The 54861-nt window shown below is 60.4% G+C and carries 56 protein-coding genes, 2 tRNA genes and 1 riboswitch (2 of these 59 only partly in view); of the genes, 20 read left to right on the top strand and 38 right to left on the bottom strand.

All coding sequences use genetic code 11. The features are described 5' to 3' along the window. The 5 genes in view from cobA to AN476_RS09370 are tightly spaced (each overlapping or abutting the next) and all read right to left on the bottom strand, a layout consistent with a single transcriptional unit that may run on beyond the window. Window positions 1-613, bottom strand: partial view of a uroporphyrinogen-III C-methyltransferase gene (gene cobA, locus AN476_RS09390; RefSeq protein ID WP_054461071.1) — the 5' portion only. It extends 137 nt beyond the left edge of the window; only the first 613 of its 750 coding nucleotides appear in the window; the start codon lies at window positions 611-613; the stop codon falls past the left edge of the window. Next, on the bottom strand, window positions 610-1926 hold the full coding sequence (locus tag AN476_RS09385; RefSeq protein WP_054461067.1) for a cobyrinate a,c-diamide synthase: 1317 nt from the start codon (window positions 1924-1926) through the stop codon (window positions 610-612). The genes cobA and AN476_RS09385 overlap by 4 nt, the downstream gene beginning before the upstream one ends. Then, a complete protein-coding gene (gene cobM / locus AN476_RS09380; protein ID WP_054461066.1) occupies window positions 1919-2713 on the bottom strand; it encodes a precorrin-4 C(11)-methyltransferase in 795 nt (264 codons plus the stop codon). The genes AN476_RS09385 and cobM overlap by 8 nt, the downstream gene beginning before the upstream one ends. Then, window positions 2710-3087 (bottom strand): cobalamin biosynthesis protein, encoded by a 378-nt coding sequence (locus tag AN476_RS09375; RefSeq protein WP_054461064.1) that lies wholly within the window; start codon window positions 3085-3087, stop codon window positions 2710-2712. Before AN476_RS09375 ends, cobM begins: the two co-directional genes overlap by 4 nt. Continuing rightward, window positions 3084-4292, bottom strand: coding sequence for a bifunctional cobalt-precorrin-7 (C(5))-methyltransferase/cobalt-precorrin-6B (C(15))-methyltransferase (locus tag AN476_RS09370; protein ID WP_054461062.1), 1209 nt, complete (start codon window positions 4290-4292; stop codon window positions 3084-3086). The genes AN476_RS09375 and AN476_RS09370 overlap by 4 nt, the downstream gene beginning before the upstream one ends. Between AN476_RS09370 and AN476_RS09365 the strand changes: the two genes are divergently transcribed. Next, window positions 4291-5031: a cobalt-precorrin-6A reductase gene (locus AN476_RS09365; protein WP_054461060.1), complete on the top strand. Its 741-nt coding sequence runs from the start codon at window positions 4291-4293 to the stop codon at window positions 5029-5031. The genes AN476_RS09370 and AN476_RS09365 overlap by 2 nt on opposite strands. Here AN476_RS09365 and cobJ read toward each other — a convergent pair. The 7 genes from cobJ to AN476_RS09330 form a co-directional block, all read right to left on the bottom strand. Next, entirely contained in the window at window positions 5028-5789 is a 762-nt protein-coding gene (cobJ, locus tag AN476_RS09360; RefSeq protein ID WP_054461058.1) for a precorrin-3B C(17)-methyltransferase, read from the bottom strand. The genes AN476_RS09365 and cobJ overlap by 4 nt on opposite strands. Further along, the gene (locus AN476_RS09355) at window positions 5786-6502 is read right to left on the bottom strand and encodes a precorrin-2 C(20)-methyltransferase (protein ID WP_054461056.1); all 717 of its coding nucleotides are present in this window, start codon (window positions 6500-6502) and stop codon (window positions 5786-5788) included. The genes cobJ and AN476_RS09355 overlap by 4 nt, the downstream gene beginning before the upstream one ends. Window positions 6503-6504: 2 nt before the next feature. Continuing rightward, window positions 6505-7134 (bottom strand): precorrin-8X methylmutase, encoded by a 630-nt coding sequence (locus tag AN476_RS09350; RefSeq protein ID WP_054461054.1) that lies wholly within the window; start codon window positions 7132-7134, stop codon window positions 6505-6507. A 1-nt stretch (window position 7135) separates the two neighbouring features. Beyond that, window positions 7136-8308: a precorrin-3B synthase gene (gene cobG / locus AN476_RS09345; protein WP_054461052.1), complete on the bottom strand. Its 1173-nt coding sequence runs from the start codon at window positions 8306-8308 to the stop codon at window positions 7136-7138. Further along, a complete protein-coding gene (cobN, locus tag AN476_RS09340) occupies window positions 8305-11550 on the bottom strand; it encodes a cobaltochelatase subunit CobN (RefSeq protein ID WP_054461050.1) in 3246 nt (1081 codons plus the stop codon). The genes cobG and cobN overlap by 4 nt, the downstream gene beginning before the upstream one ends. A 160-nt stretch (window positions 11551-11710) precedes the next feature. Continuing rightward, window positions 11711-12745 (bottom strand): cobalamin biosynthesis protein CobW, encoded by a 1035-nt coding sequence (cobW, locus tag AN476_RS09335; RefSeq protein WP_054461049.1) that lies wholly within the window; start codon window positions 12743-12745, stop codon window positions 11711-11713. Between the two features lie 3 nt (window positions 12746-12748). Further along, window positions 12749-13162 carry a DUF1636 domain-containing protein gene (locus AN476_RS09330; RefSeq protein WP_054461048.1) on the bottom strand — a complete coding sequence of 138 codons (414 nt, stop codon included), beginning with the start codon at window positions 13160-13162 and terminating at the stop codon, window positions 12749-12751. Between the two features lie 101 nt (window positions 13163-13263). Next, a riboswitch (cobalamin riboswitch) is annotated at window positions 13264-13500 on the bottom strand. Window positions 13501-13549: 49 nt separating this feature from the next. Between AN476_RS09330 and cobO the strand changes: the two genes are divergently transcribed. Then, entirely contained in the window at window positions 13550-14185 is a 636-nt protein-coding gene (gene cobO, locus AN476_RS09325) for a cob(I)yrinic acid a,c-diamide adenosyltransferase (protein ID WP_054461045.1), read from the top strand. A gap of 89 nt (window positions 14186-14274) precedes the next feature. Here the strand turns inward: cobO and glpD are convergent, their stop codons facing one another. The 13 genes from glpD to metG form a co-directional block, all read right to left on the bottom strand. Next, on the bottom strand, window positions 14275-15852 hold the full coding sequence (gene glpD, locus AN476_RS09320) for a glycerol-3-phosphate dehydrogenase (protein WP_054461043.1): 1578 nt from the start codon (window positions 15850-15852) through the stop codon (window positions 14275-14277). Next, a complete protein-coding gene (locus tag AN476_RS09315) occupies window positions 15845-16642 on the bottom strand; it encodes a DeoR/GlpR family DNA-binding transcription regulator (protein WP_054461041.1) in 798 nt (265 codons plus the stop codon). Before AN476_RS09315 ends, glpD begins: the two co-directional genes overlap by 8 nt. Before the next feature lie 139 nt (window positions 16643-16781). After that, window positions 16782-17867, bottom strand: a complete 1086-nt coding sequence (locus tag AN476_RS09310; protein ID WP_054461039.1) for a DUF1513 domain-containing protein — start codon at window positions 17865-17867, stop codon at window positions 16782-16784. A 27-nt stretch (window positions 17868-17894) separates the two neighbouring features. Further along, window positions 17895-18899 carry an imelysin family protein gene (locus AN476_RS09305; RefSeq protein ID WP_253279871.1) on the bottom strand — a complete coding sequence of 335 codons (1005 nt, stop codon included), beginning with the start codon at window positions 18897-18899 and terminating at the stop codon, window positions 17895-17897. Window position 18900: 1 nt separating this feature from the next. Then, entirely contained in the window at window positions 18901-20451 is a 1551-nt protein-coding gene (locus tag AN476_RS09300) for a di-heme oxidoredictase family protein (RefSeq protein WP_172684811.1), read from the bottom strand. Further along, window positions 20420-20908 (bottom strand): bacterioferritin, encoded by a 489-nt coding sequence (bfr, locus tag AN476_RS09295; protein ID WP_009811415.1) that lies wholly within the window; start codon window positions 20906-20908, stop codon window positions 20420-20422. The genes AN476_RS09300 and bfr overlap by 32 nt, the downstream gene beginning before the upstream one ends. Further along, on the bottom strand, window positions 20856-21149 hold the full coding sequence (locus AN476_RS22410; protein ID WP_083464299.1) for a bacterioferritin-associated ferredoxin: 294 nt from the start codon (window positions 21147-21149) through the stop codon (window positions 20856-20858). Before AN476_RS22410 ends, bfr begins: the two co-directional genes overlap by 53 nt. A gap of 252 nt (window positions 21150-21401) precedes the next feature. Next, a complete protein-coding gene (locus AN476_RS09290) occupies window positions 21402-22415 on the bottom strand; it encodes a porin (protein ID WP_054461035.1) in 1014 nt (337 codons plus the stop codon). Between the two features lie 83 nt (window positions 22416-22498). Further along, window positions 22499-23767: an imelysin family protein gene (locus AN476_RS09285; protein WP_054461033.1), complete on the bottom strand. Its 1269-nt coding sequence runs from the start codon at window positions 23765-23767 to the stop codon at window positions 22499-22501. A gap of 44 nt (window positions 23768-23811) precedes the next feature. Beyond that, window positions 23812-24291 carry a hypothetical protein gene (locus AN476_RS09280; protein WP_054461031.1) on the bottom strand — a complete coding sequence of 160 codons (480 nt, stop codon included), beginning with the start codon at window positions 24289-24291 and terminating at the stop codon, window positions 23812-23814. Then, window positions 24288-24458, bottom strand: coding sequence for a hemin uptake protein HemP (gene hemP, locus AN476_RS22405; protein WP_009811420.1), 171 nt, complete (start codon window positions 24456-24458; stop codon window positions 24288-24290). The genes AN476_RS09280 and hemP overlap by 4 nt, the downstream gene beginning before the upstream one ends. Continuing rightward, window positions 24455-24622, bottom strand: coding sequence for a hypothetical protein (locus AN476_RS22855; RefSeq protein WP_157063723.1), 168 nt, complete (start codon window positions 24620-24622; stop codon window positions 24455-24457). Before AN476_RS22855 ends, hemP begins: the two co-directional genes overlap by 4 nt. 308 nt (window positions 24623-24930) lie before the next feature. Next, the gene (metG, locus tag AN476_RS09270; RefSeq protein ID WP_054461029.1) at window positions 24931-26649 is read right to left on the bottom strand and encodes a methionine--tRNA ligase; all 1719 of its coding nucleotides are present in this window, start codon (window positions 26647-26649) and stop codon (window positions 24931-24933) included. Between the two features lie 240 nt (window positions 26650-26889). Between metG and AN476_RS09265 the strand changes: the two genes are divergently transcribed. Both AN476_RS09265 and AN476_RS09260 read left to right on the top strand, forming a co-directional pair. Further along, entirely contained in the window at window positions 26890-27648 is a 759-nt protein-coding gene (locus AN476_RS09265) for an OB-fold-containig protein (RefSeq protein ID WP_054461028.1), read from the top strand. A gap of 105 nt (window positions 27649-27753) precedes the next feature. Continuing rightward, window positions 27754-29460 carry a flotillin family protein gene (locus AN476_RS09260; protein WP_054461128.1) on the top strand — a complete coding sequence of 569 codons (1707 nt, stop codon included), beginning with the start codon at window positions 27754-27756 and terminating at the stop codon, window positions 29458-29460. A 49-nt stretch (window positions 29461-29509) separates the two neighbouring features. Here AN476_RS09260 and AN476_RS09255 read toward each other — a convergent pair whose 3' ends face one another. From AN476_RS09255 to AN476_RS09245, 3 genes are all read right to left on the bottom strand, one after another. Then, window positions 29510-30739 carry an MFS transporter gene (locus tag AN476_RS09255; protein ID WP_054461026.1) on the bottom strand — a complete coding sequence of 410 codons (1230 nt, stop codon included), beginning with the start codon at window positions 30737-30739 and terminating at the stop codon, window positions 29510-29512. Window positions 30740-30820: 81 nt separating this feature from the next. Next, window positions 30821-31426: a YceI family protein gene (locus AN476_RS09250; RefSeq protein WP_054461024.1), complete on the bottom strand. Its 606-nt coding sequence runs from the start codon at window positions 31424-31426 to the stop codon at window positions 30821-30823. 268 nt (window positions 31427-31694) lie between these two features. Further along, a complete protein-coding gene (locus tag AN476_RS09245; RefSeq protein WP_054461023.1) occupies window positions 31695-32096 on the bottom strand; it encodes a rhodanese-like domain-containing protein in 402 nt (133 codons plus the stop codon). A gap of 188 nt (window positions 32097-32284) precedes the next feature. On the opposite strand from AN476_RS09245, the gene AN476_RS09240 reads away from it, so the two are divergent. After that, the gene (locus AN476_RS09240) at window positions 32285-33328 is read left to right on the top strand and encodes an aldo/keto reductase (protein ID WP_054461021.1); all 1044 of its coding nucleotides are present in this window, start codon (window positions 32285-32287) and stop codon (window positions 33326-33328) included. 244 nt (window positions 33329-33572) lie between these two features. Here AN476_RS09240 and AN476_RS09235 read toward each other — a convergent pair whose 3' ends face one another. Continuing rightward, a complete protein-coding gene (locus AN476_RS09235) occupies window positions 33573-34613 on the bottom strand; it encodes a GlxA family transcriptional regulator (protein WP_054461019.1) in 1041 nt (346 codons plus the stop codon). Between the two features lie 133 nt (window positions 34614-34746). Between AN476_RS09235 and AN476_RS09230 the strand changes: the two genes are divergently transcribed. Further along, window positions 34747-35664, top strand: a complete 918-nt coding sequence (locus tag AN476_RS09230) for a 3-keto-5-aminohexanoate cleavage protein (RefSeq protein WP_054461017.1) — start codon at window positions 34747-34749, stop codon at window positions 35662-35664. A 73-nt stretch (window positions 35665-35737) separates the two neighbouring features. On the opposite strand, the gene AN476_RS09225 is transcribed toward AN476_RS09230, so the two are convergent. Then, window positions 35738-36211 carry a DUF1203 domain-containing protein gene (locus tag AN476_RS09225; protein WP_054461015.1) on the bottom strand — a complete coding sequence of 158 codons (474 nt, stop codon included), beginning with the start codon at window positions 36209-36211 and terminating at the stop codon, window positions 35738-35740. 74 nt (window positions 36212-36285) lie between these two features. Here AN476_RS09225 and AN476_RS09220 point away from each other — a divergent pair, with 74 nt between their 5' ends. Together AN476_RS09220 and AN476_RS09215 are read left to right on the top strand one after the other, a co-directional pair. Further along, on the top strand, window positions 36286-37761 hold the full coding sequence (locus tag AN476_RS09220) for a carnitine 3-dehydrogenase (protein ID WP_054461013.1): 1476 nt from the start codon (window positions 36286-36288) through the stop codon (window positions 37759-37761). Continuing rightward, window positions 37758-38528: an SDR family NAD(P)-dependent oxidoreductase gene (locus AN476_RS09215; protein ID WP_054461011.1), complete on the top strand. Its 771-nt coding sequence runs from the start codon at window positions 37758-37760 to the stop codon at window positions 38526-38528. Before AN476_RS09220 ends, AN476_RS09215 begins: the two co-directional genes overlap by 4 nt. Before the next feature lie 131 nt (window positions 38529-38659). Here AN476_RS09215 and AN476_RS09210 read toward each other — a convergent pair whose 3' ends face one another. Next, window positions 38660-39529 (bottom strand): helix-turn-helix domain-containing protein, encoded by an 870-nt coding sequence (locus tag AN476_RS09210; RefSeq protein ID WP_054461009.1) that lies wholly within the window; start codon window positions 39527-39529, stop codon window positions 38660-38662. 110 nt (window positions 39530-39639) lie between these two features. On the opposite strand from AN476_RS09210, the gene AN476_RS09205 reads away from it, so the two are divergent. From AN476_RS09205 to AN476_RS09195, 3 genes are read left to right on the top strand one after another with little or no spacing between them, the layout of a single operon-like run. After that, a complete protein-coding gene (locus AN476_RS09205) occupies window positions 39640-39897 on the top strand; it encodes a DUF2061 domain-containing protein (protein ID WP_054461008.1) in 258 nt (85 codons plus the stop codon). Further along, window positions 39890-40819 carry a fatty acid desaturase gene (locus AN476_RS09200; protein WP_054461006.1) on the top strand — a complete coding sequence of 310 codons (930 nt, stop codon included), beginning with the start codon at window positions 39890-39892 and terminating at the stop codon, window positions 40817-40819. Before AN476_RS09205 ends, AN476_RS09200 begins: the two co-directional genes overlap by 8 nt. An 18-nt stretch (window positions 40820-40837) precedes the next feature. Then, on the top strand, window positions 40838-41740 hold the full coding sequence (locus tag AN476_RS09195; RefSeq protein WP_054461003.1) for a DMT family transporter: 903 nt from the start codon (window positions 40838-40840) through the stop codon (window positions 41738-41740). 36 nt (window positions 41741-41776) lie between these two features. Here the strand turns inward: AN476_RS09195 and AN476_RS09190 are convergent, their stop codons facing one another. Both AN476_RS09190 and AN476_RS09185 read right to left on the bottom strand, forming a co-directional pair. After that, window positions 41777-42508 carry an NUDIX hydrolase gene (locus tag AN476_RS09190; protein WP_054461001.1) on the bottom strand — a complete coding sequence of 244 codons (732 nt, stop codon included), beginning with the start codon at window positions 42506-42508 and terminating at the stop codon, window positions 41777-41779. 36 nt (window positions 42509-42544) lie between these two features. Next, window positions 42545-42964 (bottom strand): DUF983 domain-containing protein, encoded by a 420-nt coding sequence (locus AN476_RS09185; protein ID WP_054460999.1) that lies wholly within the window; start codon window positions 42962-42964, stop codon window positions 42545-42547. A gap of 213 nt (window positions 42965-43177) precedes the next feature. On the opposite strand from AN476_RS09185, the gene AN476_RS09180 reads away from it, so the two are divergent. The 4 genes from AN476_RS09180 to AN476_RS09165 all read left to right on the top strand — a co-directional run bounded on the left by AN476_RS09180 (window position 43178) and on the right by AN476_RS09165 (window position 45350). Continuing rightward, window positions 43178-43687 carry an EF-hand domain-containing protein gene (locus AN476_RS09180; RefSeq protein WP_054460997.1) on the top strand — a complete coding sequence of 170 codons (510 nt, stop codon included), beginning with the start codon at window positions 43178-43180 and terminating at the stop codon, window positions 43685-43687. A gap of 151 nt (window positions 43688-43838) precedes the next feature. Beyond that, window positions 43839-44438 (top strand): RNA polymerase sigma factor, encoded by a 600-nt coding sequence (locus tag AN476_RS09175; RefSeq protein ID WP_054461125.1) that lies wholly within the window; start codon window positions 43839-43841, stop codon window positions 44436-44438. Beyond that, window positions 44431-44847 carry a hypothetical protein gene (locus AN476_RS09170; protein ID WP_054460994.1) on the top strand — a complete coding sequence of 139 codons (417 nt, stop codon included), beginning with the start codon at window positions 44431-44433 and terminating at the stop codon, window positions 44845-44847. The genes AN476_RS09175 and AN476_RS09170 overlap by 8 nt, the downstream gene beginning before the upstream one ends. Continuing rightward, window positions 44844-45350 (top strand): hypothetical protein, encoded by a 507-nt coding sequence (locus AN476_RS09165; protein ID WP_054460991.1) that lies wholly within the window; start codon window positions 44844-44846, stop codon window positions 45348-45350. Before AN476_RS09170 ends, AN476_RS09165 begins: the two co-directional genes overlap by 4 nt. Before the next feature lie 132 nt (window positions 45351-45482). Here the strand turns inward: AN476_RS09165 and AN476_RS09160 are convergent, their stop codons facing one another. Further along, on the bottom strand, window positions 45483-46925 hold the full coding sequence (locus AN476_RS09160) for a diguanylate cyclase (RefSeq protein WP_054460989.1): 1443 nt from the start codon (window positions 46923-46925) through the stop codon (window positions 45483-45485). Window positions 46926-47040: 115 nt separating this feature from the next. Here AN476_RS09160 and AN476_RS09155 point away from each other — a divergent pair, with 115 nt between their 5' ends. The 5 genes from AN476_RS09155 to AN476_RS09135 all read left to right on the top strand — a co-directional run bounded on the left by AN476_RS09155 (window position 47041) and on the right by AN476_RS09135 (window position 52149). Next, window positions 47041-47325: a DUF3572 domain-containing protein gene (locus AN476_RS09155; protein ID WP_054460987.1), complete on the top strand. Its 285-nt coding sequence runs from the start codon at window positions 47041-47043 to the stop codon at window positions 47323-47325. An 85-nt stretch (window positions 47326-47410) separates the two neighbouring features. Next, a complete protein-coding gene (locus AN476_RS09150) occupies window positions 47411-48100 on the top strand; it encodes an HAD family hydrolase (RefSeq protein ID WP_054460986.1) in 690 nt (229 codons plus the stop codon). Window positions 48101-48380: 280 nt separating this feature from the next. Then, window positions 48381-49934, top strand: a complete 1554-nt coding sequence (locus tag AN476_RS09145; RefSeq protein ID WP_172684810.1) for a trimethylamine methyltransferase family protein — start codon at window positions 48381-48383, stop codon at window positions 49932-49934. Window positions 49935-50542: 608 nt separating this feature from the next. Further along, a complete protein-coding gene (locus tag AN476_RS09140) occupies window positions 50543-51130 on the top strand; it encodes a heme NO-binding domain-containing protein (protein ID WP_054460984.1) in 588 nt (195 codons plus the stop codon). Continuing rightward, window positions 51127-52149: a GGDEF domain-containing protein gene (locus tag AN476_RS09135; RefSeq protein WP_054460982.1), complete on the top strand. Its 1023-nt coding sequence runs from the start codon at window positions 51127-51129 to the stop codon at window positions 52147-52149. Before AN476_RS09140 ends, AN476_RS09135 begins: the two co-directional genes overlap by 4 nt. Before the next feature lie 232 nt (window positions 52150-52381). Here AN476_RS09135 and AN476_RS09130 read toward each other — a convergent pair. The 4 genes from AN476_RS09130 to glpX all read right to left on the bottom strand — a co-directional run. Then, a tRNA-Glu gene (locus AN476_RS09130) sits at window positions 52382-52456 on the bottom strand. Window positions 52457-52642: 186 nt separating this feature from the next. Continuing rightward, window positions 52643-52717, bottom strand: a tRNA-Glu gene (locus AN476_RS09125). Window positions 52718-52835: 118 nt separating this feature from the next. Continuing rightward, a complete protein-coding gene (recJ, locus tag AN476_RS09120; RefSeq protein ID WP_054460980.1) occupies window positions 52836-54581 on the bottom strand; it encodes a single-stranded-DNA-specific exonuclease RecJ in 1746 nt (581 codons plus the stop codon). Window positions 54582-54700: 119 nt separating this feature from the next. Then, window positions 54701-54861 carry the 3' end of a class II fructose-bisphosphatase gene (glpX, locus tag AN476_RS09115; RefSeq protein ID WP_054460979.1) on the bottom strand. The gene runs 811 nt beyond the window's last position, so only the last 161 of its 972 coding nucleotides appear in the window; its start codon lies off the right edge, out of view; its stop codon occupies window positions 54701-54703.

Below are 54861 nucleotides of genomic sequence, written 5' to 3'. Positions count from 1 at the left end.
CCGGTGTCGACACCCCCAGGGCCACCAGAGCATGGGTTTGGGCTGGCAGTCCCGCCTCCACCAGCTTTTCGGCCAGGGCGGCAAAGGTGCGCTTGCCCATATAGACAACGGTGGTGGCGTCGGGATCAGCCAGCGCCGCCATGTTCAGTGTATCGGGCAGGCCGCCGGTGACATCGTGACCGGTGATGAACTGCATCCGCCGTGCGGTCAAACGCCGGGTCAGCGGGATATTGGCCGCAGCTGCGGCGGCAGAGGCGGCGGTAACACCGGGGACGATTTCAAAGGGGATGCCAGCCGCGCGCAGGGCGGTGATCTCTTCTTCCAGGCGGCCAAAGACGCCACTGTCGCCGGATTTCAGCCGCACGACTTTGAGCCCGCTTTGGGCGTAGTCCACCAGGAGTTGGCTGACGTGGTCCTGCTTGGGCGAGGGGCGTCCGGCGCGTTTGCCCACCCCCACCAGATCCGCGTCCGAACGGGCATGGGTCAGGATCGGGCCGGACGACAGATCGTCAAACAACACCGCATCGGCGGCCTCTAGTCGCTTGACCGCCTTGACCGTCAGCAGCTCCGGATCACCCGGGCCGGAGGACACAAAACTGACAAAGCCGCTCATGTCTGTTCCCCGGTGATCAGGTGGAAGAAGGTGCCGGTGACATGGCCTTTGACCGATCCGGTTTCGGGCACCGGATTGCCATCCGCATCCATGACATTGGCCAAGGGGGCGTCGGGTTCATCCAGAATGGTGGAATAGTGGAATTCATGCCCGCGCAGCGCTGCACCGTTGTCAAAGCCCGGCATACCTGCCTGCAAAATGGCGCGACGATAGCCCAGGTGGAACTTGCGTTTTTCATATGAGGTCACCAGCCCCAAGAGGCCGGCCATCTGGTGACGGTTGCCCTCTTTGTCGATCAAGGCTTCGCCCAGAGCCATATAGCCACCACATTCGCCATGCACCGGCTTGGTCTCGGCGTGTTTACGCAGGCCCGCGCGGAACTTCTCTGCGGCGGCCAATGTGCCGCCATGCAGCTCTGGATAGCCGCCGGGCAGCCAGACCAGATCGGCATCCGCTGCAGGGGCCTCATCCGCCAGCGGCGAAAACGGCAGGATCTCGGCGCCGGCGTTGCGCCATCCTGTCAACAGATGCGGATAGGTAAAGGAAAAGGCCGCGTCACGCGCCAGGGCAATGCGCTGGGCGGGAGGTTTTGGCAAGGCGCTGGCGGCGGGGGCCGATGCGCCCAGGGCCGCAGCCTTGATGGCTTCGAGGTCCACATGTTCGCGCAGGAAGCTGGCATAGCCTGTAATGGCCGCTTCCAGATCCGGGTGCTCAACCGCCTGAATGAGACCCAGGTGGCGTTCGGGCAGGGCCAGATCTCCGCGCCGGGGCAGGGAGCCCAGGACCTTGACGCCGGCGCGTTCCATCCCCAATCGGGTCAGACGCTCGTGGCGCGGGCTGGCAACCCGGTTGAGGATCACCCCGGCAAAGGGCACCTCGGGGTCATAGGATTTGAACCCCAGGGCGGTGGCGGCAGCGGACTGCGCCTGCCCGCCCACGTCGATCACCAGCACCACCGGCCAGCCCATGCGTTTGGCGGTTTCCGCCGATGAGCCAAAGCCGGATTGACCCCGGGTGGCAACGCCGTCGAATAGGCCCATGGAGCCTTCACCGATGCAGATCTCGGCCCCGGCGGCCTGTGTGGCGACCGCATCCAGCAGACCGCCATCCATGGCCCAGGTGTCGAGGTTGAAGCTGGGGCGCTTGGCGGCTGCCAGGTGAAAGGCCGGGTCGATATAGTCGGGGCCGCTCTTATAGGGCTGCACTGCCAGGCCATCCTCGGCCAGGGCGCGCAGCAGGCCCAGCATCACCGTGGTCTTGCCGGTGCCAGAGGCCGGGGCAGAGATCATCAAGCCTTTGGGAAAATCAGTCATCGCCTTCGCTCCAGTTGGCCCATTGGCTATCGGCGCTTTGTGGCCGGTAGCGGCGGTCGTAATCCTGCGCGTAAAGGCAGCTTTCGTCAAAATCCTCATTGCCAAGCGCGGGGCCAACCAAGATCAGTGCGGTGCGCCCGCGCATTCCGCCCGTCGCCTCTTCTAGGGTGGCAAGCGTTGCCTTGACCACCTTCTGATCCGGCCAGGTGGCGCGCCAGACCACGGCAACCGGGCACTCGGCGCCATAGCTGGGGGTCAGTCGGGCAATCACATCCTCCAGCACATGCACCGACAGGTGAATGGCCAGGGTTGCCCCGGTACGGGCAAAGTTCTCCAGCGTTTCGCCTTCGGGCATCGCCGAGGCCTTGCCGGAGGTCCGCGTCAGCACCAGCGATTGGGCCACACCTGGCAGGGTTAGCTCGGAGCCTAGTGCTGCGGCCGCAGCCGCAAAGGCGGGCACGCCGGGGGTGACGTCATAGGGGATACCCAGCGTCCGCAAGCGGCGCAGCTGCTCGCCCAGGGCCGACCAGACCGACAGATCGCCAGAATGCAGGCGTGCCACGTCATGACCCGCGTCATGGGCCGCTTTGATATGGGCGATGATTTCATCCAGCGACAGGGCCGCGGTATTGATCACCTTGGCGCCATCCGGGCAGTGCTGCAACAACGCCTCCGGCACCAGCGAGCCGGCATAGAGGCAGACCGGGCAGGCGGCAATCAGGTCGCGCCCGCGCAGTGTGATGAGATCGGCGGCACCAGGGCCGGCGCCAATGAAATGAACGGTCATGGATCTAGTCTTTCTGCAAGAGCCGCGGTGGCCAGGCCATTCGCGGTAACAATTCGGGGGGCGATGAGGCGCGCGCCTGCGCCGGGCCGGGCCTGTCGTGCGCCAACCAGCGCTGCGGCCTCGGCCAGGGAGCCGGTGGCAAAGCGTGCCTTGATCCGGGGCGAGCAGGTCAGAGTCTGCTCTCCGGCGATATCTTCTTCGGCGAGGGCGATCAGGGGCAGCCCTCTCTCTGTGGCGAGCGTTATTAAAGGCTCGGCTGCGGCTTTTGTTCGGAGTGAGGCCAGCGCATCCGGCTGCACCTGCAACAGGTCCAGAGCCTGACGCAGGTCTGCCAGCGTCGCGCTGGCGCGAAATCCGATCCCAGCCACCTTCATCGGGTGACACTCCACTGGATCACCGGGCGGGCACGGTGCCAGTCGCGCATGGATCCCAGAGGGCCTGCCTCGGCGATCTCGGCCTTCAACAGATGACCACCCAGGCGGGCATGGGCCTGCATCAGCAGGGTTTCCGTTTCCAGCGTGACCCCATTGGCCACAATCCGGGTGCCTTCGGGCAGGATCATCCAGAGGTGATCTAGCAGGGCTTCAGAGCCGCCACCGCCGATAAAGACGCAGTGGGGCAGTTCATGGCCGGTCAACACCTCCGGGGCTTTGCCAAGCACGGCGGCCATGCGATGAGACAAGCCAAAACGCGCGGCATTGGTGCGAATATTCTCCAGACGTTCGGCGCGGGGTTCAAAGGTCAGGGCGCGGGCACTGCGCGCGGCCAGGCACCACTCGACCGAGACAGAGCCAGAGCCGCCGCCGATATCCCAGAGCAGCTCACCCTGGCGTGGCGCCAGGGCCGATAGGGTCAGAGCGCGGATTGGGCGTTTGGTGATCTGGCCATCGCTGGCGAAATACCTATCCGCCAGCCCCGCAGCCTGCGGCAGCCCGGGCCGCATGGCCTCGATGGCCATAAGGACCGGGGCCTCCCCTTGCGGCAGTTTCCAGTCCTGAGCCAGGGCATGGCGCAAATGTTCCTTGGGCCCGCCAAGCCGTTCCATGACATGAAGTTTTGCATCTGGTTGCCCGTTTTCAACAAGCCAGCTGGCCAGCTCTGCGGGAGCCTTTCCGTCACGCAGGGTGCAGATCACCCGTGTGCCTCGGCCCAAAAGCGGCAGGAGCTTGGCATAGGGGGCGGCGTGGAGCCCAAGACAAAGCACCTCTTCCAACTTCCAACCCAGACGGTTCGCCGCCAGGGCAAAGCAGGAAGGGGCTGGGTGAGAGACCCATTCACCGGGCTCCAGCTGCCCCACCAGTGAGCCGCCGGCTCCATGCCAAAAGGGGTCGCCCGAGGCCAGAACCACAACACTGCGCCCTCGCATCTCCAGAACCGGTGCGGTGGAAAACGGCACCGGCCAGGCCTGCCCACGGGCACCGGCCTCGACCAGGTCCAGATGACGCGGCCCGCCAAAGATCACCTCGGCCTCCTGAAGGGCATTGCGGCTTGCATTCGAGAGGCCCGCCAGTCCATCCTCTCCCAGACCAATCACCGTGAGCCAGGGGGCTTTTTCGGTTGCGCGAGTAGGATCAGACATGACACGTACCCTTGTTTTGGGCGGCACTACCGAAGCCTCGAAACTGGCCAGGGCCCTGGCTGAGGTGGGCGAGGAAGCCGTGTTTTCCTATGCTGGACGCACCGCTAGCCCGGTAGCACAGCCGTTGCCCATGCGGGTAGGGGGCTTTGGTGGTGTCGATGGTCTGGTGGACTATCTGCTTGAGGAGGGCATCAGCCATGTGGTGGATGCCACCCATCCCTTTGCGGCGCAGATGAGCTGCAACGTGGTTGCGGCCTGCACCCGGACGGGGGTGCCTCTGTGTGCTTTTGAACGGCCGGCTTGGCGGCCAGGTCCGGGGGATGACTGGACGGGTGTCGCCGATATTGATGCGGCGGTTCAGGCCTTGCCGGAGGAAGCCGCCCGGATCTTTTTGGCGATTGGCAAACAGCATATTGCGGAGTTTGCCGCCAAGCCGCAGCATCACTATCTGTTGCGTCTGGTGGATGAACCCGAAGCTGCGCTGCCCTTGCCCGACTGCAGTGTGGAGATTGCGCGCGGCCCCTTTGACGAGGCCGGGGATCTTGCGTTGCTGCAGCGCCATGGCATCACCCATCTGGTGTCCAAAAATGCTGGAGGACGCGGTGCCTCGGCCAAGCTCGCTGCCGCGCGCGCCCTCAACCTGCCGATCATCATGATCGACAGACCCAAGGTGCCGCCCCGCAAGATCTACGGAGATGTGGCTGAGGTGATGGCCTGGCTGTTTCATACCCCGGGTTAACCCTCGTCCCGCGCATAGCGCGGTGTATAGACATGCGGGCCGACGCGGCGAGTGTCCTGGTTGCCGACGATGACCACGGTGCGCATATCTGCCATCTCGGGCGTTGCCTCGTTGAGGGTGACGGTGGTGATGGTTTCACCCGGTTTGGAGACATCGCGGGCAAAAGAAATCAGCGTCTCGCCGCCACAGGCTTCACGCAGGATCTCCAAAGCGCGGGCAAATTGATGGGGGCGCGATTTTGAGCGCGGGTTGTAAAATCCCATGGCAAATCCTGCCTCACCAGCTAGGCGCAGGCGTTTTTCAATCAGGCTCCAGGGTTTGAGATTGTCACTCAGGTTGATGGCGGCAAAATCATGTCCCATCGGCGCGCCGATCCGGGCTGAGGCGGCCAGCATCGCGGTGATGCCCGGCAACACCTGAATGTCGAGCTCCAGCCAATCCAGTCTGTCCGCAACCTCCAGCGCTTCAAACACGGCCGAGGCCATGGCAAAGACGCCAGGATCGCCCGAAGAGACCACCAGTACACGCTTGCCCGCAGCGGCCATCTCCAGCGCATGGGTGGCGCGTTCCACCTCCACCCGGTTGTCTGTGGCATGCAGTGTCAGTCCGGGACGTTCGGGGATGCGTTTCACATAGGGAATATAGCCGACCACATCTGTGGCCTCGGCAATGATATCCTGCACCTGAGTCGTGACCATCGCCTCATTGCCGGGGCCAAGGCCTGCGATCTTAACCCAACCGGTTTTGGAGATGCTCATGGTCTGCGCCCCTGTCCATGGATCAGCACGATTGAGAAATAGGGCACCTCGCCGGTGATCTCGCTTAGCTTTTGCACGGTTTGACTGGGCATGGTGCCGCGCTCTACCAGCCAGGCGTCATCCGCCTTGCCTGCGGCCTCCAGCGCGCGGCGCAGCTTGGGCAGGTTGCGGCCGATCTTCATCACGACCAGCGCATCCGTATCCTTGATCCGGCGTGTCAGCTCATCTTCGGGCAGGGTTGCCATGGCCACGGTCAGCACATCATCGCCCCAGGTGATCGGCTGGCCCGAGGCGGTCCAGCAGCCAGACATACCGGTGATGCCCGGGATGATCTCTTGCTCGGCGCGGCCCTGAAGCCGGGTGTAGAGATGCATGTAGGAGCCATAAAGGAAGGGATCGCCTTCGCACAGGACGACAACATCCTCCCTCTGCGCGATTTCGGCTAGGGTCTCGGCCCAGCCGTCATAAAACTCTGCCATCACCCGATTGTACGCGGGATCCGAAAAATGGATCTCGGTGGTGACGGGATACTCCATGGCATGTTCCGTGACACCCTCAGGCAGGACAGAATCCGCCAGAGTCCGCGCCTGGCCCTTGCGGCCTTCTTTGCGGAAATAGGCCACATGGCGGGCCGCCTGAATGGCGCGCCAGCTCTTGACGCTCATCAGCTCCGGATCGCCCGGCCCCAAGCCTGCACAGATGACTTTTCCCATGCTCACTCTTTCCAGCTCGCCAGGGCGTTCACGGCGGCAACGGTGATGGCAGAGCCGCCCAGGCGACCTTTGACGATCATCGAGGGTACCGGCAGATCCTGCATCAATGCATCTTTGGATTCCATGGCGCCGACAAAACCCACGGGGCAGCCGATGATGGCCGCGGGGCGAGGACAGCTGGGGTCTTTCAGCATGTTCAGCAGGTGAAACAGGGCGGTAGGCGCATTGCCAATGGCCACAATCGAGCCTTCCAGTTTCGGGCGCCAGAGCTCCAGTGCCGCAGCCGAACGGGTGTTGGACATTTCCTTGGCCATATCGGGGACGCGTGTGTCGCGCAGGGTGCAGATCACCTCGTTATTGGCGGGCAGTCGCGGACGGGTGATGCCTTCGGAGACCATATGGGCGTCACAGAGGATTGCTCCACCCTTGGCAAGGGCGGCGCGGGCGCTCTCCGCCATGCCGGGCGAAAAGCGAATGTGCTCTTCGAGGCCAACCATGCCTGCGGCATGGATCATGCGCACGGCTACGCTTTCCTCATCTTTGTTGAACCGGTCCAGATTGGCTTCGGCGCGGATGGTGGCAAAGCTCTCTGCATAGATCGCAGCGCCATTGGTCTCATAGGTGTGGAGCATGTCAGCTGCCCTCTGTCAGGGTTTCGGGGGCGGCGCGCAGGGCGCCGGCACTTAGGGTTTGTCTTAACGGCAGATCACTGGCCTTGCCATGGTGGATCAGATCAAAAGTGTCACAGGCTGTGGCGGTCAGAACCAGCGGTGCGGGGCCGGGATGGGCGCAGCCCTTGGCGCATCCCGAAACGTGCAAGACTTGCCCCTCTGGGACATGCGGGGCCAGATCTCGCGCCAATTCGCGGGTGGAAGAAAGCGCCTGCAGGCAACCGGGGGCTCCGGTGCAAACGCGCACCTGCAGGCGCGGATCTGTCGCGTCTAGGATCACCCCGGGCAGAGGGGCGATGTCACGCGCCCCCTCGACCAGAAGCATGCGCCAGGGGGTCAGGCGGAGGGGGGCGATTTCTGCCAGGGTGGCAAAGGTTTCAGCGGTGATCTGGCCGAACTCTAGGCCGACAAGCTGGCCGAGGGCTGTCTGACCTAACGGGGGCTGAGGTGCGCTGGTGCCCCGCGACGAGGAATGCGCGGCCGGGGCTGCGCGGCGCGCAAGGAGAGCCTGCATTCTGCCGCGCCCGTTGATCGCGCCGCCCTGTTGCAGAAACCAGCGCGCCAGCTCTATGGCTTTGTCAGCTGCAGTCTCAACCGTTACCGGCTGTCCGACCTGGGCTCCATCGGCGACCAGAAGAATGTCGCTTCCGCTGCGCTCAATTCGGATATCTGCGGGGCAGCCTTGCAAGAGCGGGCTTGCGCCCGCATCAACCACAAAGCCAAATTTTCCAGGCAGTGCCAGATCCTCTGCAGCCCGCAGGGCGCTTTCCAATCTGCTTGCGATCACATGGCTGGCATCGCCTGCGCGCCAGAAAGGGGCGAGCAAGATGTTGCGGCGGCTTTCCGCTGCGGCATCCTGATCCAAAAGCCCAAGCTCCTTCAGGCCCGCGATCACGGCGCCATGGCCATCGGGGGAGATGCCGCGCAGCTGCAGGTTTGCCCGTGCCGAGAGGTCAATCAACCCGTTGCCATATATGCGCGACATGTCTGCAATGGCGCTGGCCTGGGTCTGGCTCAGCCGACCCAGAGGCGAGCGAATACGGACTACCAGGCCATCCCCCGACATCATCGGACGCAGGGCGCCAGGACACCAGCCATAGACTTTGGGTGAGGTGGGCGACGATTGGGGGCTCATAGGGCGCCCTCCAGAGCGGCGATAATCGAATTACGGCGGCTGGCCCAAAGGCCGGCCTCGGCCAGGGCGTTAAAACGATCCCGCATGGCCTGCAGGGCCGCCGGGTTTTCAGCCTCGAGGAATGCAACCAGGTCCTCGCGTCCCAATGTGGCCTCGAAATAGAGATCAAACAGATGCGCGGGCACCACCTGGGCCAGATGGGCAAAGGCGGCCATGTGGTCAAGGGTCGCGGCGATCTCCGCCCCGCCCCGAAAGCCATGGTTCATCATCGCGCTGGCCCAGTCCGGGTTGATGGCGCGGGCACGGGTGACGCGGGCGATTTCTTCGCCCAGGGAACGCGCCTGCGGGCGATCCGGACGGGTGGCATCCAGATGGTAAAGCGCAGGAGCTGCAAGACCAATGCGCGCCATGGCGGCGGCAAAACCGGCCTCATGCGCGGCATAATCCGAGGCGACCAGCACATCAGTTTCCGGCAAATCCTGCAGATGCACAAAGCTGTCGGCGGTCTTCAGGCGGTCTTCCAGCGCCTCCCGGGCTTCGGAGATATCGCCCTTGGCGTCGATCGCATGTGAGGAGGCGGTGAGCCAGGCTTCCCCGGCAGCCGCGCGGGCGGCCTCGCTGTAGTCTTCGATATGAGCCCCCATCGACAGCCCATATTGGCCTGGCTTGGGGCCAAAGACACGGGGGGATTGGGACAAATAGGGGTTGTCGGCCCGGGTCTCTTCGCGCGCGGACAGGGCGGCGGCGGCAGTTTCGAACATCTGCGCCAAGCCAGGAAAGACATCACGAAACAGGCCCGAGACCCGCAGGGTCACGTCAATGCGCGGGCGGCCAAGCAGCGTGAGGGGCAAGACTTCAAAGCCCGAGACCCGCTCGGATCCCTCGTCCCACTTTGGCGCGAGGCCGGCCAGATGTAGAGCCATGGCAAATTCTTCGCCAGCGGTGCGCATGGTGGCAGAGCCCCAGAGATCAATCACCAGCCCTTGCGGCCAGTCGCCATGGTCCTGCAGGTGGCGGCGCAGCAGCTCTTCCGCCAGTTTGACACCCTGCGCCTGCGCCGCCCGCGAGGGCACCGCCCGCGGGTCGGTGGTAAAGAGGTTGCGCCCGGTGGGCAAAACATCCGCGCGCCCGCGAAACGGAGAGCCCGAAGGGCCAGGCGCGACCATTTTGCCATTCAGTGCCGCCATCAACCCGGCGCGCTCATTCTCGCCACTTTCGCCGGTGCCAAAAATATGCAGCCCCTCGCCATATTGGCTTTCCTTGATGTCGCAGACAAAGGCGTCAATACGGGTGATCGCCTCGGCGGCAGAACTGTCGGGGGTTAGGCCAAGATCGGCTTCCACTCCGGTGCCCTGAGCCTCGGTGCGGATATCATCGATCAAACGGTCGCGACGGTTGGGATCAAGCCCATCAGCGGTGGAATATTCATCCAAGAGGCTCTCAAGCCGCGCCATGCCCTCGGGCAGGTTGGTCTGGGCCAGGGGCGGCGGCAGATGGCCAAGAGTGACAGCGCCAATGCGCCGCTTGGCCTGGGCGGCCTCACCGGGGTCATTGACAATAAACGGATAGGCCACGGGCAGTGGACCGGTCAGCGCCTCGGGCCAACAGTCCTGCGATAGGGCCACGGCCTTGCCGGGGAGCCACTCCAGGGTGCCATGAGCCCCGATATGAACCAAGGCGTCTATTTCTTGCTGAAGCCAGAGATAAAAGGCGACATAGGCATGGCGCGGCGTGCGTTCGAGATCGTGGTAGTCATCAATCCGGGTCTTTACCTCGCCCCGTTCCGGTTGCAGCGCGATCAGAACCTTGCCTGCGCGCAGGGCTTTGAAATGAAAGGCGCCGTCCTGACAGTCGGGGTCCTCTGTCGGCTCCCCCCAGGCCTCAAACAGGGGCTGGCGCAGGGTCTCGGGCAGGGCGTTCACAGCTTGGCGATAGGCCGCCAGGGGCACAGTCAGCTGCTCGTCCAGCAGCCGTGGGCCCAGATCCCCGGCAGATGGCGCATCATAGCCCTGATCCGCCAGGGACTTGAGGATTTCTGCACAGGAGGCCAGGGCATCCAAGCCCACCGCATGGGCGAGATTGTAACCTTTACCGGGATAGGTGGAGAGCACAAGCACCAAGCGCTTGTTGGCGTTCTCCAAAGTGCTGAGCCGCAGCCAGCCTTCGACACGGTCGACAACGGCGCTGATGCGATCGGGCTGGGCGCGATGGGCAAAGCGGGAGTATTGCAGATCGGGGTCTTTTTTGCCCGGCGCTTTGAAGCTGATCACCCCGGTCAGGATGCGGCCATCGACCTCGGGCAGGACCACATGCATGGCAAGATCTGCGGGCGACAGGCCACGGGCTGCCTCGGCCCAGTCCTTTTTGCGCGCGGTGGACAGGGCCACCTGAAACACTGGACAACCAGTGGCCGAGAGCGGCGAGGCGCTGCCATCGGTGCCCTGCGCCGAAAAGGCAGTGGCGTTGATGATGGCGGAGGGGGCGAGGGCGGGAAGCGTGGCGCGCAGCCAGGTGGCGGCCTCTGGAGCCTTGAGGCTGGCGGCAAATACGCCATAGGCGGCATAGCCCCGCCCGCGGAGCTCTGTAATCAGCGCGTCCACCGGAGCGGTGTCGGCAGCGGTCAGGTAGGAGCGGTAAAAGCTGACCAAAACCAGCGGCCTGTCCTGTTTCGGAAGGTCAGCAAGCACGCCTTTGTCGGGATCATAAAACCCATGATTGGGCGTGCTCTTGAGCCCAATGACGGGACCGGCATAGAGTCCGGCTGCCAAAGCCAGCTGTGCGAGGGCCGCCTGGGCCGCCACGGCACCACCGGCGTCACAGAGCGCCTGGAGGCGGCGCAGGGTGGACACCGGCAGGGTGGAGAGCTCATCCAGACGCGGATCTTCGCGGCCATCGGCTGGCAGGATTGCCAGTGCAATGCCTTTGCGTCGGGCCAGATCCTGGAGGGTTGCAAGGCCATAGGACCAATAGCTTTCGCCGCCAATCAGACGCACCAAAATGCCCTTGACGCCCTCCAGCGTCTGTTCAGCATAGGTATCCACCGATAGCGGATGTTTCAGCGCCACCAGATTGGCCAGCCGCAGTGAGGGCAGCTTGCCTTCGGCGCGGTGCCAGCCGGCCGCAAAGGCGCCGAGATCACTGTCGGAAAAAGACAGCGCCACCAGATCCGCAGGGGTTTGGCCCAGATCCTGCGGGGTATCGGTTTGATCCAGCCCGTGGCTTTCGCGAAAGACGACATGCATCAGATACAACCTCGCGCAGCAGGTGTTTTTTCAGGCCCGGGGCGAATGCCCCGGATCGCGCCCGACCCGCCCCCAAGGCGGGCGTGATTGCGCCCACCCCGGGACGGGCGCGATCCTTTCCGCATTGAAACTGAGCGTGTCGGGAGAGAGATCATAGGTCTTAGGCTCCCAGGTCCGCGCGGATGGCGGCGGCGTCGATGTTGTGATGTTCGGCAATGACCACCAGCTGGGTGCGACGTGGTGTGTCTCCCCAGGGCTGATCGTATTGGGCCCGCAGACGTTCGCCTACGGCCTGTACCAACATGCGCATCGGCTTTCCCTCTACCGCGACATAGCCTTTGACGCGCAGGATGTTACGCTCGCGGGCAAGTTTCACGATGGCATTTTGCAGCGCCTCGGGGTCAGATACTTCGCCCATTTCGACAACAATGCTCTCGAAATCGTCATGCTCGTGGTCGTGATGACCATCGTGATGGCTGGGGCGCGCTTCCAGATCGTCTTCGGCGGCGGCATTCAGACCTAGGATGATACGTGGATCAATCACCCCTTCGCTCATGGGCAAGATTGGCAATTGGCGGGGGGCTTCGGCCTCGATCACAGCGCGAGCCTTTTCCAACCCGGCCTCACCAGCCAGATCGGCCTTGGACAGGAGCACGATGTCGGCGCAGGAGATCTGATCCTCAAACACCTCGGACAGGGGTGTCTCATGGTCCAGGCTGTCATCGGCTTCGCGCTGGGCGGCGACAGCCTCTAGGTCGGGGGCGAACTGACCTGCGGCGACGGCCTCGGCATCGGCCAGGGCAATGACGCCATCCACGGTGATGCGCGAACGGATCGCGGGCCAGTCAAAAGCTTTCAGCAGGGGTTTGGGCAGGGCCAGGCCGGAAGTCTCGATCAGGATATGCTCGGGCTGTTCCGGCAGCGCCATCAGCGCCTCAATCGTGGGGATGAAATCATCCGCGACGGTGCAGCAGATGCAACCGTTGGCCAGCTCCACGATGTTGTTCTCGGGGCAGTTCTCATCGGCGCAGGATTTCAGGATGTCGCCATCGACTCCGGCGGTGCCAAATTCGTTGACCAGCACCGCCAGGCGTTTGCCCTGGGGGTTTTGCATCAGGTGGCGGATCAGCGTGGTCTTACCCGCGCCCAGAAAGCCGGTGATGACGGTGACGGGGATTTTGTTAAGATCGCTCATGGATTAGTCGTCCTTTGAGGGCAGTTTGATCGGAGGGATGCGGGCGATGGATTGTTTGCGAAAGACCTGCGGGCGTTCCCGCCAGGGCACCAAACCATCCGCAGTGGCAGCATAGGCGGCAGCACCGGCCAGGATGTCATCGACATGTTGGTCGGGATCGAGATCGCCATAGATATAGCTCCAGCGATCGTCACCGCCGGTCAGCACCATGGCGCAGCCACGTTTACAGGCCGACAGGCATTCGACGCCGCGCACGGTGACACCAGCGGGCAGCGCGGCCTCGTCCAGCGCCGCCATCAGGATCGCGCCGGGGCGGGTGGCCTCGGGGTCAACGCCTTCGCGTTTGCAGGTGGTGCAGATGGTCAGAGTGACCTCTGCGCTATTCTGGGCAGGGAGATCTGCCATATCTTCAGCCATCGCGCGCGCTTCCTAAATCTATGGGCAGTGCGGGGGCTTGGCCAGCAGGGGAGGGCCGGAGGAGGCACAATCCCACAACCAGTCGCGAAACACCCCGTTCGCCCGTTGTCTCAACCGTTGGCAGGTCTCCCGGCTTGCGGATTTCAAGAGGATCTTCCCCTTGGCGGTGCTCCTACCTTCCCGGACTGTGGCAAGCACAGTTCCAGTGGCATCAGAGACCTTTCCGGTCACGGTCGCGGGGGCGGCTGTGCTCTTGGCCCGGATCCATCAAGATCCCAAAGCCTGTCACATTCCCTCTTCGCCTGCGAAATGCAGGAACCAACGAAAACCCCTTGCGCTATTGGTGCCTTCCTTGTCAAGACTTGGCCAAACAGCAGGAGAGCCGCCGTGAGTGAAAAGTCTGAAACCGACATCTCGGAAGAGGAAGCCGCCCGTCATGCGTCAAAGATGGCCAAGAAGAAGGCCGCCCGAGACCGTATGATGAAAACCAAAGACGGTGAAAAGGGACTGATCATCGTTCACACCGGCCCAGGGAAGGGCAAATCCAGCTCGGGATTCGGGATGATCATGCGTTGTATCGCCCATGGTATGCCTTCGGCGGTGGTGCAATTCATCAAAGGCGCCTGGCAGACCGGTGAGCGCACCCTGATCGAGGAGAATTTCAGCGATCTGTGCCAGTTCTACGCCATGGGCGAGGGCTTTACCTGGGAGACCCAGGACAAGGCCCGCGATATTGCGGCAGCGCAAAAGGGCTGGGAAAAGGCCAAGGAGATGATCCGCGATGAGCGCAACACCATGGTGCTGCTCGATGAGATCAATATCGCGCTGCGCTATGACTATCTGGATCTGAACGAAGTTCTGGAGTTTCTGGTGGAAGAAAAGCCCGCCATGACCCATGTGGTTCTGACCGGACGCAATGCCAAGGAAGAGCTGATCGAGATCGCTGATCTGGTCACCGAAATGGGGCAGATCAAGCATCCTTTCCGCGCTGGGGTGAAAGCGCAAAAGGGCGTCGAGTTTTGATCTCTCAGCCCGACCACATGGTCGGGCGCGCCTGACCTTACCCAGGGGAAGGCGCACTGTACTTTCCCCTGGTCAGGCTGAGCGTTGTTTTAGGCCGGGCGTGGGGCCAGCTGGTCCTGAATGTAGGCGTCCACGGCGGCACGCTGGTCTTGGTCCAGACGCAGGCCCAGCTTGGTGCGACGCCACAGGAAATCATCGCCCGCGCGCACCCATTCGCGGGCCATGGCCCAGTCCAGTTCGCGCGCCGTGATGGTGGCGCCAAAATCCTGCCCCAGATCCTCGGCGGATTTGGCGTCGCCCAGCACCTCCCAGGCCTCCAGCCCATAGGCGCGGATCAGGCGGCGGCAGGCATAGGGCGACAGAAAGGGATAGTCGCTGGCCAGTTTTGCCGTCAGCTTGGCGACATCCGCCACCGGGAAGTCGCCACCAGGCATGGCGACCCCGGCGGTCCAATCCCCTTTTACGCTGGGCAGGGCCTCGCCAATCTTGGCCAGCGCAGCCTCGGCAAGTTTGCGGTAGGTGGTGATCTTACCACCAAAAACATTGAGCAAAGGTGCCTGGGTCTGATCCAGCGTCAGCACATATTCCCGGGTTGCGGCCGTGGCCGAGCTGGCGCCGTCATCATAAAGTGGGCGCACCCCGGAATAGGTCCAGGTAATGTCGTCCCGGTTCAGCGGTGTTTCAAAATAATTGGACGCAAAATCAATCAGATAATCCTGCTCTTCGGTTGTGCATTCGGGGGCTGTCTGCGGGTCGGGGTGATCCGCGTCGGTGGTGCCGATCAGAGTAAATTCTTCCTCATAAGGAATGGCAAAAATGATGCGCCCATCCTCGCCTTGAAAGAAGTAGCAACGTCCGTGATCAAACAGCTTGGGCACCACGATATGGCTGCCGCGCACCAGACGCACGGTTTCGCGGCTGTTTTGTCCCAGTGTCTGACGCAGCAGATCCGCAACCCAGGGCCCGCCGGCATTGATCAGCATCCGCGCGCGATGTTCTTGCGTCTCGCCGCTGGCCTGATCCCGGACGGTGATGACCCAGTGATCGGCGCGACGCTCCGCGCCCAGAACTTCGGTGCGGGTCAGAATTGTCGCGCCGCGGGCAGCTGCATCACGGGCGTTCAGCACCACCAGCCGGGCGTCTTCGACCCAGCAATCGGAATATTCAAAGGCCTTTTTGAACTTTGATTTCAACGGGCGGCCCGCCACATCCGTGGTCAGATCTACCGTTTTGGTGCCAGGCAGAATTCCGCGTTTGCCTAAGGAATCATACAAAAACAGCCCCAAGCGGATCAGCCAAGCGGGGCGGCGGCCCTTCATCCAGGGCATAAAGGCAGTCAGCAGTTTTGAAGTCGGGGTGGTGTTGTCGAACCGCATATCCTTGTGGAAGGGCAGTACAAACCGCATGGGCCAGGAGATATGCGGCATCGCCTTCAGCAGGACTTCGCGTTCAATCAGGGCTTCGCGGACCAGGCGGAACTCAAAATACTCCAGATAGCGCAGCCCCCCATGGAACAGTTTGGTCGAGGCCGAAGAGGTTGCCGAGGCCAGATCATTCATTTCGGCCAGTGTGACCGAGAGGCCGCGCCCGGCAGCATCACGGGCAATTCCGCAGCCATTGATGCCGCCGCCGATGATAAAGAGATCGGTGATCTTTGGATCAGTCATTTTCGCTGCTTTCGGTTTTGCTTTCGCCGGTTTCGGTGCAGAGGATGCGGGTGCCCGCGGCGCGTGCCGCCTCGTAGAAGGGCGCAGGAGGCGATTGATCGGTGACAACAATATCCAGATCCGACAGGTCACAAATCCGCACCGGTGCGGATTGTGCAAACTTGCTGCCATCACAGAGCAGGATCTTGATGCGGGCATTTTTCAGAATGGCGCGGGCGACGGAAACTTCGCGGGCGTCATGGTCTAACACAGCGCCATCCTCGTCGAGTGCAGAGGCGCCGATCACTGCATAGTCAACCTTGTAGCGGGAGATGAATTCGACGGCATCTTCGCCGATGATTGCCCCATCACTCTGCCGAACTGTGCCGCCGACCAGGATCAGCTCCTTGGCTTCTCCACCCATCATTAGATTGATAATATTGATGTTATTTGACAATACGGTGATGCCGCGATGGCTTTCAAGTGCCCGCGCGGCTTGTTCGGTTGAGGTGCCAATATTGAGGGCCAGAGAACAATTGTCGGGGATGAGTTCCGCCAGAAGGGCTGCCATAGCCTGCTTGGCGGCGGCATTTTGTTTGCGTCGGTCTGCATAGGCGCGTGTGGCGGCAGAGCTCACCCGCACGGCGCCGCCATGTACCCGCGACAGCGCCCCGCGCGCCGCAAGGTCCCGCAGATCCGTTCGAACGGTCTGCAGAGACACGCCATACCGCGTGGCTAGATCCTCGACCTCGACACGATCCTGAGTGTTCAGGAGTTCCAGAATGTGACTGTGGCGACTCGCGGCGTACATGGGGTTTCCTCTTTTGAGGGAATACCTAGCGAATTGCTGTCATTTTGTCATCCTTAGTTTTCGTATAATTTCGTAAGATAGGTTTTATAAGATATGCGAAAGCATATCGCAGGAATTCACCTGGGGCAAACAGCGGCTCTTACCTCAGCCGTACGAGGTGATTATCCCAGGCCAGGTCATGGTGGTGCAATGGTTTAGCTTCTGCATCCGCCAGCCCTGCGATCAGTCCGAGGCCGGTACTGGCGATCAATCCGCTCTTGGCTGTGGCAAGCCCGCAGACATCCGGCAGCGCATGTTCATGAAGGATGTGCCCGGTGCCGACCTCCATGACCTGCACCACGCCGCCACGCGGAGAGGTGACGGCAAGTGTCTGCCCCTCTGGGTCAAAGGCGACAGAGCCACCATAGCCGCGCAAATTGCGGGTTCTGGGATCATCTTCCCCCAGCAGCTGTGGGGCCGATCCGGGCTGATAGAGCCCCAGCAGTGGCACGTCGTCACCCAGATCGCCCTGCCACTGCATGGCAAAACCCAGCACGCCCTGCGCGGACAGGGCAAGGTGCCGGATGGAGTTCAGATGCAGGTCGCGGTCGAGTTCCATCACATCCAAAACCTGCCCCTCCAGGGAGAGCAGGCTGAGGTTGGGGCGCATTTCCGGCAGGTTCAGTTTGGCGCGGCCGCTGTCCGGATGGGTTTCGATCCCGCCATTGGCTACCGCAAGCTGGACGGAGCCCGGGGTTTGGCGCAGCAGCATGTCATGCGGGCCAATGCCGCCGGACTTAAAACTGCCAATACGGCGATAGCCCTGTGAAACCTGCCAAACGCCAATCATGCCGCCGCCGGATTCATAATCGTTTTCGGTTGTGAACAGGCGCGTTCCATCCGCCGAAAACAACCCATGACCATAGAAATGAACCCCCTGTGGGGGCTCCAGTCGGGCAAGGGGTGTCCCGTCCCGGCAATCGATGACATCGGCAAAGCGTCCGGGGCGGCGGGCAAAGGCGACCGCCTCGGGGCGTGTCGGGTGGGCGGCTGCGGCATGGCCGCGGCCGGGCAGCGGGCAGGTAAAACGGATCGCCCCGGTCTCGGACAGGCCTGCCAGCAGATAGCGGCCGGCGGGGCTGCGGGCGGCGGCCAGAAAAGCTGGCCCGCCAAGATCCGCCCAGCTTGGGGCAGGGGCCAGGCCGGCGGCCAACAGACCTGCGAGGAAGCCACGTCGAGAAGTCATCTGCTTTCCTTTGGTTTGGTGAGTTTGCTAGTCGCCATCTAGCGAGTTGAACCCCGCCAGCACCCCGAGAGACGGGCCCAGGTCGCTTTCGATCAGGGCTCGCAGGTCGTTGACCTCCTGCTGCAGGGCCTCGATGCGGAACCGCTTGGCGGGATCCGCGACCCCCTTAAGCCGGGGGTCCTCTAGCCGCTGGGCGCGCAGGATCGGTTTTTGGAAAGCGGCTTCCAGTTGCACTGTTAGGTCTTGATCCCCATCGGCCAGCGCGATGGCCAGAGGCTGCAGAGCTTGCAGGGCTAGAACAATGTGATGCTGGCTGCGGCCTGAACGCCAGGCCTCTGCACGTTTTGGACGTGGTTTGTCAAAGCTCCCCAGGGGGCGGCCCAAGCGCATATCTGCCAGCATTTGCAGGCCAGTGTTCAGCGATTTGTAGAGCTCTTGTTTTACTTCGGTTTTGTTTTGATAGCGTCCCGAAGCGGTGCGCATCTGATTGGCGTAGGAGTCTTGCCACTCTTGGTGGATCGCTGTGGCATTTGTGGCTATGTCGCGGGCCATGGCAGCGGTCAGCGCACAGCGGTATTCATGTGGTTTTGCGCTGGTGAAGTCCTGGTCAAAATACATAAATTCAAGCGCGTAGAACCCGCGTCCGGCAATGGAAGACTGGGCAAAACGCTGCGGAGTCAACAGGGCGGGATCTGCCTCGCGCAGGTGTGTTGCCAGTGTCTTGGGCGTCTTGCCTCGACTGTCGGGCCAAAAGGCCAGCGCAAAGGCGCGGTTGTCGGTCTCAGTAGGGCCAAAACGCAGGTGACTGACGCGGATCCAATCGTCAAAGGCCTGGGCATAGGCATCCCGCAGCGGGCTGGCGCCGGGGCGGCAGATGGTTTTGGCAACATCTGCCAGATCCTGGCCACTTTCGGCCAGGGCCTGCATGGCAGGCAGGATTTGATCATCGAGGATTTCATCAACCATATCGGCACGCGCGACATTGGCACAGAGACTGACAGCAGCGGCAAGAGCAAAGACTGTATGTTTCAAATCAGAGGCTTTCCAAAAAACGAAGGAGGGCGGCGCGATCAACTGGCGACAGGGCAATAACCCTGTCCCGGGCAGGCTTTGCCTCGCCGCCATGCCAGAGGATCGCTTCCAGCAGGGTCCGGGCACGGCCATCATGCAGATAGGTGGCAGCTGGGTTGACCTGTTTGGTGAGGCCAATACCCCAAAGCGGCGCAGTGCGCCATTCGCGCCCCGTGGCGCGGCCTTCGGGGCGGTTGTCGGCAAGACCCTCGCCCATGTCATGCAGCAACAGATCGCTATAGGGCCAGATCAGCTGAAAGCTGTTCTCGGGCCTGTCCACCAGGCGCTGGGTGACAAATTTTGGGGTATGGCAGCTGGTGCAGCCGCTGGCGTAAAACAGCTCTTTGCCGCGCAGCACCTCAGGGGTGTCACTGTCGCGCCGGGCGGGGACCGCGAGGTTGCGGGCGTAAAAGGTCACCAGATCCATATTGGCCTGATCAATCTCGGTGCCGCGAATGTCACCATCGCCATGAGGGGCGGATAGGCAATCACTCTGCGCCGGGGTGCAATCCCCTGCGGGGCCAGGAAACAGCGGCGTTGAAATGCCGATATCGCCGGAAAAGGCCGCAGCGGATTGCTGGTGCAGGGTGGGCATTCCAGCCTTATGACCAAAGCGCCCCAGCATAATCTGATCGAACTCGGGCGACCAGGCTAGATTGGCGCGGCCGGAAATGCCATCGCCGTTGTGGTCATTCTCATCTGCATTGGCGAGGATATCGGCAGCAGAGATTGCCTCGAGCAGGCCAAGGCCAATCATGGGCGGCGCCACCCTGGGCGAGAGCATCGCATCCGCCTGCAGCGGACCATAGCCCAGATCGGCAGCGGTGTAACGCGGCACCCGCAGCTCAGCGCTCTCGCCACCTGCCAGGGTGACGATTTGCTGGGTATACTCAACTCTCAGACGATATTCTGGGGCAAGGCCGGGGCGGGAGAAGTCCTGCAACTGGCCGCCATAATTGGGGTCGGGTGCGGTCCCGATATAGTCCGTAATCGCCTGCAGGTTCGGTGGGGTTTCACCGGGAACAGAGATCCGCAGAAACATCGAGGCGGAGCGATAGTCGGGATCTTCGGGCACCACACCGCGCCCATCTTTGACGTGGCAGCGCTGGCAGGACCGGGCGTTGTAAAGCGGGCCGAGCCCATCCGAGGCCTGGGTGGAGGCTGGGGAGAAGACCCAGATTTTTTTGAACAGCCCATTGCCGAGCTTGAACTCCAGCTCCTGCTCAAAGGAGAGATTGGCGCTGTGCTGCGAGAAGGCCTCATCATCATCGCGCGCCCGAATGGAGGCGGCACCGGCGGGGTTTTCCTCAAAGCTCTCAGGAGTGGTGAAATCCGTCGTCGGCGCGGTGACAGCGGTGACGCGGGCCCGTTCCTGGGCGCTGCGTGGCGTGATGTTCAGATGTGGGTCACTCAGTGACAGGGTGGAGATATCAAAGGCCAGGGCAGGAGAGGCTGCCGCAAGGGCGGCAGCCAGAAGGGTGTTACTCTTCAACCGCTTCCATTTTGGTGGCATTGAGTTGTGCATAGTTTTCGGCACCAATCCGGTCGTGCAGGTCAAGTTGGGTTTCGAGGAAGTCGATATGGCCTTCCTCGTCGGCCATCAGGGTTTCAAACAGCTTCATCGTGACGTAATCACCGGCCTCATTGCAGACCTCGCGGGCCTCTTTGTACAGGGCACGGGCGCTTTCTTCAGCGGCCAGGTCACATTCGAGCGTTTCCTTGGGGGTCTGGCCGATGCGCAGGGGATCCAGCTTTTGCAGGTTGGGGTGACCGCCCAGGAAAAGGATGCGTTCAATCAGATCATCCGCATGCTGCATCTCTTCGATGCTTTCTTCACGGCTCTTTTTGGCCATGCTGCCCAGACCCCAGTCGTCCTGAAGACGATAGTGTAGCCAGTATTGGCTGACGGCGGTCAGCTCATGACGCAGCGCTTTGTTGAGATAGTCGATGACTTTGGGGTCGCCCTTCATAGGTGCTCTCCTGAGTTGTTTTCCGGCGCAGGTTTTGGAGCCCCGACGGTACGGTCATCTTATCATTGCTGCGCATGGTGTCGAGGAAGAGTGGCATGCATCCGCCACAGTCCGCCGTCTTGCCAAGGGCATGGTAGATTTTCCCCGGAGTGATGATGGTTTCGGGATCAGAGCTGCGCATCCAGTCAATGGCGGCATGAATGTCGTGATCCGAAATCGCGGTGCAGTGGCAGATGATCATGCAGGGGGTCCCTGGGTGTGTGGCGCCGAGGTCTTTTGAGTCGAATAGGTTGAGGTAATATCTGACAAAAACAATAAGAATACAAGATTTCAATTCTTATTGTTTTGATCAAGAATGGGCGATTGGCAAAAAGGGACCGCAAATTGCGGCCCCTTATAGCTTGAGAGGCAAACCGGCCGGGCCCCGAGGGAAGGGGGCGGTCAATCGGCTTCAAGGTCATGGCTCTTGGTGCTGCCACAGTGGCAGGCCCTATCAGCCCAGTGGGATGATGAGGTTCAGACCTACAATGGTGTCCTTGACGCCACCATCATCCTGATGTGCCAGTGCCCCACCCAGGGTCATGCCGTTCTGGAACTCATACTCGGCCGCGATCGAATGCAGGTCGGTCTTGCCAGAGCTGTCCAAATCACGCTGCGACAGGGTGCCAGACAGGGTCAGGTTGCCGATCGCATAGGCAGCATTCAGGGTCACGAAGGTGGCATCGTCTGCGGTGCCGCCAAAGTTGGAGAAGGAGGCCACTTCTGCAAAGACGTCAAAGCCGCCTTCAAAGGAATGGCCGATGCCCGCGACAAAACCCTGCTCGTCATCCACATCACCAACACTGGCGCTTAGGTGGCGGGCGCCAATGTGGAAGTGGGTGTTGTCCACCTCATGGGCCCACTGGATCGCAAGGTTGTCCAGCTCGCCGGTGTTGCCGGCGCCGCCTGCCGAGGCGCGGTTGCGGCCACGGTCTTCACCCCAGGAACGGCTGAGTGAGGTGTCGTCGGCAAAGAAGACGCCAAAGGAAAGGGTGCCCGCGCCGTTGAGGTCAACATCGGCTAAAACGCCCAGCTGTTCTGTCAGCTCATAGTCTTCGGCCAGGGTGCCGCCAAAGAAGCCTGCGGTATCATCCCAGGCTGAGCCAAAAGAGGGGGCCAGTTTACCAACCGTGATCGTGGCACTCTCGCCAACACCAAAGCTAAAGCCGAGTTCTTCGACATAGAGACCCATGTCCTCAAAGGTGCGGTCGACGGTTGGGTCGGTGACGCTTTCGCCGGTCAGGGTTGCAAAGAGCTCGACACCATTGCCGAAAGAATAGGTGCCGGTGGCGGTGATGATGGCATAGGTGTTGCGGATTTCATTGGCGGCAACATCCGAGGAGACAACCTGCTCGTTGCCAATTTCGATTTCACCTTCCCAGGAGAATCCCTGCTCAGCAAAGGCAGCATTTGCGCACAGAAGGACGGGCGCGCTGAGGGCCAGCGCGGCATAGGTCTTAGTGGTCATGTCGGTTTCTTTCCGGTGTAAAGGCCTGGCTGTAGGGGGCAGCCAGGCTCAATATGTTTGTTATGTAATCACATAACTTTCACTTATTCGAAGACTGCTGAAGGATTGTCAAGACTGTCGGATCCCTCAAGTTCCAGACCGCCAAGATCCAGCAGTTTAACGACCCGTTCGATGGATTGGGTTTGGTCAACCAGGCCGTTCACGCCGCCCATAACCAAGGCTTCGCCTGCGGCATTGCCGGCTTCCAGCATTTGGTCATAAGAAGTGCCAGCTTCGGCGGTGAGTTTAATTCTTCCAAGGGCTTGCATGGTGTTTGCCAGCTTGGTGCGCATCTCACCATCCAGAGCCGGGTCACTGGCAGAAACCAGATCTGACAGGGAGGGACCAGAGACAAGAGCGCCGTTTACGCGGATGTATTCCCCCAAATAGACGTTTTGTACGCCCAGGCCGTCATAGTAATGGCTGTTGTGGGTATTGTCCGAGAAGCAATCGTGCTCTTCTTCGGGATCGTTCAGCATCAGGCCCAGACGCATACGCTCGCCGGCGGTTTCACCGTAAGACAGCGAGCCCATGCCAGTCAGCATGGCCGAGATGCCCGCAGTTTCATCGGCCAACAGACCGGTGCGGGCGTCGCCAGTTGTCGCCCATTGAGCAGTCATCCACTCCAAGTCGGAGACCAGCAGATCTGTTGCGGCCTTCAGGTAGGCGCCGCGACGGTCGCAGTTGTCATTGGTGCAGGTCTCACCTGCGGCATAATCGGTCCAGGAGCGGTTTCCGGCGCCGTGGTCGGTTCCGTTCAGGTCCTGACCCCAAAGCAGGAATTCAATGGCGTGATAGCCGGTGGCCACATTGGCTTCAACACCATCCGCTTCGTGGAGGCTCTCTTCCAGCAGGGCCGGGGTGATCTTGCCGGCATCAATGCTTTTTCCGGAGAGCTCAAAAGAGGGATTTGCAATCACGTTCAGCACTGCGAGGGTGTTTTCATCGCTAGGGCCGCCGTAGGAGGCATCCACATAGTCGATCAGGCCCTCGTCCAGCGGCCAGGCGTTTACCTTGCCTTCCCAATCGTCAACGATGGCATTGCCAAAACGGAAAACTTCGGACTGCTGATAAGGCACCCGGGCAGCGAGCCAGGCTTCTTTGGCTGCTTCAAGCGCCTCGGCGGAAGGGGCGGCAGTCAGCGCATTGACCGCGGCTTGTAAGGTCTTGGCGGTGATCAGGCTGTCTTGGTATTTTGCTTCGGCGATATTGGCATAATTGGTCAAAACCTCGGCTTTGTCAGCAGCCAGAATAGGCGTCGCGCTGAGGGCAAGACCTGCCAGGGCGGAGCCAGTCAGAAACAGATTTTTCATTGTATAGTCCTTGGGTCGTGTCGCTTGGGTGGGTCGAATTCAGATTAGTGGAGCAGTGCTGTGGCGGGGCGATAGCGCTGCCGCGACGGCAGTCCGCCAGTGAGATGTTGCAAGAACAGGCCAGATTGGGCGGCCAGGGTGCTGAGGGTCTGGGCTTGATGTGGCGCCACGATCAAAGAGGCCAGCAGATCGGCATCTGCCGCATCCCCCTGGGTGGCGGCGGCGACGAGATTGGCAAAACAGTTCTCATCTGCGCCCAGGCAGCTACAGGTCATGCCGTGACGGACCAGGGGGCGGCGGCCATGGGTGACGCAGAAGTCGCACAGCATGCCAAAGCTCTCATAGGCGCTTTCGGCGGCACCAGGTCCCAACGCCTGGCAAAAGGCGTCCTGCAGGTCGGCACGTGCCTCTGCCCCGCTGAACCAAAAGCGAAAAAACCGCACCGCCCCGGCTTCGAGCGGGGGCAGATCCGCGAGCAGGCCGACGGTGGCACCGCCGCGTCTAGAGGGGGGCTTGGGGGTCATTTTGTCAGGATCAGCTTTCCGGCGCGGGTGATGCGCAGGCTGTAGATCTGGCCGTTGAGAAGAATGCGGGCCTGGATTCCGCCACGGGTGAGATCTTCGGCGTGATAGGTTGGGAAGACCTCGGGGGAGGCGGTGGTTGCTACAGGATCGGATGTCATCTGGTTCATGAGGGGCGCCCATTGTTGAATTCCGCCTTGTCCAAAATCCATTCCAGGCAGAGCCCTGACAGGGCACCGCTGGGGGCAAACACTGGGGCCCAGAGCGCATCACGCTCGGCCGCCGGTTCTGGGCGGGTATGGGCCGTGGTGGTTTGTGAGGTTTTGATCGACATGGTGGCGATTTCTATTTGTGAGATGCAGGTCAGGGCTGGCCTGTCGAGTCAGGTTGGCTGAGCTCTTTATACCTGATTAAATTTATCAGAAAACCCTTTCTGAGTATTTTTGTCGGAAAATATTTGTCCAGGGTGCTTTGTTTATCGATTGCGGCCTGGAGGCGGTATTGGGATCGGGCCATTGCGCGGCAGCGGATCCTAGTCGCCGGCCTTGCCAAATGGAAAAACCCGCCTTTGGAAAAGGCGGGTTTTACAGGTTTTGGCGCGCTAGAGCGCGCCGGATTGGCGCTGTTTGGACAGGTTGCGATCTAGTCGCGGGTGCCTGCGAAACGTGCCTGCCACTCTTCGCGTTGCTCATCAGTGATCTTGGCAAAAAGGTTTTCCGGCACGGCAAATTCATGGCCCACAGGCAGGGCTGAGAGGGCGGCCTCGACATCCTTTGGCCAGCTGCGGTCGTCGCAGTTCAGGGCCTGCATCAGAATCTCTGAGGCGTTGGGGATAAAGGGGCTGCTGAGCACCGCATAGAGCCTGATCAGATTGAGCCCCAGACGCACCTGGGTGGCGGCCAGCTGCGGGTCGGTTTTGAAGGTGGCCCAGGGGGCTGTGCTTTGCAGGTATTCGTTGCCGGCAACCCAGATCGCGCGCAGTTCCTGGGCGGATTTGCGCACTTCCATGTTTTCCATATGTTGCTCATAGGCGCGAATACGGCTGGTGAGATCGGCGATAAGCGCCTGTTCCGGTGCGCCATAGGGGGCAGATTCTGGTACGGCCTCGCCGAATTTTGAGCGGCAGAACTTAGTGATGCGGCTGACAAAATTGCCCAGAACATCTGCCAGATCCTTGTTCACCGATTGCTGGAACTGCTCCCAGGTGAATTCGGAATCCGAGCTTTCGGGGGCATGGCTGAGCAGCCACCAGCGCCAGTAGTCGGCGGGCAGGATTTCCAGTGCCTGATCCATGAAGATGCCGCGTCCCTGACTGGTCGAGAACTGGCCACCGTCATAGTTCAGGTAGTTGAAGCTCTTGAGGTGGTCGACCAACTTCCAGGGCTCGCCTGAGCCAAGGATGGTGGCTGGGAAGGATAGTGTATGGAAGGGCACATTGTCCTTGCCCATAAACTGCACGTATTTCACATCATCTGCGCCCATGTCGGTGCGCCACCAACGCTGCCAATCGGCATCTGTCTTGCCATTGGCCTCGGCCCATTCGCCTGCGGCAGCGATATATTCGATCGGGGCGTCGAACCAGACGTAGAAAACCTTGCCCTCCATGCCAGGCCAGTCTTCGGTGCCCTTTTTCACCGGGATGCCCCAGTCGAGGTCGCGGGTAATGCCGCGATCCTGCAGCCCGTCGCCGTCATGCAGCCATTTCTTGGCAATGGAGGTGGTGAGAACGGGCCAGTCGCTCTTGCTGTTAATCCAGGCGTCCAGCTGATCCTTCATCTGGCTTTGGCACAGGAACAGATGTTTGGTGGCGCGCACCTCCAGATCGGTGGAGCCAGAAATGGCAGAGCGTGGGTTGATCAGATCGGTGGGGTCCAGCTGCTTGGTGCATTCCTCGCATTGATCGCCGCGGGCCTTTTCAAAGCCGCAGTTGGGGCAGGTGCCTTCCACATAGCGATCCGGCAGAAAGCGGCCATCGGCATGGGAGTAGATCTGGCTGTCGTCCACTTCGCGGATCAGGCCTGCCTCGGCCAGTTTGCCGGCAAAATGCTGGGTCAGCGCATGGTTTTGTGGGCTGGAAGAGCGGCCGAAGTGATCAAAGCTGAGGCCAAAGCCCTTGGCGATATCGGCCTGCACCTCGTGCATTTCGGCGCAGAAAGCTTCGACCGGCTTTCCCGCCTTGGCGGCAGCAAGTTCGGCTGGGGTGCCGTGCTCATCGGTGGCACAGAGAAACATAACTTCGTTGCCAGTGGCGCGCTGAAACCGGGCATAGAGATCAGCCGGGAGCTGACTGCCTACCAGATTTCCAAGGTGTTTGATCCCATTGATATAGGGAATTGCCGAAGTAATCAGAATGCGTGCCATGCCATCCACCCATGAATAAAGTCAGAGGCTCGTCTACCCCATGCAGGGCGGCACGAAAACCCCGGCTGAGCCTTTCCGCAGTTTTTTGGAGGCCAAGCCAGCTTTGCCTTGCGTTGCGGCCCGCTCTGGCGCACCTATAACGGGAATTGTTCTGCCAAAACCTTGAAATGTCACTGACGCGTTACCAGATGTATTGCATACCGTTGCATACCATTTTCAAGCCAAGGATATTGCCCATAGATGTTTGACTACCTGTTTGACCCAGATTTTCTGCCTTTTACCTTTGCGCTGGCGCTGTTGTTTGGCCTGGCGGGGCTGGAACTGGCGGCTCTGCTGATTGGGGCTAGCTTTTTGGGCAGCGGGGAGCCGGATGCGGATCTGGGCGGAGATGGTCCGGACGCGCCGGAACTGGGCGATGTCGGCGGCGACCTGTCGCTGGATGCCGATGCCTTTGGCGACCTTGGTGAATTGGGAGATCTGGATCTCGCAGATATCGATGGCATGGATCTGGCCGAGGGCACTGCAACGGTTGAGGCCCCGGGCGGGGTGAGCAACTGGCTGGGCCTGGGCAAAATGCCGATGCTGATCTGGTTGGCGACCTTACTGCTGGGTTTTGGCTTGAGCGGTATCGGACTGCAATTGGCGCTGACGTCGCTTATCGGGTCTGCCCTGTCCCCTTGGCTGATTGGGGCTCCGGCTGGTGCCTTTGGCATCTGGTTTGCCCGCAGCTTTGGCGCCGTTTTTGCGCGTCTGCTGCCACAGGTGGAAACCGAAGCCCTGTCTGAGCGTAGCCTGGGTCGCCGACGCGGCGTCGTCACCCAGGGCACCGCTGCCAAGGGACGTCCTGCCGAGGTGCGGGTGATGGATCGCTACGGCAATGCCCACTACCTACGCGCCGAACCCTTTGCCAAAGGTGAGGAAATCACCCAGGGCACCGAGGTCTTGGTGATCCGCGACAGGCGGCAAGATGCCTATGTGCTGATCCCACTTTCGGAATGAAGCTCCGTGCCGCCTTAGGGCCGTGGATACACAGGCAGGTTTGAAATGGCCAAGAAGACAGCCGAACAAACAGCCGAGATTTTATTGAACGATGGAGGAATTCAAATGGATTTTCTGATTATTACTGTGCCTGCTGTGCTGGCACTCTTGCTTGTTGTTGGCCTGGTGCTTGGGCGCTTGTATCGGCGCTCAACCCGCGAGGTTAGTCTGATTAGAACGGGTTCAGGCGGTAAGAAGGTCATTATGGATGGTGGCGTTCTTGTGGTGCCGCTCATGCATGAGGTCAGCCCTGTCAACATGAAAACCCTGCGGTTGGAAGTGAAGCGCGACGGCGAGGCAGCTCTAATCACCCAGGACCGGATGCGGGTTGACGTTGGCGTAGAATTCTATGTCTCGGTCATGGCGACAGCAGAAGGGATCGCCCGGGCAGCCCAGACGCTGGGCGACCGCACCTTTGACGTAGAACAGCTGCGCGAAATGATCGAGGGTAAGCTGATCGACGGTCTGCGTGCTGTGGCGGCGCAAATGACTATGGATGGGCTGCATGAAAATCGCGCCGACTTTGTGCAGGAAGTGCAAAACGCGGTTTCCGAAGACCTGACCAAAAACGGTCTCTCGCTGGAATCTGTATCCTTGACCGCCCTGGACCAGACGCCGTTCGAGGCTTTGGATGAGAACAACGCCTTTAACGCTGTTGGGATGCGCAAACTGGCCGAGGTGATTGCGACATCAAAGATGGAGCGGGCCCAAATTGACGCGGATGCAGATGTTTCGGTGCGCCGTGCGGCGATGGAAGCTCAGCGTCAGAAGCTGTTGATTGAACAGGACGAAGAACAGGCCCGTATTGAGCAAAAGGAGCGGGTTGAAACCCTGCGGGTGGCGCAGGAAGCTGAGATCGCAGCCCGGACCGAGGATTCGGTGCGAGAAACTGAACGCGCCCGGATTGCCCGGGAAGAGGCGATCCGCTCGGCCGAGATTGAACGCGAGCGCAAGATCCGCGACGCTGAGATCCAGAAGGAGCGTGAGCTGGAGGTGGCCGAACAGGAACGTCAGATCATCATCCAGCAAAAGTCCGAAGAGGAAAGCCGCGCCCGTGCCTCAGCTGATCTGGCCCGTGCCGAGGCCACCAAGGCGACTGAAGCGGTTGCAACCGCCCGTCAGGTGGCCGAAGCCGAGCGTGAAAAGCAGATCGTGCTGATCCAGGCCACCCGTGAGGCTGAGCGCCAGGCCACTGGTATTCGTCTGGCCGCGCAAGCCGAAAAGGATGCAGCCGCAGACCGCGCCGAAGCCCGCCGTGAAGAAGCTCAGGCCGAAGCCGACGCGCTCAACATTCGCGCTGAGGCGAAAAAGAACGACATGCTGGCTGAAGCCGAAGGCAAACGCGCCATTGTCGATGCAGAAAATGCCCTCTCGGCGGAGCTGATTGGCATGAAGATTGATCTGGCCCGTCTGGAAGCCATGCCTTCGATTGTCGCTGAAATGGTCAAACCGGCTGAGAAAATTGACTCGATCAAGATCCATCAGGTCAGCGGCATCGGCGCAGCTGGCGGCTCTGGTGGCGCAGGTCAGACCGCGCAGGCCGGGTCTGGTGAAAAGCCGGTTGTGAACCAGGCGCTGGATTCGATCATGGGCATGGCGGTTCAGATGCCCGCACTGAAAAAGCTGGGCGAAGAACTGGGCCTGTCTATGGAAGATGGCGTCAGTGGTATCGCCAGCGCTGCGCTGGGCGCGGAGGCGGCAACGCCTGCAAATCAGGTGCCGCCGATTGTGGATAGTGAGGCAACCGAGGTTGAGCCAGGCGCGTCGGCCTGATCTGCAACTCTCCCATGTCAAACCAAGGGGCCGGAGTTTCCGGCCTTTTTTATTTGCGCTCGCGTGAGCGTTTCAGCAGACGACCAATGGTGAAAGAGGTGCGGGGCGCATAGACATAGCGGGTGCGGTCTTCGACATCCGGTGCGGGGCGCGCCTGCATCCGGGTCAGGCCAAAGATGATCAGCAGGATATGCCCCAGGGCAACAAAGGCAAAGAGCGCCGGTGGCCCATAGCTGCTGATCAAGCTGGAGGCCACATAGGGGGCCGCGATGGCGCCCAGGGCAAAAAAGAACATTAAGGCCGCCGAGAGTTCGACCCGCTGTTCGGAGCTGGCAAAATCATTGGCATGGGCTGAGGACAGCGAGAAGATCGGAAAGGTGGTCAGGCCAAAGAAACCTGCCGCCAGCATCACCCCCAGAGTGCCAGTCTGACTGGCTGCCATGGTGATTCCACAGCTTGCAACCGCTGCTACCGATAGCCAGATCAACACCCAGCGCCGGTCGTATTTATCCGCCAGCCAGCCCATTGGATATTGCGCCAGCGCGCCTCCCAAGACAAAGGAGGCGAGGAAGAAAGCAATCTGGTCCACCGCCAACCCGACCTCCTGGCCATAGATCGGCCCGACCATGCGAAAAGAGGCGGAGCTGAGGGCTGCAACGGTGACGCCTACAACCGCCAGCGGTGAGCAATGCCAGGCCAGCTTGGGGCGCAGGCGCGGCGCTTTAGGGGTCTCGGGTTGGCTGGCGCGCGTCAGGGTGAGCGGCAGCAATGCGGCACAGCACAGCAGCGCCAACATGTTATAAGAAACATAATAGGCCGGTGGCAGCACCGCGATAAACAGCTGTGCGCCCAAAGATCCGCCCATGTCGACCAGCCGATAGGTGCCCATGGCGCGGCCGCGCGTCTCATTGGTGACCTTGGCATTGAGCCAGGCTTCGATCACCGTATAGGCTCCCGCCACGCAGACCCCCGAGGCAATCCGCATCGCGGCCCAGGCATAGGGATCCTCTGTCAACGTATGGCCCAGTAGCCCCATGGCCCCGAGAGCAGTGCAGACAGCAAAGGTGCGCGAATGGCCAATGGTGCCCAACAGGCGCGGTGCCCACCAGCAGCCAATAAAAAAACCCAGAAAATGCGCTGAGCCCAAGAGGCCGATCTGTTCCTTGTCAAACCCCAGGGCAAAGCCCGAGAGCGCATCCAACGGACCAACTCCTCCGGTTGCAAATTGCAACAACACAACAGAGAGGAACAGGGCGGCAAAGGAAATGATCATACGCATGATTGGCACTCAATGCGCTCAGCCCGGGGGGAGCAAGAGGTTTTTCGACGCAAATGTCGCATCCGGCCCGTTGTTGGGGATTTATATCACCTGTTGGAGGCTGGCGCGAATGTCCAGGCGCACAGTGTCACTGACCAGCTTGGGATAGCCCGACGCACCAAAAGCGGCACGGCTGAGACTGCCGCGCAGAGAAAAGTCCAGACGGCTGAGATCCTCAACGGCGCTGCCTGGACGGCGAAAGAGGTCAACGCTTAGCGAGAGGGGGCGGGTGACGCCACGCAGGGTGAGATCGCCGATCACCTCGGCGCCATTGGACAGGCGCCCTTCGGGGCTCAGGAGGATGCGCCGGGTTGCAAAACTGATGGTGGGAAACTTTTCAACATTGAGAACCTCTGGGCTGGTCATAGCCTGGGTGGCAAAGATCAACCCGGTTTTGGCGGCGCTGGCATCCAGAGAAACAGAAACGCGGGTGGCGGCGAGCCGTTTTGGGTTCAGTGCGATGTGCGAGCTGAGAATTGGCATCGTGCCGTTTTGCCAAAAACCATTGAGCTGAAACCCGAATCTCACCTCGGTGGATGCGAGATCCAATACGTAGCCCGGGCTTTCGCTCGCGCCCACTGCCGTGGCCAGTCCGGGGCTCCCGACAAGGCTGATCAAGCCCAAAAGAGTTTGGCGTCGTGAAAGCATGGTCGTGCCCCTGCTGTATCTGGCTGCGCAGATCGCACGGCCCTGCAGAAGCTTAGGCTGATACTGCCGTCCGCACTAGGAGGGTACTGATCACTATTCGGTTTTCGCGCCTCTTTCCATAGGGGAGCGAAGCCTATTGATCTGGGTTGGCCATGGCACAAGAACAGGTGAAGCGTCGGGGGATTTGAATACCGCGCTCGCTTTGGGGGCTCAATTTTCACATGTGATTTTCCGGCCAAAAAATTAAGAGCCGCCCCTGGTCAAATATTCAGCTGGTGCGTGGCACGATGGCGCCGCCTGCTTTTTCCCAGGCGGTAAAGCCGCCCTCGAGATGCATCACCGGTGTCAGCCCCATTTCCATGGCGATTTTTGCACTCAGGGCGGAACGCCAGGCGCTGGCGCAGTAGAAGACATAGGTCTTGTCCTGATTGAACACCGGCTTGTGATAGGGGCTGTCGGGGTCAATCCAGAATTCAAGCATGCCACGGGGACAGGAAAAGGCGCCGGGGATCAGCCCTGTGCGCTGCAGTTCGCGAATGTCACGCAGATCGACAAATACATAGTCAGGATCCTGGGCTTTCTCCTTGGCCTCGTCGATGGACAGGGTGGTGACCAGCTCATTGGCCTCTGCCAGCAGAGCCTTGACGCCCTTGGTGATGTTCTGTGCCATGCTGCTTGTCCTTTGTGCGCGCTTGCTGAAGCGGAATCGCGCTAGGCTCTCTGATTTTACTGGCAAGCACAAGGTCTCGGCGTGGCTCAGGAAGCAATGGCAGAGCCTGGCCTTGCACATGCGCCGGGCCGCGTTAAGGTCGCGTCAGACGAGCAGGCCAGAGGGCGGCTGCAGGAAAGGAATGCGCAATGAAAATGAACCCCTTGGGACGTACCGGCATGCAGGTGTCGGAGCTCTGCCTTGGCACGATGACCTATGGTACCCAGACCCCTGAGGCTGAGGCCCATGTTCAGATCGATACGGCTCTGGCGGCAGGGGTGAATTTCATCGACACCGCCGAGATGTATCCGGTCAATCCGATCGCCAAGGAAACCGTTGGGCGCAGCGAAGAGATTATCGGCACGTGGAATGCCCAAACCGGGCGGCGGGGCGATTACATTTTGGCCACCAAACACTCGGGCGAGGGGCTGGCCGTGGTTCGCGATGGAGCGCCGATTTCCTCAAAGACCATTGCCGCCACCATTGAGGGCTCGCTTAAGCGGTTGCAGACCGATTACATCGACCTCTACCAGTTCCACTGGCCCAATCGCGGCAGCTATATGTTCCGCAAGAATTGGGACTATGACCCCTCGACCCAGAACCGAGAAGAGACGCTGGACAATATGCGCGACTGTTTGCAGGCGCTGCAACAACAGGTCGACAAAGGCAATATCCGCGCCTTTGGGGTGAGCAATGAAAGCGCCTGGGGCACGGCGCAGTGGCTGCGCTTGGCCGAAGAGGGGCAGGGGCCGAGGGTGGCTTCGATCCAGAATGAATACTCGCTCTTGTGCCGGATGTATGACACCGACTTGGGTGAGCTGAGTGTGAACGAGGAAGTGGGGCTTTTGGCCTTTTCGCCGCTGGGCACGGGGCTGTTGACGGGGAAATACCAGGATGGCGTTGTGCCTGAGGGATCGCGTAAAGCGCTGGTTCCAGAGCTGGGCGGGCGCCACAGCCCCCGAGTCTATGGTGCGGTGGCGGCCTATCTGGAGATCGCTGCGCGCCACGGGCTGGATCCTGTGCATATGGCGCTGGCCTGGTGTCGGACACGGCCCTTTATGGCGTCTGCAATTTTTGGTGCAACCCGACAGGTGCAGTTGGAACATATCCTGAAATCGGTAGAGCTGGAGCTGAGCCCGGAGGTGATGGAGGAGATCAACCAGGCCCATCGCGCCCATCCCATGCCCTACTAAGGACAGGGGGAGCTCCCGCCAAAAGAACGCCGCATTAAAATGCGGTGCCTTTTGTTGGGCCCAGCGCCGCGCTGACGCGCGGCGGTTTTCTATTGCTGAGAAGCCCTGAGGGGCAGGTCTGCCCCGCAGTGGCCAGGTTGAGTGTAAAGCCGCAAGCCCCGCCTCAAGGGTGAACCCTGCTGCGCAGGGCCGCTGGGGCGGCCCTTGACCCGAGGCCTGCGGCTGAGCCGCCTAGTGCCTTGGGTCAATGTGTGGTGGGGCGTTGTGGTGACCGGCCTGCGCTGGAGCCAGTGCCCCCAAAGCCGGCGGTACTGAGGCTGGCGCGGCTTTGGCGCAGTTCGCGCGCCGAGGTGCCATGGGCAACCCGGAAGGCACGGGCAAAGCTGGAAGGCGAGGTGAAGCCGGTGGCCAGCGCCACCTCCATCAGTGACAGGTCGGTATCCGAGACCAGGCGGCGAGCCTCGGCGAGGCGCAGGTGCAGATAGTGGTCCTGTGGCGTTGTGCCCAGACGCAGGCGGAACTGCTGTTGCAGGCTGCGCGGGCTGGTGCCCAATCGATCTGCAATGGCGGTCAGGGTCAGGGGCTCGTCCAGCGAGGCCTCCATCAGGGCATTGGCCTTGGCCGTCAGCGCATTGTGTTTGTGCCCGCCAAGACGGCTTTGAGGCCGGGTCGGGGCTGCAGGGCCATCATAGAGGAACAAGCCTGCCACTCGGGCGGCAAAGCTGGCGCCATGGCGGCAGCTGATGATGTGCAGCATCATTTCAATCGCCGGTGTTGCCCCGCCCGAAGTCAGGCGTTGATCGGAGACGGTGAAGCGGTCATTGCGGCAGTCCACCTCGGGGAAGCGGCTGGAGAAGTTCTCCAGATCTTCCCAATGGGTGGTGGCCGGGTGCTGATCCAAGAGACCGGCTTCGGCCATCAACCAGGGGCCGCCATCGATTCCGGCAATGGTGGTGCCCTTGGCCGCGAGACGTCGCAGACCGGCCAGCAGGCTGGGGGTGGCCTGGCGCGCCAGCTGGAAACCGGCCACCACAATCAGCAGTTCGCACTCCTCGAGCCGGGCCAGCGGAAAGCCGGGCACGGTCAGGCCGCTGGTGAGCATCGGGGGCTCCTCCGTGGCACTGACATAGTCCCAGTCAAAGACGCAGCGCCCGGCCAGGCGGTTGGCGGCGCGCATCGGATCAACGGCGGCCGCAAAAGAGAGCGTGTTGCATTCATCAAGCACCAGCACCGCTGTTTTCAGCGGGCGATGTTCGGGTTGCAGGATGTTTTTTGCGGATTTCATCAACTTCGATTCGCCTAGTGTAAACTGTCTGGCCAAATGCTGGGGCAGAGTCGGGTATGAAGCAAATCGGAATCTGGGGAGGAGCCTGGGGATAACTCTAGGCAAAACCCTGTACATCGCGAGGAAAACCAAAATGCCTCTGAATATGAATAAAAACGTCTTTATCACCTGCGCCGTGACCGGGTCCGGGGGGACGCAGGATCGCAGCCCACATGTGCCGCGTTCGCCCGCGCAAATTGCCGAAAGCGCGATTGCCGCCGCAAAGGCAGGCGCCGCTGTGGTGCATTGCCATGTGCGGGATCCCGAAAGCGGCGCGCCGAGCCGTGACCTGGGCCTCTACCGTGAAGTCACCGACCGGATCCGCGACAGCGACACCGATGTTGTGCTGAACCTCACCGCAGGCATGGGCGGCGATATGGTCTTTGGCGATGTTGAGAACCCGTTGCCAGTCAACGAGGCCGGGACCGATATGATCGGGGCCACGGCCCGCATGGCGCATATCGCCGAATGCCTGCCAGAGATCTGCACCCTGGACTGCGGCACCATGAACTTTGCCGAAGCCGACTATGTAATGACCAACACGCCCGGCATGCTGCGCGCCATGGGGCAGATGATGGCGGATCTGGGCGTGAAACCCGAGATCGAAGCCTTTGATACCGGGCATCTTTGGTTTGCCAAAGAGCTGGAGAAAGAAGGCATCCTGCAAAGCCCCGCGCTGGTGCAGCTCTGTATGGGGGTGCCATGGGGCGCGCCCAATGATCTGAATACCTTCATGGCGATGGTCAACAATGTACCGACGAGTTGGAACTGGTCGGCCTTCTCGCTGGGGCGCGATCAGATGGCCTATGTGGCGGCTTCTGTGCTGGCGGGTGGCAATGTGCGGGTTGGGCTTGAGGACAACCTCTGGCTCGACAAAGGCGTGCTGGCTGAGAACTATCAGCTGGTGGAACGTGCGGGCACTATCATCGAGAACATGGGCGCCAAGCTGATGGGACCGCAAGAGGTGCGCGCGCAGCTGGGCCTGACAAAACGCGCGCCTGTGGCGGCGTGATCGAGCGATGCGCAGCCTCTTGAAGAAAGCCACGCAGCACAGAGCTGCGTGGCTTTCATCGACAATGTATGACTCACTCGGCGCGGTGAATGCGGCAGAGAAAGCAATTGTTGCTGGCGCTGCGCAAATCGACAAAGGCGACGTCCGGTCGGGCCAACAGGCTGGTTGCATAGTCGATCAGCTGGCTGCGCGGGGTGACTGCTCCAGTGCCGTAGATGATGCGTTCGTCAGCGGAGTAGCCGCGCAAGATATAGGCCTCGGCCTGCAACATCGCGGGGGGCTCTGGAGCAGGCTGGGCGCGCTCACACTTTTCGGCGCAGAGGAAAATCGGCCCTGTTTCGGAATAGGGGTTGCGGGTTTGAAACGGGCGATGGGCCAGTATCAGATATGGAGCGCCATCGGGAACGTGGCACAGACAATGGCGGCAGGGTACGCTGCCCGCTTCGGCGCTTGGGTGGCGTTCGACCGGATTGCCGTAGGAATCAAGACCCGTGCGATGGATGGTCTCGACGACCTCGCTGGGCAATGCGTGAAATTCAAGTCTCATAAAATGTCTCCTTTCCTGGCTGTAGTGACAGAGCAGTTGCAGGTGAGGCGACCCGAAACATGCGGGAACGAACTATGACTAAAACAGCAGCAATTATCGGTGGCGGTGTTATCGGTGGCGGTTGGGCCGCGCGGTTCTTGCTCAATGGCTGGGATGTGCGGGTGTTTGACCCCGATCCCGAAGCCGAGCGTAAAATTAGCGAAGTGCTGGACAACGCAAGGCGCGCCTTGCCGGGGCTGGGCAATGTGGCGCTCCCTGCTGAAGGCAGCCTGAGCTTTCACGCGGACTTAGCCGAAGCGGTGTCTGGCGCGGATTGGATTCAGGAAAGCGTACCTGAGCGGCTGGACCTGAAGCAGAAAGTCTATGCGGATCTGGAAAAACACTGTGACGCGGATGCCGTGATCGGCTCCTCTACCTCCGGCTTTAAACCCTCCGAGTTGCAAAAGGGTCGGGGGAATGCAGGCCAGATCGTGGTGGCGCATCCCTTTAACCCGGTCTACCTGCTGCCTCTGGCCGAGGTGGTCACAACCGAGGCCAACTCGAAGTTGGTGGTCGAGCGGAGCAAGGAGGTTATTTCCTCCATTGGGATGTATCCATTGCATTTGAAGAAAGAGATCGACGCCCATGTGGCTGATCGTTTTCTGGAGGCCGTCTGGCGCGAGGCGCTTTGGCTGGTCAAGGATGGCATTGCCAGCACCGAAGAAATCGACAACGCTATTCGCTATGGCTTTGGCATCCGCTGGGCGCAGATGGGGCTGTTTGACACCTATCGCGTTGCCGGTGGCGAAGCGGGCATGAAACATTTCATGGCGCAGTTTGGCCCTTGCCTGACCTCTCCCTGGACCAAGCTGATGGATGTGCCAGAGTTCACCGATGAATTGGTCGATCTGATTGCAGGCCAGTCAGACGCGCAGTCGGGCCATCTGTCGATCCGAGAGATGGAGCGTATTCGCGACGACAATCTGGTGGGTATGATGCGCGCACTTGGGGCCAATGACTGGGGCACGGGGGCGCTGCAAAACGCTCATGACAAGACCCTCGAAGGGGAGGCCGGCCTGGTCAATATGATCGGCGAGATCGCGGACCTGAGCCAGCCTGTTCTCACCCAAAGCCGCGTGGTGCCGCTGGACTGGACCGATTATAATGGCCATATGACTGAAAGCCGCTATCTGGATGCCTTTGCGCAGTCGACAGACCGTTTGATGGCGATCATTGGATGTGATGCGGAATATATCGCCAGTGGTGGCAGCTATTTCACCGCAGAAACCCATATCCGCCATATTGATGAGGTGCACGCGGGCCATCCGGTCCAGATCCGGACACGCGTGATCATGGGGGCGGGCAAGAAAATGCATCTCTGGCATGAGATGTATGAGGGCGATCGTCTGCTGGCCACGGGTGAACATATGCTCTTACATGTGGATCTGAAAACCCGGCGCTCCGCACCACCTGCCGCGCATATCGAGGCCAATCTGGTGAAACTGGCGCAGGCCCATGCCGGTCTGGAGGCTCCCGAAGGGCTGGGCCGGGCAATCGGTGCCCCAAGATGAGTGCGGGTCTAAAGCGGGTTCTGGTCACGGCGGGTGGCTCCGGGATTGGCCGGGCCATGGCGGAAGGCTTCGCTGAAGCGGGTTTTCAGGTCTGGATTACTGATCTCAACCCGGAGACCCTGGCCAATCTGCCCGAAGGCTGGCGTGGTACTCTTGCCAATGCTGCGGATGAAGCATCAATGCAGGCGCTGTTTACCGAGATCGCTGAACAGTGGGGCGGCCTAGAGGTACTCTGCGCCAATGCAGGCATTGCGGGGCCGACGGCCCTGGTTGAGGATGTGGCTTTGCAGGACTGGCGTAGCTGCGTCAGCGTCAATCTGGAGGGGGCGTTTTTGGCAGCCAAATACGCCACCCCGATAATGAAGGCAGCCAAGGCCGGATCCATCATTGTGACCTCTTCTACGGCGGGGCAATATGGCTATCCAAACCGGGCGCCCTATGCAGCGGCCAAATGGGCCATGGTGGGGTTGACCAAGACTTTGGCGATGGAGCTCGGGCCCTTTGGCATTCGCGCCAATGTGATCTGCCCCGGTGCTGTTGAGGGGCCGCGCATGGAGGGGGTCCTGGCGCGCGAAGCCGCGGCCAAGGGCATGACACGCGATCAGGTCTATGATGGCTATGCCGTCGGCACCTCGATGCGCAGTTTTGTCGAGGCCAAGGATATTGCCAATATGGCTGTGTTTCTGGGCTCGGATGCAGCGCGCCTGGTGTCAGGCCAGGTGATTGCGGTGGATGGCCATACTGAGAACCCCGATCCCAAGGTCTAGGCGCAATACTTCCAAAACAGGCTCAAGCCGTTGCCACGGCTTGAGCCTGAGCGGCGCGCTGGCGCGCGCCTGACGCTGGGGGCAACGGACGTCTTTGAATGCCACAGCCAGGGGAGAGGCGGGAGCGGTGCTCAGGCTGAGCTGCTGATGGCGGCCTTGAGGGCGCGCAGACGGCCCGAGACCTGACGGGCGGTGATATCGGCCTCGCGCACCAATTGGTCAAAATGACTGGTGAAGGTCTCGATCCGCTCACGGTCGCGGAAGGCGATGTAATGGCTGCCGGCATAGAAGACACAGAGCAGCGGACCAAAGACGGTCAGCGGCGAGGAGAACAACCGTTTGGCATCGAAGAGATAGATCCGCAGTCGGGGGTAGAGCTGAGTGGTGAGCCGCTCAAATTGTTCCAGCTGTTCCAGGCGGATCTCCAGCGGCAGGCCGGAGTAATAGCCGGTGGCATGGGCAAAGCTCTCAAGTTCGTAGATCGGCATGGCGATTTCATAGTCCGACTGTGACTGCCGCATCCAAGAGAGACGATCCTCGGAGGCGCCAATGGCCTGATCCGCTGTGCGGCCCAGATGCGGTGCATATTCCCATTCCAGCAGGGCACGGCTCTTGAGCATATCCGGCAGCGCGGCAGGCACATGGCGGATTTTGTAGCCTGCCGCCTCACGGTGCCAATCAAAGATCTTTTGATCAACCAGCGCCCGCGGCGCTTTGCTGAGGGAGAGGCTGGAGGCCATCAGCGCGGCTGCGCTTTCTGGACGATCCGAGAGCGACAGGAGCCAGTCAGCCGAAACCCCGAGCACCGAAGCGCAGGCGCCAACAACATGGGCATTGGGCAGGCGGGCGCCATCATCATTGAGCAGCTGAGAAATGGTCGAGCGGTCCACTCCAGTGTCGCGCGCCAAAGCGCTTTGGCTGAGGCCACTGTCGCTGAGTGCCCGAATGAGGCGTGTGCGAAACTGTTCGGCACGAAGCCGTTTGTCGATTTTTTGCGGCATATGTAGATTTTTATCACGGATGCTGAGAAAAGTTAACTGTATTCGGAATTTTCCACAGCGTCTCATCCGCCTACTGATTGTCTATCGGCATCAGCAGGAGCACAGCCCATATGGAAACCCGTAAGCGATCCCTTGTTAAGGCCTTGGTCTGGAACGCCATTGGCCTGGCAACCATGGCATTGGTTGGTTTCCTCGCCACAGGATCGTTCAGGCTGGGCGGAACGATGGCTCTGATCAACACGGCTTTGGGCTTTGGTTGCTATGTGATCTATGAACGGGTCTGGACCCGGATCGCCTGGGGACGCAATGGCACTGCGGGGACTGCGTCCCTCAGGCTTGAGCGCCAAGCAGGGCAAACACATGTCTGATCCTCGTCGCGATATTGACTGCCGTAAGGTGATGCCGCGTGGTGTCGAATGGGGCACTCTGTTGCTGATCCTGTTGTGTTACGGGCTTTGGCTCTTGGTGTTGTTGCTACTGCCCGAGGTCAGCCTCGGCCTGACGGTCCTCTGTCTTGGTGGGCTGGCGGCGCTGCATTCGTCGCTCACCCATGAGGCCCTGCATGGGCATCCGTTTCGCAGCCGCCTGTTGAATGAGGCGCTGCTGTTCCTGCCGCTGACCCTGTTTATTCCCTACGGTAGGTTCCGCGACACCCATCTGGCGCACCACCAAGATGAGCGACTGACGGATCCCTATGATGACCCTGAAAGCAATTTTCAGGACCCTGCAGTCTGGGCGCAGATGCCGGGCTGGCGGCGGCGGTTAATGCGAGTAAACAATACGCTGCTGGGGCGGGTGGTCTTGGGGCCATTGTTGGGACAGATCTGTTTTATGGCAGAGGACTGGCATCTGGTGCGGATGGGCGACAGGGGCGTTCTGAGGGACTGGGTCTTGCATGCACTGGGCGTGGGGCTGGTGTTTTCGATTGCCATTGCGACGCCAACGCCGCTCTGGGCGCTTTGCCTTGGGGCCTATATCGGGCTGGCTCTGGTGAAAATCCGTACCTTTCTGGAGCATCGCGCGCATCAGGACTGCCACAGCCGTACTGTGGTGATCGAGGATCGTGGACCGTTGGCCTGGCTGTTTTTGAACAATAATCTGCATATCGTGCACCACCTGCACCCCGGCGTGCCCTGGTATGCGCTGCCAAAGCTGTATCAGGCCAACCGAGACAGCTACCTGGAGGCCAATCAGGGCTATTCCTATCGCAGCTACACAGAGGTCTTTGCCCGCTACCTGCTGCGCAGCAAGGATCCGGTGCCGCATCCGCTCTGGTCTTCCAAGGAGTAGGTCTGCATAAAGGCAATCATGTTGACCTGGATTCCCGTCACGATTGCCGCAGCCACCTTTCAGACTTTTCGCTTTATGCTGCAAAAGGTGCTGAGCTCGGTGACACTGTCGCCCGGGGGCGCCACCTTTGCCCGCTTTGCCTACTCGGCTCCCTTTATCCTCAGCGGGCTGGCAATCTACCTATACTTCAGCGACCAAAACCTGCCCTATTTGGGGTCGCGCTTTTGGGGCTTTGCCCTGATCGGCAGCGTCTCGCAGATCCTTGCAACTGTCTGTGTTGTGGCCTTGTTTAAACAGCGCAATTTTGCCGTAGGGATCACTTTCAAAAAGACCGAGGTGATCCAGACGGCGATTGTGGGTCTGATTATTCTAGGCGATGGCATTAGTGCCTGGGGTTGGGTAGCAATCTTGTTGGGGCTGAGCGCCGTTCTGGTGCTGTCTAAACCGCCCGAGGCCACTGGTGCCTGGTGGTCGCATCTCACCAATCGCGCCTCCAAACTGGGGCTTGGTGCCGGGGTTCTTTTTGCCTTTTCCGCAGTTAGCTATCGTGGGGCCTCGTTGCAGCTGGGCGATTTGGCACCGGTGTTTCGGGCTGCCGTGACCCTGGCCTCTGTGGTCTCGCTACAGACATTACTGATGGTGATCTGGCTGGCCTGGCGTGAAAAAGGCGAGATCACCCGTGTCTGGCAGGCGCGCCGCGTTGCGATCTGGGTGGGGCTGACCAGCCTTGGCGGCTCATTCTGCTGGTTCTGGGCCTTTACTCTGCAAAATGCCGCCTATGTCAAAGCACTGGGGCAGGTGGAGCTCTTACTCTCCATCCTGGCGTCCCTGCTGTTCTTCAAAGAAAAGATCAGCCGCCGCGAAGTGGCAGGCATGGCCCTGTTGGTGCTATCTATTCTGGCGCTGGGACTGGCGCTTTAGACCAGCCTTGCAGTGATATGGAGATTTGACCGGGGCTCAGTCGATCTCGGGCATCGGGTGGCCCTTGAGGCGCAGGAACAGGCTCTCTTCGTCGTTGTTGCAGAAATAGGGCACGCTGGTCGGCGGGTTGCGATCGTGCAACCGGCCAGTGACCTCGGCCAGAACCACCTCGGTGATAAAGGGCAGATCAAAGCTGCGCACCTCGCTCAGAGGGATCCATTGCAGATGCGACAGCTCATCCGAGGCCTGGGAGAAATCATCCAGATCACCGCTGATTTCATCGGCATCAATCAGGAAGAACCGAGCGTCAAAACGGCGCGGGCGACCGGGAGGCGTCAGGGCGCGGAACACAAATTGCAGCGCCCGGGCTGAAGGCAAATGCCCGGTGGCAGCAAAGCCCTGCCAATCGGCGGCAATTTCCTCCTGCCAGTCGCCTGGATGCCCCAGGATCAAGCCGGTTTCTTCCCATAGCTCCCGAATGGCAGCAATTGCCAGGGTGTGATCCAGCCCATCACTGGCCTGTTCCGCAAGGCGGGCGCGACAGACCTCGGGCAGGGGCTGGGCCAGAGGCACAGAGGCATCTGCCAGATCAACCGCGCCCCCGGGAAAGACAAATTTATTGGGCATAAAGGCGGCTTTGGCACCGCGTTGTCCCATCAGGACTTTGGGGCTGTCGCTCATCCGGTCCCGCAGGGCAATGATCGTCGCCGCATTGCGGATCGCGCTGCGGTCTTCGGATGTTACGCCTTGAATTGCTGTATCGCTCATAGACCGGCCTCTCCCGTGTGTTGCTTTTGGGGGATGTCAGCTCTTGTTGTCAAAGCCATGCATCCGGCGCGCCCATTGATAGGCGACCACAACCCCTTTTAGTCTTGGCAAAAGATAGAGAGAAGAGACAATGCAGCCAATCGAGAAAACAGAAAACGTTACGAGAGGTTCCGGCCGCCAGGTGAAATAGACCACATGCAAGAGCGGCGCCATGATATGCCCAACCAGCAAAATTGTCAGATAGGCCGGCCCATCATCGGCGCGGGCCTGTGAGAGGTCGAGGCCGCATTCCGAGCAGGTATCGTTGACCTTGAGATAGGAATGCAGCACCTCGCCCTTGCCGCAGTTTGGACACCTGCGCCGCCAGCCCTTGGCAAGGGCGGGCCAGGTGGGGCGCTCATCAAGGCTCAGGGTGCCTGTCACATCGCTGGTCGCGGGAGCAGAGGTCTCGGTCATTGGAAATCCTGTGGTTTTGGCGCAATCATCCCTTGTCCGTGAGGGAAAGAAAAGCCAAAGGAAATCTCTGCGGCCTGATGCCGCAATTTTTGGGTCGCCTTACCTGACGCGTAAATTTTTGGGCAACCGGGGCGACGGAAACTGCGCCGGGCTGCGTTTAGTCTGTGTATCCGGCAGCAAGGTGCTGCTTTGGGAACGCATAGGAGAGCAGATATGACACAGACCAAAATCTTCGCCGTGATCCTCGCAACCGCCGGCGCATTGGCGGCAACCACTGTCGTGGCCAAGCCTGGCTGCGGTGGCATGGGGCCGAAGATGCAGTTTGAAGAGCTCGACACTGATGGCAATGGGGAAATCTCCAAGGCTGAAATGGAAGCGCATAAAGCCGCGCGCTTTGCGACCTCTGACAGCAATGGCGACGGTAAGCTTTCGGCGGATGAGCTGGTGGCTCAGGCCCAAAAACATGCAGCCAAGCGTGTTGAGAAAATGATCAGTCACCTTGACAAGGATGGCGATGGCATGGTGAGCCAGGAGGAAATGGCCAATCGCAGTGGACGCCATGGTGACATGTTCGCGCGTGTCGACGGCGATGGCAATGGCGCGATCTCCAAAGAGGAGTTTGAACAGGCCAAGCAGCACCGAGGCGGCAAGCGCCGTGGCGGTCACGGTGGCCCAGGTGGTGGTGACTGTGGTGGTCCCGGCGACAAAATGGAGCAGAACTGATTCAGCAGCCGTGTTGCATACCAAACCAATATTGCCGGTGCAGCCCCTGTCGCAGGGGCTGCCAGTGCCGGGCGTGGCTGTGGTGACGGGGGCCTCTGAAAACTGGCGGGGCGACAGGTCAACAGCTGCTGTTGTCCGCAGGGCTGAACCTGTGGCCAGTGGCTCGACCAGTGACAGGGCCTGTGACAGCGCCAGCGATGATGCGCTTTTGGTGCTCTATGCCAACGGAGATCCGGCAGCGGCGGCAGAACTGATGCAGCGTTTGGCACCACGTGCCTTGGGTGTGGCGCGGCGGGTGCTTGGCAATCAGGCCGAGGCCGAAGATGTCACTCAAGAGGCGATGATGCGCCTGTGGCGCATGGCGCCCGATTGGCAGCCGGGGCAGGCGAAGGTCTCTACCTGGTTGTATCGCGTGGTGATGAACCTCTGCATTGATCTGAAGCGGCGCAAAGGCGGTGGCCATGTTGACCTGGATGCCATCCCCGAGCCCCCCGATCCGGCCTCTTCCGCGGCGGAACAGTTGCAGGATTTGGCTCGGCAGGATGCTTTGCAACAGGCGCTGATGCAACTGCCGGAACGACAGCGTCAGGCGGTGGTACTGCGCCACTTGGAAGAACTGACAAACCCGGAGATTTCCGGGATCATGGAGATCAGCGTCGAGGCTGTAGAAAGCCTGACAGCACGTGGGAAACGGTCGCTGGCCAAATGTCTGGCCGGACGCCGAGAGGAACTGGGGTATAGCGATGTCTGACAAGGAAAAGTCATTGAGCGAGATGGATCATCTGGAGGATCTGTTTGCCGCTGCCCGCAGTGAACCGCCGCAACTGCCGCAGGCGCTGCAAGCGACCATGCTGGCGGATGCCCAACATGTGCAACAAGAAAGAGCACGTGCCCTGGCAGAAGTTAGGGTCCCAGAGCGAGAGCGCTCGCAGAGGGGGATGCAACGTCTCTGGCAACAATTTACCTCGGCCGTTGGCGGCTGGCCCGCATTAGGTGGTCTGGCTGCAGCCAGCCTGTCGGGGCTGTGGATCGGCCTGGCACCGCCCTCTTTTCTGCCCGATCCGGTCGAAAGCCTGGCCTCTTACTCCAGCGGGTCCCAGTTGCTAAGCGACCTTGATTACGATGTGAGCTTTTTGGTCAGCGATGAGGTGTTCGAATGAACAATCCACAAAATACGACGCCCCGCGCTGGCATGCGCCCTTGGTTGAAGGTCGTTCTGGCCCTATCGCTTGCCATGAACCTCGCCGTGATCGGCATCGGGGCGGGGGCTGCCTGGCGCTTCCACGAAGGCGACCACGACAAGGCAGGGCCGCCGATGCTGGGTCGTTTCATATTCAAGGACATCGGTGGGCGCGAAGTGCGTCGTCTGGTGCGCGATCATGGCGGCGAAACCGGCAATGTGCGCAGCCGCAGACGCCAGGAAATGGAGCAGATCATTGTCTTGCTGCGCGCAGAAGAGCTGGATGTGGTTGCAGTCAGCACTATCCTGGAGGCCCATATCATCGAGACCCACGGTTTCATGCACAGGGTGGCAGAGACCTGGCAGCAGCGCCTGGTCGGGTTGAGCCTGAAGGAGCGACACAGGTTGGCCGAGCGGATGCAGAACCAGCTGGATCGAGGTCCTCACCATTCCAGAGAGGAAGACAGGGGGCGAGACGATTAGATCCGTCTAAAGGCCTGTCTCGGGCGGGATTTAGCTGGCAAGACGGCGCTGCGAGATGTGGCGCCTTTTGTCATTCTAGCCATGCGTCTGCGATTTGATACCCATTGGTTTGCGGTTCGCCTGCGTTGCAAATTAGGCTGCCGCGGTCGCGGCCGTGCCAAGCGTGACCTGATTGCGCCCGGCGTCCTTCGCATCATAGAGCGCGCGATCGGCAAGCGAGATCAGCTCGATCACGCTGCTTGCGCCGCGATCCTGGCTGGGGTTTTCACCGTTGTCGGTGTTCTCTTTGCGGGTCAGGTCGCGACCCACCACAGCGCCAATGCTGATGGTTACTTCAATCGGTTCGGCAATGCCTGGCACGTGAAAGGGCGTGCTGTTGATGGCATTGCACAGTTCGACGGCAGCAATACCTGCGCTGATTTCATCGGCGCCAGGCAGCACAATCATGAATTCTTCGCCGCCAACACGGGCCACCAGATCGACGGGGCGCATCTGGGCTTTCAGGCGCCGCGCGGCCTCGACCAGCACGGCATCACCAGCCGGATGGCCATATTGGTCGTTAATGTGTTTGAAGTGGTCCAGATCTGCCAGCATCAGGGCAAAGCTGCTATCGCTTTCGGCGGCGCGTTTGGCGGTGCGGTCCAGAAACGGTTTGGCGTAGCGGCGGTTGTACAGGCCGGTCATTGGATCCTGTACGGCGGCGCGCAGCCCGTTGCGGACGCTGTCCCTTAGTCGGTCGTTGCGGGATTTATATTGCAGCTGTGTGGTCAGGCGCAGGGCCAGTTCCTCGACGTCAAATCCGGCCTGCAATACATCATGGGCACCGCGATCTAGGGCTTCGGCTGCGATCATCGGGTCTGCGGGGTTTGGCACGGCGATCACCACGGATTGTCGGGTGGCCGCCCGGGCGCGCAGGTCGGCCAGCAGCCGCAGACCGGGGCCGGCAGAAAGCTCGTTCAGCTCGATGATAAAGACATCGGCGACGGGGGCGCTCATCATCAGTTTGATGTCATCCAGATCATGGCTGCGCAGTTCATAGGGCACATGCTCCCCCAGCCGCTTGGCCCAGGCCTGGGCGGTCTGGGGATCCTGTGCCACCAGCGCGACGCTGGCGGAGCTGCAGGTGTCATGGCCAGCTCGATCCGAGAGCGGGAGCACAAACCCATGGGAGGCATCACGCTGCAGGTGCAATTCTTCATTGGCGCTGCGCGCGCGCAGCAGGCTGCGAATGCGGGCCTGCAGGATCACGTCATCCACAGGTTGCGGCAGCACGTCATCAATGCCGGCCGACAGGGCATGCAGGCGGCGTTCGGAGGCATTGCTCTGGGTGATGGCGATGACGGGAATATCGGCGAGCAGCTCATCCTGGCGCAGGGCGTGTTTGACATCGGCGGCAGTGCCATCTGGCAGGCTCATTGCGGTGAGCACCAGATCAGGGCGGCAATAGCGCGCCGCCTCCAGGACATCGGCGACGCAATCCGCCTGTTCCACGCCATAGCAAGCCTCCGCCAGCTGAACCTTCAGCATGATGCGGTTGGTCGATATGCCATCAATGACGAGGATCGTTCCCTGCACGCAAATCGCCTTTCAATCCTATTGCTCGCTACACTGGAAGTTTCCGCCAGACTGGTTAATAAACTGTTTCGGGTTTTTACTAATTTGTCCGCATCATGTCACGAATGGGTCCGCCATGCAGATTTCCGCAGATCAGGCCGAGGTGATTGGCCTAAAAGCTCTTGCCTGGTTGATGGCAAATGATGAGTTGTTACCTGTGTTTATGGGCGCCACAGGCGCGGCAGAGGGCGATCTGCGCGAAAATGCAGGAAACCCGGAATTCCTGGGCTCGGTGCTCGATTTCTTAACAATGGACGATGCCTGGGTGGTGCAATTCTGCGATCAGGCGGGAATCTCCTATGAGGTTCCGATGTATGCGCGCATGGCATTGCCGGGCGGTGCGCAGGTCCATTGGACCTAACAGCGGGCAGCCTGCAAGAAAGCGCTTGCACCATCACGTTTTGCCGATACGGTTCGCGCCAGATAGAATGGTGCAAGGAGCTCCCATGCCGGTAGATGCATTTCTCTTCGACAAAGACGGAACGCTCTTTGATTTTGCAGCCACCTGGAACAGCTGGGCTGCGGATATGCTGACGGAGCTGTGCCAGGGGGACCAGGCTCGGATTGAAGCCATGGCCGACGCGGTGAGCTTTGATCTTGAGCAGCAGGCCTTTCGGGCGGACAGCTTGGTCATTGCCGGCACCAATGGCGAGGTGGCTGCCGTGCTCGCGCCTTTTGTGACACAGGTGGAAGAGACAGAGCTGGAGCGGTTCTTGGCGCAGAGCGCAGCCACAGCGGCGTTGAGTGAAGCGGTGCCACTGGCGGATTTTCTCGATGGGCTGTTGGCGCGGGGGAAGGTGTTGGGGGTGATGACAAATGATGCGGAGATTTCCGCCATCAGCCAACTTGAGCGCTCCGGTGTGCTGGATCGTTTCGCCTTTGTGGCCGGGTTTGACAGTGGCCATGGTGCCAAGCCAGATGCCGATCCGCTGTTGGCCTTCTGCGCTGCAACCGGGGTTGCGCCGCAAAACACCGCCATGGTGGGCGACAGTCTGCATGACCTTATCGCAGGTGCCGCTGCGGGTATGACCCGCATCGGTGTATTGACCGGCATGGCTGAACACAGTGATCTGGCCCCCCATGCGGATGTGGTGCTGCCGCATATCGGTCATATTCCGGATTGGCTGGATCGTTGACCTCGCAAAGGCGGGCGCTGTTTCTTTTGAACTGATCATTTTAGGCAGCGCGCAGGGCAGCGGGGCGAGGGTCTTGCTGTCCTAGGTGCGTTGACAGCGATTGTGTGGAACTGGGCACATCTGTACAGAAATCGTTATTTCGGCCAGGCCGTGGTGAAAAAACGACAGCAGGTGTCGTGAAATGGCAGCCTTTGAGCCTATTGATTGGGCCTGCTGGAGTCTGAACCAGCGGCGCGCGACGGAGGTCGAAGTGCCGATCACAAAGACCAGGGAGAGGCGCATGGCACGGGAAAAAGGCAGACGAGGTGGCGGACGTGCAGGCGCGGCGGCCCGACGGGGATCGGCGGCGCTGAGCCAGATGCCTTGGAGCATTCCGCAGAACATTGATCGTCCTATTGAGCCTTTGACGGCAGAGGGCGTTGCTGCCATCCACGATGGCGCCATGCGGATTCTCGAGGAGATCGGCATTGTCTTTCTCAACCCTGAGGCCCTGGAGATCTTGAAGGAGGCAGGCTGCCGCGTCGAAGGGGATCTGGTGCGCATGGGGCGGGATTTTGTTATGGAGATGGTTGGCAAGGCGCCCAGCCAATTCACCATCACCCCGCGCAACCAGGAACGGACAATTCCGATCGGCGGCAATAATCTGCTTTTTGGCAATGTCTCTTCGCCGCCCAACTATTGGGATCTGGATTTGAACAAAAAGGTTGCAGGCAACCGCGAGCAGTGCCGCAACCTGATCAAGCTCACCCAGTATTTCAACTGCATCCACTTTGCCGGGGGCTATCCGGTGGAGCCGGTAGATATCCACGCCTCGGTGCGCCATCTCGATGTGCTCTATGACAAGCTGACACTGACGGATAAGGCAATGCATGCCTACTCGCTTGGCAAGGAGCGGGTTGAGGATGTGATGGAAATGGTCCGTATTGCTGGCGGGCTCTCAGATGAAGAGTTCGAAGCCACACCGCGGATGTATACCAACATCAACTCGACCTCGCCGCTGAAACATGACTTTCCGATGATCGACGGCTGTCTGCGTTTGATACGGCGCGGCCAGGCAGTGGTGGTGACCCCCTTTACCCTGGCGGGGGCCATGGCGCCTGTCACCATGGCGGGTGCGGTGGCGCAGAGCCTGGCTGAAGCACTCTGTGCGATTGCCCTGTTTCAATATGTCCGTCCCGGAGCGCCCTGTGCCATTGGGACCTTCACTTCGAATGTTGATATGAAGTCAGGTGCGCCTGCCTTTGGCACGCCCGAGTACATGCGGGCCACCCAGATGACAGGGCAGATGGCGCGCTATTATGGTTTGCCGATGCGCTCTTCTGGCGTCTGTGCCGCCAATGTGCCCGATGGTCAGGCCATGTGGGAGACATCGAATTCTTTGTGGGCCGCGGTGCAATCAGGGACCAATATGGTCTACCATGCGGCCGGTTGGCTGGAGGGTGGGCTGATTGCCAGTCCGGAAAAATTCATCATGGACTGCGAAGTGTTGCAACAAATCCAGCGCTATATGCAGCCCGAGATCTGCGCAACCGGACCAGAAGAGATAGCCTTGGATGCGGTGCGTGAGGTGGGCAATGACGGCCATTTCTTTGGCATCCAACATACCCAGGATCGCTACACCACTGCGTTTTACCAGCCCTATCTGAGCGATTGGCGCAACTACGAGGCTTGGGAGGCCGCGGGATCTGTCTGGACGCCGGAACGGGCGAACCGGATCTACAAGGAGATCTTGCAGGAATTCACGCCGCCGCCCCTGGATGAGGCGGATCATGACGCCTTGAAAGACTTTGTTGCACGTCGCAAGTCCGAAGGTGGCGCACCCACTGATTTTTAACGCAATCGTACGGATTGATCGCCAAAGCTCGTAGCGACGTCTAGCTGCGAACTTTGGCCCAAAAGGGGCGCGTGTCCCGTTTTGATAAGTCACCCTGAGGGACGACAATTCTCAGGCTCCATGGCTTTGAGTTCAAAAGCAGAGCTTCTGACAGGGACCCTGTGGACGTGGCGGTGATTCTCCGCCTTCGGTGCGTTTTGAGGCTGCTGCTGAAGTTTATTTCATTCAGAAAAGTAACTTGTGACAGAGGTTACCACCCGAATTTTGAGGGTTTCCCGTGCGCTTGGCCAGATTTGACGGGACTTCTTGCCACAGTCGCGCGGCAGATCTGCGGTTTTTCTTCCCCGCTCCCCAGGAAAGATATATGTCACCCTGCAACGTGGTCGGCCTCGCTTGGGATAGGGGAGATCTGTTGAGCGGGAAAAAGGCCGCTTTTAACGGTATCCCTTGTTTGAGGAGGGGAAGGTAAATGATACTCTTCTTAAGCTAGATCTGAGGGGTTTTCGCGACCGCAAAAGTGGGAGTGAAGTTCTTTCAAACTTTAATTGTTGGGCCTATATTAACGATCCTGCGGCAAATATAGGCGAGGTGTAACAAGGGGCCAATTTATGCATGGTCTGATCAACAGAGCAATTCAGGCATTCGTCGTGAGTACCTACGGGGAAGAGCGGTGGAGCGACATCATGGATTCTGCGGATCTTGGCTTTGCTCAATTTGAGGCCATGCTGTTCTATACGGATGAACAGTCCACCAAGATGCTTACAGCCATGGAAAAGCAGCTGGAGCGGCCGCTGCCCGAGATTCTAGAGGACACAGGGACCTTTCTGGTGTCCAATCCTCAGGTCGAGGCGTTGCGGCGCCTGTTGCGGTTTGGCGGCGTTAACTATGTTGAATTCTTGCACTCTCTGGATGATTTGCCTGATCGGGCTCGCTTGGCAGTGGCTGACCTTGAGCTGCCGGCTCTGGAGCTGGTCGAGAACTCGTCGGGGCAATTTGAACTGATTTGCCAACCGGGCCTGCCTGGTTTTGCCTACGTCCTGATGGGTGTCCTGCGCGCCATGGCTGATGACTATGGCGATTTGGTCATTCTGGATCATCGTGGCACCCAGGACGGTGCCGAGGTGATTTCGATCACTTTGGTTGAGACAGATTTCGCCGAAGGGCGCACCTTTGACTTGGGAGCCCATGCCCTATGATGACCTCTGATGAACTGACCAAAGTCGTTGGCCAGATATGTCCGATGAACATCGTTGTGGATTCTGCTGGGTGTTTTCGCTCCGCCGGGCCGACGCTGCAAAAACTGCGGCCCGACATGGCTTGGAAAGGTGAGACTTTCTTTGATACCTTCGAATTGCTGCGGCCGCGCCGGGTCAATTCCATGGAGGACCTGCTCAAAACCGCAGGTACTAAGCTGCATCTGCAATTTCGCGAGGCACCGCAGACCAGCCTGAAAGGCGTGTTGGTGCCCTTGCCGAATGGCAAAGGCGCATTGATCAATCTCTCCTTTGGGATTTCGGTGCTCGAGGCGGTTCGCGATTATGATCTGACCAGCGCCGATTTTTCGCCCACGGATCTGACCATCGAAATGCTCTATCTCGTGGAGGCGAAATCGGCCGCCATGGAGGCCTCACGGCAGCTGAACCTCCGCTTGCAGGGGGCCAAGATCGCAGCCGAAGAGCAGGCCTTTACCGACACCCTCACCGGCCTCAAGAACCGGCGTGCCATGGATCATATCCTTGACCGCCAGATTGGCCTGGGGAATGATTTTGCGCTGATGCATGTTGACCTCGACTTCTTCAAAGAAGTGAACGACAGCCTCGGCCATGCGGCAGGCGACGCCGTCTTGCAAAATGTGGCAAGAGTCATGGTCGAATGTACCCGTCATACTGACACGGTCGCCCGCATTGGCGGCGATGAGTTTGTGATTATCTTTGAAGGCGTCAATGAACCCAAAATTGTCGAGGCTCTGTCCAAGCGTTTGATTAGCCTCCTGGAAGAGCCCGTGCCCTACGGTGGCAGGCTTTGCAAGATTTCGGCAAGTGCTGGGACAACCCTGTCAGTGTGGAACGAGGAGCCCATTTCGGCTGCTGTTATGCTGCATCAGGCAGATCTGGCGCTGTATGCTGCCAAGCGGGCCGGGCGTTCGCGGCATCTGTTTTTTGAAGAGGGAATGCAAAAAGACGAGGCTCAGGCCTCATCGCACGGCGCAGCTTAGCAATCTCACAAATGACACGCGTTGGCAGGGCTGAACAGAAGTGTTTCGGCCCGTTTTCTTCTTCTCGGTTTTGGTTTTCTGATCCGGGTCTCAGGGCTGGAGCTGCAGTTGCGATGGCGCCCGGCGACTCCCAGGTGCCCCTTGAACGTCCGGGGCAAAGCCAATGGCGCAGGCACAAACCACCCAGTCGCGGCCTGTACGGTCTGCACCGAAATTTATCTATATGGAAAAGTGGCAGCCCGTAGGGGAGTCGAACCCCTCTTTTCAGGTTGAAAACCTGACGTCCTAACCGATAGACGAACGGGCCACTCTGTGTGGGGGTGTATTACTTAGTCATGGGGCATTGCGCAAGAGGTATTTTTCCAAAAACTGAGTTTTATTTGATCCGAGATGGCATGGTTTAAGTCTTTGAAGAAACGCCGATATTTCTGGAATCCAGATTCGCCTAGCCTGCATCTCTTCGGCTCAGGAATAGTCTTTAGGGAGGATACAGTGGCAGCCCGTAGGGGAGTCGAACCCCTCTTTTCAGGTTGAAAACCTGACGTCCTAACCGATAGACGAACGGGCCACTTGCTGTGGAGCGGTGTTTAGTTTCTCTGCGCCAAAGCCGCAAGACAAAAAGTGCGGGCCTGCGTGTTTTTTTTGACTTTGCGGTAGGGGCCGCTGTTTTTTAGTCTGCTGGTGGATCAACTGGCTTCAGCGGCATCTTCCAGTCGCAGTTGCGGGCTTTGGCGGCCTCCCCAGGTATTTATTTCCAGCCGGCCGGCAAAATGAAAACGCGCTCCGCCATGCTCCAACAGGCGCGGCCCCAGCGCTGTATCAAAAGCGCCAAAGCAAATCGCATCCAGAGTGCCGCCAACCCCATCAGTCAGGGAGAGCTTGAGGTGGGTTTCTCCGATCCGTTTGGCAAAGCGAACGGCGAGATCCGGAAAGCCATAGCGCGGGGCCGGCGCGCCTGCGCCATAGGGGCCCGCCTGTTCGATCTGTTCGATCAGATCGATCGTGGCGGCTCCGGGCATCAACATGCCGTCCAGCTTCAGATCCGCTGGACCCAGGTCGCCTGCCCCCTGTTTCGCCAGTAGATCACTTAAGCGCTGCATCGCTGCCTCAAGCTTGCCCTGCGCAAGGGTCATCCCAGCGGCCATCTTATGGCCCCCCCCTTTGATCAGCAGCTCCTCGGCCGCGGTGCGCTGGATGGCGGCCCCGAGGTCGATACCGCTGACCGAGCGCCCGGATCCTTTGCCGATGCCATCCTGCAGGCCGATCACCACCGCCGGGCGACCTGCGGCCTCCTTCAAGCGCGAGGCCACGATGCCGACAACGCCGGGGTGCCAGCCCTCTCCGGCGGCCCAGACCAGGGGGGCATCAAACCCGCGCGATTCTGCTTGCTCCATGGCGGCGGCGCGCACGGCGTTCTCAATATCGCGCCGCTCGGTGTTCAGTTGATCCAGACGCTCCGCCAGGGCTGCGGCCTCATGCGGGCTATCGGTGGCCAAGAGACGCGCGCCAAGATCGGCCTTGCCGATCCGTCCCCCCGCATTGACACGGGGCCCCAGCAGAAAGCCCAGGTGATAGGTGGTGGGGGCTGCATCCATGCGGGACACATCGGCCAGAGCAACCAGGCCCGGGCGCTGCCTTGCTCCCAGAACCTTCAGCCCCTGGCGCACCAGAGCGCGGTTGGCGCCGATCAAGGGCGCAACATCCGCAACTGTGGCCAGGGCCACCAGATCGAGCAGGCTCATCAGGTCGGGGCCGGTGCCCAGTCCTTTCTCACGGGCCTGACGGCGTACCTCTACCAGCATCAAAAACACAACCCCGGCGGCGCAGAAATACCCCAGATCGCCATCTTCGTCCTGGCGGTTGGGATTTACCACCGCAACACAGTCGGGCAGAGTTTCGCCGCCCAGATGGTGGTCGAGCACGATGACATCGGCGCCCTTGGCGGCGGCAATAGGCCCATGGGAAAGGGTGCCGCAGTCGACGCAGACAATCAGATCATGCGCCCGCGCCAGCCCTGACATGGCCTCATCATTGGGACCATAGCCCTCGTCAATGCGATCCGGAATATACAGCGTCGCCTGCAACCCCATTGCCCGCAGCCAGACCAGAAACAAGGCCGCAGAACTGCCACCATCGACATCGTAATCAGCAAAGATAGCAATACGCTGTCGGTTCTCTACCGCCTCCAGAAAGCGTGCTGCTGCCACCTCCATGTCTTTCATATTGCGAGGGTCTGGCAGCAGCTCCTTCAGCTGTGGGGTGAGAAAGCCCAGGGCTTCATGCGGGGGCACACCGCGTCGGGCCAGCACCTGACACAGGGGCATGGGCAGGCCAGTCTGCTGCTGCATATGCTCCGCGGCCCGCTCCAGATCAATGCCCGGTCCCAGCCAGCGGCGCCCGTTCAGCGAAGTCTCAACCCCAAGAAAGCTCATTGTGATTCCTCATTTCATAAAAAGGGCCGGACCCAGATGGATCCAGCCCTTCATTTGGCTCAAAATATCCCCGCCGGAGGCAGCGGCGCAAGCCGCTTTTGCTGGCGGTACGTCAGCGCTTAAACCGGCGTGCGGTAGGACATGCGCCGTACCGATCCGGTTTTGGAGCGCATCAACAGTGTGGTGGTTTCGACCCAGCCGGGCTGGCGCTTGATTTCTGGCAGCAGGGAGCCGCCGGTGACGCCGGTGGCGGCAAAGATCACATCCTGAGTGACCATCT

The organism is Phaeobacter sp. 11ANDIMAR09 (genome assembly GCF_001294455.1).
GTDB lineage: Bacteria > Pseudomonadota > Alphaproteobacteria > Rhodobacterales > Rhodobacteraceae > Pseudophaeobacter.
The sequence above is the reverse complement of the archived record's forward strand: the minus strand, read 5'-3'. Positions and strand labels throughout refer to the sequence as shown.

Excerpts from the sequence above, each read along its gene's own strand:
- AN476_RS09385 (WP_054461067.1), bottom strand. The coding sequence starts at position 1,926 with ATGACTGATTTTCCCAAAGGCTTGATGATCTCTGCCCCGGCCTCTGGC.
- cobM (WP_054461066.1), bottom strand. The coding sequence starts at position 2,713 with ATGACCGTTCATTTCATTGGCGCCGGCCCTGGTGCCGCCGATCTCATC.
- AN476_RS09375 (WP_054461064.1), bottom strand. The coding sequence starts at position 3,087 with ATGAAGGTGGCTGGGATCGGATTTCGCGCCAGCGCGACGCTGGCAGAC.
- AN476_RS09365 (WP_054461060.1), top strand. The coding sequence starts at position 4,291 with ATGACACGTACCCTTGTTTTGGGCGGCACTACCGAAGCCTCGAAACTG.
- AN476_RS09370 (WP_054461062.1), bottom strand. The coding sequence starts at position 4,292 with ATGTCTGATCCTACTCGCGCAACCGAAAAAGCCCCCTGGCTCACGGTG.
- cobJ (WP_054461058.1), bottom strand. The coding sequence starts at position 5,789 with ATGAGCATCTCCAAAACCGGTTGGGTTAAGATCGCAGGCCTTGGCCCC.
- AN476_RS09355 (WP_054461056.1), bottom strand. The coding sequence starts at position 6,502 with ATGGGAAAAGTCATCTGTGCAGGCTTGGGGCCGGGCGATCCGGAGCTG.
- AN476_RS09350 (WP_054461054.1), bottom strand. The coding sequence starts at position 7,134 with ATGCTCCACACCTATGAGACCAATGGCGCTGCGATCTATGCAGAGAGC.
- cobG (WP_054461052.1), bottom strand. The coding sequence starts at position 8,308 with ATGAGCCCCCAATCGTCGCCCACCTCACCCAAAGTCTATGGCTGGTGT.
- cobN (WP_054461050.1), bottom strand. The coding sequence starts at position 11,550 with ATGCATGTCGTCTTTCGCGAAAGCCACGGGCTGGATCAAACCGATACC.
- cobW (WP_054461049.1), bottom strand. The coding sequence starts at position 12,745 with ATGAGCGATCTTAACAAAATCCCCGTCACCGTCATCACCGGCTTTCTG.
- AN476_RS09330 (WP_054461048.1), bottom strand. The coding sequence starts at position 13,162 with ATGGCTGAAGATATGGCAGATCTCCCTGCCCAGAATAGCGCAGAGGTC.
- glpD (WP_054461043.1), bottom strand. The coding sequence starts at position 15,852 with ATGACTGATCCAAAGATCACCGATCTCTTTATCATCGGCGGCGGCATC.
- AN476_RS09315 (WP_054461041.1), bottom strand. The coding sequence starts at position 16,642 with ATGTACGCCGCGAGTCGCCACAGTCACATTCTGGAACTCCTGAACACT.
- AN476_RS09310 (WP_054461039.1), bottom strand. The coding sequence starts at position 17,867 with ATGACTTCTCGACGTGGCTTCCTCGCAGGTCTGTTGGCCGCCGGCCTG.
- AN476_RS09300 (WP_172684811.1), bottom strand. The coding sequence starts at position 20,451 with ATGCCACCAAAATGGAAGCGGTTGAAGAGTAACACCCTTCTGGCTGCC.
- bfr (WP_009811415.1), bottom strand. The coding sequence starts at position 20,908 with ATGAAGGGCGACCCCAAAGTCATCGACTATCTCAACAAAGCGCTGCGT.
- AN476_RS22410 (WP_083464299.1), bottom strand. The coding sequence starts at position 21,149 with ATGATCATCTGCCACTGCACCGCGATTTCGGATCACGACATTCATGCC.
- AN476_RS09290 (WP_054461035.1), bottom strand. The coding sequence starts at position 22,415 with ATGACCACTAAGACCTATGCCGCGCTGGCCCTCAGCGCGCCCGTCCTT.
- AN476_RS09285 (WP_054461033.1), bottom strand. The coding sequence starts at position 23,767 with ATGAAAAATCTGTTTCTGACTGGCTCCGCCCTGGCAGGTCTTGCCCTC.
- AN476_RS09280 (WP_054461031.1), bottom strand. The coding sequence starts at position 24,291 with ATGACCCCCAAGCCCCCCTCTAGACGCGGCGGTGCCACCGTCGGCCTG.
- hemP (WP_009811420.1), bottom strand. The coding sequence starts at position 24,458 with ATGAACCAGATGACATCCGATCCTGTAGCAACCACCGCCTCCCCCGAG.
- AN476_RS22855 (WP_157063723.1), bottom strand. The coding sequence starts at position 24,622 with ATGTCGATCAAAACCTCACAAACCACCACGGCCCATACCCGCCCAGAA.
- metG (WP_054461029.1), bottom strand. The coding sequence starts at position 26,649 with ATGGCACGCATTCTGATTACTTCGGCAATTCCCTATATCAATGGGATC.
- AN476_RS09265 (WP_054461028.1), top strand. The coding sequence starts at position 26,890 with ATGTTTGACTACCTGTTTGACCCAGATTTTCTGCCTTTTACCTTTGCG.
- AN476_RS09260 (WP_054461128.1), top strand. The coding sequence starts at position 27,754 with ATGGATTTTCTGATTATTACTGTGCCTGCTGTGCTGGCACTCTTGCTT.
- AN476_RS09255 (WP_054461026.1), bottom strand. The coding sequence starts at position 30,739 with ATGCGTATGATCATTTCCTTTGCCGCCCTGTTCCTCTCTGTTGTGTTG.
- AN476_RS09250 (WP_054461024.1), bottom strand. The coding sequence starts at position 31,426 with ATGCTTTCACGACGCCAAACTCTTTTGGGCTTGATCAGCCTTGTCGGG.
- AN476_RS09245 (WP_054461023.1), bottom strand. The coding sequence starts at position 32,096 with ATGGCACAGAACATCACCAAGGGCGTCAAGGCTCTGCTGGCAGAGGCC.
- AN476_RS09240 (WP_054461021.1), top strand. The coding sequence starts at position 32,285 with ATGAAAATGAACCCCTTGGGACGTACCGGCATGCAGGTGTCGGAGCTC.
- AN476_RS09235 (WP_054461019.1), bottom strand. The coding sequence starts at position 34,613 with ATGAAATCCGCAAAAAACATCCTGCAACCCGAACATCGCCCGCTGAAA.
- AN476_RS09230 (WP_054461017.1), top strand. The coding sequence starts at position 34,747 with ATGCCTCTGAATATGAATAAAAACGTCTTTATCACCTGCGCCGTGACC.
- AN476_RS09225 (WP_054461015.1), bottom strand. The coding sequence starts at position 36,211 with ATGAGACTTGAATTTCACGCATTGCCCAGCGAGGTCGTCGAGACCATC.
- AN476_RS09220 (WP_054461013.1), top strand. The coding sequence starts at position 36,286 with ATGACTAAAACAGCAGCAATTATCGGTGGCGGTGTTATCGGTGGCGGT.
- AN476_RS09215 (WP_054461011.1), top strand. The coding sequence starts at position 37,758 with ATGAGTGCGGGTCTAAAGCGGGTTCTGGTCACGGCGGGTGGCTCCGGG.
- AN476_RS09210 (WP_054461009.1), bottom strand. The coding sequence starts at position 39,529 with ATGCCGCAAAAAATCGACAAACGGCTTCGTGCCGAACAGTTTCGCACA.
- AN476_RS09205 (WP_054461008.1), top strand. The coding sequence starts at position 39,640 with ATGGAAACCCGTAAGCGATCCCTTGTTAAGGCCTTGGTCTGGAACGCC.
- AN476_RS09200 (WP_054461006.1), top strand. The coding sequence starts at position 39,890 with ATGTCTGATCCTCGTCGCGATATTGACTGCCGTAAGGTGATGCCGCGT.
- AN476_RS09195 (WP_054461003.1), top strand. The coding sequence starts at position 40,838 with ATGTTGACCTGGATTCCCGTCACGATTGCCGCAGCCACCTTTCAGACT.
- AN476_RS09190 (WP_054461001.1), bottom strand. The coding sequence starts at position 42,508 with ATGAGCGATACAGCAATTCAAGGCGTAACATCCGAAGACCGCAGCGCG.
- AN476_RS09185 (WP_054460999.1), bottom strand. The coding sequence starts at position 42,964 with ATGACCGAGACCTCTGCTCCCGCGACCAGCGATGTGACAGGCACCCTG.
- AN476_RS09180 (WP_054460997.1), top strand. The coding sequence starts at position 43,178 with ATGACACAGACCAAAATCTTCGCCGTGATCCTCGCAACCGCCGGCGCA.
- AN476_RS09170 (WP_054460994.1), top strand. The coding sequence starts at position 44,431 with ATGTCTGACAAGGAAAAGTCATTGAGCGAGATGGATCATCTGGAGGAT.
- AN476_RS09165 (WP_054460991.1), top strand. The coding sequence starts at position 44,844 with ATGAACAATCCACAAAATACGACGCCCCGCGCTGGCATGCGCCCTTGG.
- AN476_RS09155 (WP_054460987.1), top strand. The coding sequence starts at position 47,041 with ATGCAGATTTCCGCAGATCAGGCCGAGGTGATTGGCCTAAAAGCTCTT.
- AN476_RS09150 (WP_054460986.1), top strand. The coding sequence starts at position 47,411 with ATGCCGGTAGATGCATTTCTCTTCGACAAAGACGGAACGCTCTTTGAT.
- AN476_RS09145 (WP_172684810.1), top strand. The coding sequence starts at position 48,381 with ATGGCACGGGAAAAAGGCAGACGAGGTGGCGGACGTGCAGGCGCGGCG.
- AN476_RS09140 (WP_054460984.1), top strand. The coding sequence starts at position 50,543 with ATGCATGGTCTGATCAACAGAGCAATTCAGGCATTCGTCGTGAGTACC.
- AN476_RS09135 (WP_054460982.1), top strand. The coding sequence starts at position 51,127 with ATGATGACCTCTGATGAACTGACCAAAGTCGTTGGCCAGATATGTCCG.
- recJ (WP_054460980.1), bottom strand. The coding sequence starts at position 54,581 with ATGAGCTTTCTTGGGGTTGAGACTTCGCTGAACGGGCGCCGCTGGCTG.